A 57,671-nucleotide genomic window follows, 5' to 3' on the forward strand; every position below is an offset into this window, starting at 1 on the left:
GGGTGCCAAAAGGCAACCTCCTGCCACTCTTTAATCGTTATTCGGTTGTTTGTGATGGCTGTTTTAATCGTAACTTACCATCCATAATTTCATAAGTTTTATCGGCAAACGCCATTAACCGGGTATCATGGGTAACGATCACAACGGCTTTTTTCCGGGTATCGGCCAACTCCTTAAATAATTTGCCAACTTCTTCCACCCGAGCCGAATCCAATGCCGCGGTTGGTTCATCAGCCAAGACAATTTCCGGGTTGGCATATAATGCTCGGGCAATCGCTACCCGCTGTGTTTGCCCTCCCGACAATTCGCCGGGATATTTATTAACCAGGTCTTCAATGCCCAGCTGAGATAATAAGCTCTGTAATTCAGTCTTACTTAAATTTCCCTTTGGCTTAACTTTACCAACAAATTCAAGCTGCTCTTTTACCTTCAAATATGGAACCAGTGAATAGGATTGGAGAACGAAGCCGACGTGATTCAATCTCAGCTTATCACGGCGCTTTTTACTCAACTGTTCAACGGATTGATTTTCCACTATGACTTCTCCGGAAGAAGGGGTTTGAAGCCCGCCGGCAATTGTTAAGAAGGTACTTTTCCCAGAACCCGATGGTCCAACCACTAAAATCAACTCACCTTTATCAGCCGAAAAATTAATATCACTTAAAACGTGAACTCGGCTGGTGCCGGTACCAAAGTATTTATTTATATTTTTTAGTTCAATTACTGCCATTACATTACCCCCTATTATCCAATTACCCGGACAGGATCAACCGTCGCAATTTTTCTGGCCGGAATAGCTGCACCAATAACGCCCATTAATAGTAAGCCTACCGCCATCATTGCCAACATTGAGACATTAAACGAGATCGGCACACCGAATGGAATCATATTGGCAGTAATGAATGTCAGCCCGGCGCCGATAATAATTCCCCCGGTCATCAAAATCAACGACTGGCTGATAATGGTTTTAACCAAGACAGCCGCCGGAATTCCCTGCGCCCGCAGTACCGCATACGTTGGCAGAGCCTGGATCGTTAAGATATACAGGAATACGGCGATAATAACCAGCGAAATAATCATTAGAAAGCCGATCATAAAGCCAAACGTCGTATTCTGAGCGGCATATCCCGGCAATTTCGAAACAAAATAGTCATTTGAATAAGTTTTTAGTTCTTTATTATGGGTTTTAAAGTTAGCGGTTTTGGAAATAATCGCACTGCCGGCTAATTGGCTGCCGGGAACATTTCGCAGGTTTTGCCAAATACTGAGTGAACCATAAACAACCGGTGCGACATTCAGCTTGGCGTCTTCAACAAACCCGACAATCGTATATTTGGTCGACGAAGAATTAAATTTAATCTTATCACCGAGTTTGTAACCGTCTTGCTTGAATTGCTGATCGGCAACCACTTCATGGCTGTTTCGGGCTTGGCGGCCGCTTGTCGGTGTTAGGCTTTTAGCAATGTATTCGCCCTTCCTCAGCCCGACAAACTGCGCTGATTCTTTCTTGCGATCGCTGTGTTTGACGACGATTGGTGATTGCCCAATCAGTGCCTGATTCTTCGTCAGATTGGCATCATCAACCTGTTTGTTGGTAATTGTTGATTGGGACAAATTAACGTTGGCATCCCGATTCAAAACCACGCTTTTAGCGTTCCAAGATTCGATTGCCTGTGTATTTTCACCAGCCAATCCGGTTGCCAATCCTGATAAAATAAAAATTAAATAGGTAATCAGGACAATCATTGCCACAATTAATGTATACCGTAATTTTTCATGTCGAATTTCTTTTAAAGCTAAATACATCGTTAATCCCCTTTACGTGCCAATTGCATCAAAACATCCCGCAGACGCTTGATCAGCACATCCCTTTCCTTTGGATTCAATAAAATTTGTTTAATCACTTGATGGCTTAAAACCATCGCTGCCCATTGGCGACCACTCAAATTGACATCATCAAAATCTTCGTCAATCAGTGACTCGTTTCTTTTAAGGTGCATCTTAACCAAATCCCGATAACTGCTTTGAGACACCCCGTCCACAAACGCCGTTACCTGCTTAACGTAAAAGTCTGGTTCAAATTCTCCCTTGGCAACTGCTTGATTGATTCGAATATGAATGTCTTTCATAGCGACACCATAGATGTATCGATAAGCATCTTTTAAATCATCAAAATATTTATAAAAAGCGCCCCGGGCAATACCGGCCTGCTTAACAATTGGTGCGACTTCCGCCTCTGCCAATGGCCTACTTGAAAATTCATCTATCAAAGCTTTTCTAATTCTAGCCTGTTTCTCATCGTTTAAATTTAAAAAGGTTGTTGATACCATTGCTTTTTCCTCCAAAAGTGACACGGTGTCATTTACTGATTACAGCAAGTATAGCAGATCAGTGACACCGTGTCAAAAATAATCTTCCCGTTAATGCTTGTGTAATTTGACTAATATCAAGCGGCCAACTCCAACCACTATTTTTTGAATCGAATCAGCTTATTTATTATAGTAAATAGTTATACATGGGGTGGTTTACTTTAACAAATTTAACGCTATCCCACACAACAAAAAAGCGATTATTAATTTCCTTCTTAAAACAACTAAGGAAAATTAATAATCACTACTACGGGTCTTGTAAAAATAATTCTATCTTTATAATCATCAAGTAAATCTAAAATATTGGCTCATCGTTCTTCTTGATTTCGTTTTTTTATTACTTCATTAATTCGTCTTACCCGAGTTATCAATATTAACTCAATGATCCCCCAAGCTAAGCCGTAAATGACCGCATATCCCAACAAATAATTGATCCAAAATTGTGGCCGATCCCATGCAGAAAACAGCCAACCATTATACGCCATCATGATTGTCACTAATCCAAAGGTGCTCAGGCAATGAACCACTAGGGCAATAAAATATGGTAACGAATCAGTCTCAAAAATCCAGCTGAGCAACCCAATCAATCCACTCATCAACATAATACTCAAAATATTTTTAGGTGTTGGCGGCGTCGGTTGATAACCGGCAGCTATCACTAAAAGATAAATAGTTGAGCCAATTGTCACCCCGAAAATAAAAGGATTTAAAATTTTTTTCATTAATTTTATCATTTTTTCTACCCTCATAAACCCAATTTTTGTTCTAAATCGCTTAAGTACTTACGACTTACACTGGTTTTTAATTTACCAGTTAAGATAGCCGTCATGCCACCGGCAAAGCTATCTTCCAAAGATATTAAGTGATCGACATTCAAAATAGCGTGTTTTGAAACCTGAATAAAGTTCATATTTTTAAGCCGCGCGTAAAAGGCATAGAGTCTTCCTGTCGTAGAAATAACGCGTTGGGGCGTATAAACAAATAACTGGGTTCCTGAAATATCAACCAAAATAATATCCTGCGTTTTGACCAAAAGTACTTTGTCAGCCGTTTTAATCGGTATGACATTGGGAATCTCAGCCTGATAGTTTTGCAAATAATCAATAATTTTAGCCACTTCGGCAGATTTTTGATTTGCGGTAACCGTTATATCAACTTCACCAGCCTTCAATTCTTTGTCCAGATGAAAATGAATGTCCATATCCTTACCTTCCAAAAATCTTCAACTACCTACAGAGTTACGTTTCGATACTACAGCGATTAACCACTAAGTACTATCAAATCAGTTGACCAACAAATCCGAATACTGGCCATGAACCTTTTCGATTAGTAACGGATAAGCTGTTTCAATATAAATCTATTTTATCATTTTAGATAACTTGTTTTGGCGCTTTTTTCTTCACTCGAATTAATTAAAAATAGCATCAAAATACCGATAATCAAGATTATTATAACCAATTGAATTGTTTGAAAACCGGATAGTAAACCTACCCATTTTAATTTAACACCCAAAAAGCTTTCAAAGTACGATCGTTGATTTCCAAAGATATTACGAAGTTTATCTGTCATAAACATTTGACGGTAAATTGCGGCAATATATGCGCCTGGTGTTAATTTAACGAGCAACTGCGCGAAATGAGGCAAACTGCCAATTGGGACATAGGTGCCAACCAAGAATCCCGAAGCTGTCCCGATAACCGTTCCTAAAGAGCCAAGTGAATCAACTCGATTAATAAATTGAACAAATAACATATTAATCACAACGGCCAGTACGGCACTTAACAGAGAAACAACACAAAAGAGGGGGATTATCCGCCATTGAATAACCAATTTATCAACAATCGCAAAATATCCCATCATCAAAATCAACATCATCAACTGCATTAAAAAACCGATTAATGCCGCACTCAGCATATAACTAATCTTTATCTTAAAATGGGAAAGCGCCGTTAGGTAAAAGTCCTGAATAACGCCGCGCTCTTTATCCTTTACTAACTGTCCCAAAGACGTAAAAGTAGTTGTGATCGCCGTCACCGATAGTGTCCCGCCAATTAGCCAAAGATCCAACAGTTGCTGAGAATCAGCAACTTGTTGCCAGTTACTTAACATTGATTTTTTCAAAAAGATAATATACAAAACAAACGAAATCATGGCTCCTAAAAGTGAGAAAAAGACGCCTGAACGATTGCGAAAATATAGTAATAAATTTCTTTTCACCAATGCAGCCATTTTTAACGCATCTCCCTTCCGGTTAACTTAAGAAACGCATCATCCATTGTGCCACTTTGGTAATTAAATGATTCAATGTAACAACGTGAACTTGTCAGTATTCTTAATGCTTCATCGGTACTCGATGGCAAGCAAACAATTTTATGAACCGAAACTGTTTGAATCACTTTTTTAGGAATTAAACGCAATAGTTCTGCCACCCGAGTTGTCAAAATCGTTAAGCGACTATGAGCATATTCAGCTTTGATACTATCTGCCGATCCGTCCGCAATAATGTTGCCATGGTCAATAATATAGACCTCATCAGCGTGATCAGCTTCATTAAGATAATGCGTCGTTAAAATAATTGTCAGGTGTTCATGTTCTCGCAATTCATGAAGCAACGTCCAAATTGCCGATCTGGTTTGAATATCCAATCCAGTTGTCGGCTCGTCCAAGAAAAGGACATCTGGTTGATTAATCAGGGCTCTTGCAATATCTACGCGCCTTCGCTGACCACCGGAAAGTTGTCGATATTTTTGATTCATAAATCCAGTCAAGCCAACTTTCCCAATCAAATCATTAATTCGACCAGGAGCAACATTTTTATAAAAATGACTGCGGATTTCCAAATTTTCTTTAACTGTTAAATCATTATCCAAAATACTTTGTTGAAAAACCATGCTAACTTTGGCCCCTGGTTTAAATTGAATAGTTCCCGCTGTTGGTGCCAAAAGTCCAGCCAGCATCGCCATTATCGTTGTTTTACCGGCTCCATTTGGCCCCAATAAAGCCGTTAAGCTACCTGTCTTAACCTTCAAGTTAATGTGATCAACCGCTACTTTAGATTGGTAGACTTTTGTGAGTCCATTTGTTTGAATAATCATGATAAACGCCTCCTCGTTTGATTATGTGCATCGTACCATGGTCAACTCGCTTTGAATGTGATTCTTTAATGACCGGTTCAATATGAGTCATAAGAAGTTAAATTATCCCCTTAAAAAATTGCCGCTTATTAAGAAAATTAAGTAAAAAAATAAAATACGGGATCACGAAGACAAGTAATACCTATCAAGTCATTCGTGATCCTGCATTTATTTTTCAAATCTCTTCTTCAGTTTCCTCTCACTGGCAGTCATTAACTGATCAGGATCAACATTAAATTTGCTACATAGAATCAGCACCTGGTCCATTGTATCAGCCAGTTCTTCCACCAAATTAGCTTGTAATTCCTGTTGGTCTTTCACCTTTTCACCAGGATGATCGCGACCAATTTCAATAGCTCGAACTGCCCGTGACAACTCACCCACTTCTTCGGTCAAGAAATTAACCCGAATAAACGGCGAATATTGATACGAATGCCTTTCCCGATAAAAAGTTGTCAACCAAGTTATATGTTGCGAAAGTTTCACTGCAACTTCACCCCTACTTTGTTAAGTTGCATTAATTATAGTCCACTGACGTTATTTAAAAAATCTGATGTTTAATAGCGACTAGTTGATCTCATCAATTCCGGATTACGATTTGTTAAGAGCATGGCATGACCGGTTGCGTCAAAGGTCATACTTTCAAACTCCCGACCGGAATGAAATCGAGTGTATTTAATGTCACTTGGTTTTAAGCTTCCATGCCCATACGTCTTACGAGCTGGTAACGTTTGAATTGAGTCATCGGATACCAGATATAACCGGCCATTATGCGGGTTATATCCCATTGCCTGCTCATGAGTCCCCGTTCGCTTTGCCAATAGCTGTTTGGTAAGGGAGACCTTAACCGATCTTTTGCCGAATATGCCACGGTAAATTTTTACTTTATTCCCGGAAATGCCCCACCAGTACGCATGTCCCGATCTGTCAAAAGTTAAATTATGACCTGCCGGAACCATTGCACCGCGATTATTCATTGAAAATCTAATTGCTTTGTCGGGCTTTAATTTTGCTGAACTGATTCTTTGAATTGTTGATGTTGCCGTTGGTTTCATATCCGCCCTGTCGCGCCACATCCACAGGGAATGATGCTTGCGGTCATAAGCCAATGACTGTCCATGCCCAATGGTAAATTGCGGCCCGACTTTAATACCGGGGATAGTTTTGTCAGTTAACGCATTTTGAATTGTTTTAAAACTCATTTTATTCAGTTGACTGGTATTATAACGAACAACAAACCCCTTTCCAACAGTCCTGTGTGGTGCGTAAAGGACGAATAGATATTTGCCGGCAAAAGTCGCTGCTTGCGGATTTGTCATATCATGGTTCGACTTACCCAAGGCTGCGTGAGTCGTCGGTAATAAGTATTTAGTTTGAAATACCCATCTCGTGCCGTGAATACTCTTAATCGTGTCAGTACCGTTAGGATTATTTGACCAATTATAATTGGAACCTGCTTTTACAAATTGCACGTTCCGATTATTAATAGTCCGCAAACTACTGCTTGAATACTGAACCAAAGCGTTACTCTTTTGAATATAGGTTGCCGCAAAGGCGCTTCCCATACTAAGGACAGCCAGACCCAATCCAGCTGCAACTCCCCCTAAGAAATGTCTCGTTTTCACAATTAGTCCCCTCCATTAATTAATGATTACGACCGATATTTTTTCTAACAAATACCAAATTAATTTTAGTCCTTAATAGGTAATCTGGCATAATAAAATAAAATATTATCTAATCAACGATCTTAACTTCACCGATTAATAATTGCGAATTATCTTAAAGTCTTCCATACTGAATATTAGGACAATTACATTTAGAGGGGGACATTAAAATGGCTTACATCGATGTGCAAAATGAATCCAAAAAGTATCGAATGGGTGATACTGAAATCATCGCAAACGATAACATCAGCTTTCAAATTGAAAGTGGCAGCCTAACTGTCATTTTAGGACCAAGTGGTGCCGGCAAATCAACTGTTTTAAATATTCTAGGTGGTATGGACAGCCCAACCAGCGGTAAAATTCTGATTGACGGCACAGACATTGCCCAATTTAACGAACGGCAATTAACCCAGTACCGCCGAAATGATGTCGGTTTTATTTTTCAATTCTACAATCTGATTCCGAATCTTTCGACAAGAGAAAACGTTGAATTGGCAACTTCAATTATTCAAGATGGCTTGGATCCGGTCAGGTACTTAAAGAAGTTGGCCTTGGTAATCGGTTAGATAATTTTCCTTCTCAATTATCAGGAGGCGAGCAGCAACGCGTAGCTATCGCCAGAGCATTGGCCAAAAATCCAAAGTTGCTTTTGTGTGATGAACCGACTGGCGCCTTGGACTATACAACCGGAAAACAGGTGCTGCAACTTTTAAGTCAGGCCAGCAGAACTTTTCATAAAACCGTTATTATCATTACCCATAATTCGGAAATTGCCAAAATGGCGGATCGCATCATTCACATTAACGATGCTAAAGTCCGGTCAGTTGTTGACCAAGTTAAGCCAACACCGGTCGCTGAGATTTCTTGGTAGCGGGGTGAAAACATGGGAAAATTATTATGGCGGGATATTCGCCAATCACTTGGACGCTTTATCGCCATTTCATTGATTATTTTGCTGGGAGTTTTAATTTTTGTCGGCGTCAAGGCGACGGGTCCGGCCCTGATTGATTCAGCTCAATCGGTTTTAAATAAACAGCACTTGACCGACGTTCAGATAACTTCGACTAAGGGCTTTACAAATCAGGATATTCAAGCTGCTAAAAAAGTTGCCGGCGCAAAGGCGGAAGGAATCAAATTTAAATATGTACTCGGTGTCCAGAGCAAAGATGCCGTCGCCCTTTACGGTTTTACCCACAACACCGGGTTAAATCAGCTCAAACTGGTAAGCGGCCACCTGCCGCGTAATCATAACCAAATCGTCTTGGATCAACGCGCCCGTCGATTGAGCACTATCGACTCGGAGATACTTATACGTTTAGTAAGAACGCCAATCTAAAACACCGTACTTACCAGGTTGTCGGTTTCGCGAATTCACCCCAATATATTGATAACACCACCCGCGGTGCCACCAATATCGGTACGGGGCAAGTTGCTTACTTCGCTTATATTGAGGCTAATCAGTTAAATTTACCGGTTTTCACAATGATTAATATCAACTTCCCAGCCTTACAAAAATTGGGAACCTTTTCTTCAGCTTACAAACAAGCTGTCAGTCGTAAAATCACTAAATTAAAAACCAGCTTAGCGTCCAGAACAGCCGAACGAAAGGCCGAAATTATAACAGCCGGGATGGCAAAGCTGCGACCAGCCGAGCAACGTTTAACGACTGCGCAAAAGAAGCTTGAGACAGCCAAAAAATCATTGCAAACCCGCTCGCAAGGAAAGATGACAACAACGCCATCTTTAGTAGCCCAGCAAAAGAAGCTTCGTTTGACAAAGCAAAAATTGACAACTGCCAAAGCAAAGCTAACTGCAACCGCGGCGCCAACGTACACTTGGTCAACCAGAGAAGATCTGGCCGGCTTTTCCGCTTATGGTGAAAGTGCTGATCGCATTGCCGCAATTGCTAACGTCTTTCCGGTATTCTTCTTCCTTCTGGCAGCTTTGATCACTTTTACAACCGTTACCCGAATGGTTGAAGAATCCCGAATGCAAATCGGGACCTTTAAAGCACTTGGTTTTTCGAATACGGCAATTGCTAAAAATTACGTTGCCTACGCATTCCTAGCGGGATTATTGGGCGTCATCCTTGGCAGTTTTATCGGAAACCAATTTTTGCCCAGGTTTGTGATTTCGATTTATTCAGAATATATTTTTCACGTCCCAGTAATTCATTATCAATGGGCCCAAATTATTTTAGCAGCCGGCTTCTCGTTTATCGCTACAGTGGGCGCGGCGCTATATGTCATCTTAAAACAGGTTAAAGAAGTCCCCGCCGCCTTAATGCGGCCCAAATCGCCAAAATCCGCCAAAAGTATTTGGCTGGAGCACCTAACCTGGCTATGGTCAAAATTAAAATTCTATCAGAAAGTCAGCTATCGCAATTTGTTCCGCTTTAAATCCAGAGCCTTGATGACCATTCTGGGTATCGCCGGTGGAACAGCCCTTCTCTTGACCGGTTTTGGGATTGCTGATTCAATTGGTGCATCTGGTCAGCTTCAATTCAATCAGGTTCTCCATTACCAGGCTGTCGTTCAGGCAACTAAGAAAAGCCACCTGGCGAATGTCAGAAAAACCATCCAGCGGGATTCCAGTTACCAAAACAGTACGCCGGTGGGAACGTCGGTCGTCAAAGTTAAGAGCGGCCAACACCAGTTAAACGACGTGAACTTATCCGTTCCATCAGTGCCAAAATCTTTTAACCATTATGTTCAGCTGATCGATACGACCACTGGTAACAAAATCCGCTTCCAAAGCAGGGGCATCATTATTTCTCAAAAGATTGCCCAGACATTACACGTTAAAAAGGGTGATACTATTAAGATCCCCACTTCGAATGGGAAAACGACATCTCTCACCGTAACAGCCGTCACGAAAAACTATATTGGTCATTTTATGTATCTTTCACCACAAGCTTACCAACACGCTTTTCATAAAGCTCCTCAGATTAAAACGCTTTTTGTAAAACTGAAACGGACAAATAGCCGACAACGAACCCACCTGAGCAAAAAGTGGTTGGCAGATAATTCCCACGTTTTAGGTGTCAGCTTCACTGCAGATCAACGAAAAACCGTCAATAATATGTCCAAACAAATGAACCCGGTTGTCTTGATTTTTATTTTGCTATCCGGAATCCTGTCATTCGTAGTTCTGTATAATCTGACCAATATTAACATTTCAGAACGGATTCGCGAACTTTCCACAATTAAGGTTCTCGGTTTCTTTGATCGTGAAGTTACCATGTACATTGCCAGAGAAAATATCGTTTTGGCAATTGTCGGGATTATTGTTGGCTTTGGTTTCGGCAACCTACTAACTGCTTACGTCCTTCATCAAGCCGAAACGCCAACGGTTGTTTTCCCACTCACCATCCATATTCAATGGTACGTTGTTTCAACGCTTTTAATGATTTTATTCAACTTCATCGTCATTTGGGTTGCACACCGACACCTCAAGCGGGTTGATATGGTTGAAGCATTAAAGTCAAACGAGTAGCGGGTGAAGATCACGTTTACTTGTTTGCCAATAACTAATAGCGTACAATTTATTTAACCAAAAGCAAAAAAAGGAGCGTGAAAAATATGGCATCAATTTATGACTTTTCTGAAACCGAAATGGGCGGTAAGCCGCTTCATTTAAAAGACTATCAGGGCAAAGTTCTCTTGATTGTAAACACAGCCAGCAAATGTGGCTTGGCACCGCAATTAGAAGGTTTGGAGGCGCTTTACAAGAAGTACAAAGACCAGGGGCTGGTTGTTTTAGGACTACCTTCCAATCAATTTCACCAGGAACTCGAAACCGATGAAAAGACCGCAGACTACTGTCAACTTCACTATGGCGTTACCTTCCCAATGACGAAACGGGTTGCGGTGAATGGCGAAGATGAAGACCCGTTGTTTACTTATTTAAAAAAGGCAGCGGGTCACGGCAAGATCAAGTGGAACTATACGAAATTTTTAATCGGTCGCGATGGTCAACTAATCCACCGTTACGCCCCAATTACCAAACCGGCAGCAATTGAAGAAGCACTTGCCGAAGCAATTAATGCTTAATAGTTTTTGAAAAGACTGAACAATTTTGTTTGGTCTTTTTTCTATTCTTTAAAATAAAACGGTGCTTAATCAGCGACAACTACATCACGAAAGTTTTCAAGGTATCCACATGCATTTGCATTTTTCCATAAATAAACTATTATAGAGGAGTCTGATATTTTTATCTAAAACCAATGCCTGAGGGGGCATATCATGTGAAGTCACCACGAATCTTTTTCTTCATTTTGGGGTTAACAACTATCTTTTTAACTTGCCCAATAACTGCCAACGCTAAGTTTGTAATTTATCATCAGCGTTCATCAGCCCTAATTTATCATCGCAGCCACATGCGTTTTTTAAACAACAAAGCTGTCCACTATGTCCACGTTCCTGCTCATTACAAACGCGTGATGTCTGCTGTTCATCGCCACACCATCACCGCCATAAGGGGCAAAGCCGTTAATTTTACTACTCGATATATACTGCCTTTTCCGGGTAAAAATGGCCAACACTGGGGTAATCCGCAATCAATCGCGATGACGGGTAAAAAATATCTGTATATCGTTTATTGCCCAACTTCACGCCACAACAAGGGGCGAATCGTCCGTTTTAACACAAAAGCACTTGATGCTTTAGGCGTTCGTCTGCACCCAACTGAATTACGAGATGCCTACGTTAAAAAGAAAAATCACTATACCCATATTCAAAAACAGATTCATAAAGCGATCAAAGCCGGTCCCCTTTTTATAACAGGGCACGGACAGTCGCTGGCTTATAACTGGAAAAATCACGGTATGTATATGTGGCGTGATAAAGAAAAAGCCCCGCGGGTTCCTGTCAATAACTGGGGATACATCCAACATATTAATTTAAAAACACTCCGGCCAGACCATGCCATCCGTTTTCGTCTCAAAAGTCACGGTATGAGTGTCCCAGGTGGTCACGATCTAACATTTGATAAAAGCGGCAATGCTTATTTTTGGTCGTATCCCGGCTGGTGTGCCTATATCTACAAAGGTCGGATTCATCACAAATCCGTCAAATTTCGTCTAACAAAACAAAAGCTTCGCCATTTACCCGGAACCCGAATTCAAAGTATGGCTTACAACCCAAAACGCAAACGCTTACTAATGATTTCGGATGACTCAATTGCCAGCTTCCCGAAAAGTGGTTTAAACGGCAATGGTCATCTAACAAATCATAGTTTTCAATGGAACGCATTTACTCCCAAACGTGAATTTGAAGGGATCGCCTATAACAGCCATAGTGGTATCGCAAACTTGTTGGTTAATCACGTTCCTGAAATTTTAACTTCAAACCACACTTTTTAATTCAAAAAACAGCGCTTAAAGTCATCATGGCTTCAAGCGCTGCTTCTTTCTATTCAAACTGAGCTTCATACAGTTGCTTATAATAACCGTTTTGGGCCATTAGGTGTTGATGATCTCCCCGTTCAACGATTTTACCATCATCCACAACCAAAATCTGATTAGCGTTGTGAATCGTTGATAACCGGTGGGCAATCACCAAAGAGGTCCGTTGGGCCATCAAATTTTCCAGCGCGTGCTGAATCGTTTTTTCGGATTCATTATCCAGTGATGCAGTTGCTTCGTCAAGCACCACAATTTGAGCATCCTTTAACAGTGCCCTGGCAATCGCTAATCGCTGCTTTTGGCCTCCGGATAATTTAATTCCCCGCTCGCCAACCTGAGTTTTCATTTGATCCGGCAATCCCTTGATGAACGCGTCAATATCAGCTAATTTAGCCACTTCCCATAACTGGTCCTGCGTTGCACTTGGTGTGCCATACTTAATATTGTCGGCAATTGTCCCGTCAATAATGAAGATGTCCTGCGATACAATTGCAATGTTCTGCCGTAACGACCGTAACTTGATATCTTTAATTGAAACCCCGTCAAACGCAATTCGACCACTATCAATGTCGTACAGGCGATCGAGTAATTCGGTAATGGTCGATTTGCCGGCGCCCGAGTGCCCCACTAATGCGGTCTGTTTACCAAATGGTATTTCAAAACTGACATCGCGAATAGCCGGCTTATGCGTATTTTCAGCATCATCCAGTTGATAGGTAAACGTCACGTGGTCAAAAGTAACCCCCGTTTTTATTTTGGGGAAATCAACGGCATCCGGGGCGTCCAAAATCTTTGGCTTTAATGCCATAATATCCATAATTCGGCCATAGGAAACCAACGATTGCTGAAATTGGTTCAGTAACCTGGAAAATGAACTGATCGGACTTTGTAAGATACCAACATAGCTCAGATAGGCAACCAATTCACCAAGGGTTAACTGCTTTTTAAAAACAAAAATAGTTCCCAATAACAAAACAATCGCCGTTCCCAAATATTCAATAAAGTTAATTAATGGCGAGAATATTGCCTGGTTTCGGGTTGCTTCAATAATGTTATCTTTGTTCATATTGGCTAGTTTATCGAAGCGGCCGGTTTCCAAATCTTCGGTTGTATAACTCTTAATCAACTGAATTTCAGTCAGTGTATTCTGCAATTGATTAGTCATTAGTGCCTGTGATTGCCGGGCTTTTCGATATGAGTTTCTGATTCGCGTTCGAAAAATCCGGACAACCAAAAAAATAAACGGAAAAGTCAAACTGACTGCTAAAGCCATCTGCCAATTAACAAAATAAATGAATCCCAAGACGCCCACAAAGGTAAATAAACTGCCAATTAATGACAACATGTTTGGCGAAATCAAATTCTGCAGGTTATTGATATCCGACGTTAATCGAACCATTAAATCACCGGTTTTACTTGACTCGAAAAAGTGGGTATCCAAGCGAATCAGGTAGCGATACAGTTGATTTCTCAAATTTGTGATAGCTCCCTGACTCATGATTCCCATCCAATAAGTCGATAAATACGTAAAAATTCCGGAGACTGTAACGGTTAACAATAACAACCCCACAACAATGATCAGTTGACTGACACTCTTGTTGGGAATTACGTGATCAATAATGTATTGGTTGAACTGTGGCAGTAAAAAATCCATCAGTGATAAAACTGTCAATACGACAACATTTAATACCAATACCCACGGCCGTTTCAAGACGGTGCCAAACACAAATTTAAACATGCCGGTCATTGTAACATGGTTTTCGGTTTCGATTTTAGCTGCTTTTCTTTGAGCTGTTTTAGTTTGGGCTTGTTGCTGCTGCATCATTTCACGCCCCCTGTTTAATTGACTTAAATCGATTTTTAAATATTTAGGTACCTAACTGTTTAAAGTATACCGACTTCCAAGGTGCGTTTCAACTATTTAGCTCGTACACAATTTAACTTGAATTCCCGGGAAATAGCGCAAAAAAAACGGTCATCCTTAATGAATTCTCATCACATAAGTTTGACCGTTTGTATTTTTATGGTATTAAATCTGTATCCTCGTTAATTTGTCCTTGTGGGTGTTTTTTCCAACAATAAATCGGCCAGTGTTTCGGGGGTGATTGCACCTAAATTAGCAGTTAAATCAGCTAAATCAAGTGCCTTTACCAGCGCCTCCCTGGTTAATTGCGTACCTCTAAGTGCCTGTTCAATCACACCAATATCCCCACCGGTAATAAAGTCGCCATAGATTTTAATATCCGAAATCCGTTGATCGGCCGAGAGTGAATAATTAAAACTGACCGTTCCGATGTCGTAGTGCTTGGAAACATAATAATCAAAGCCCGGATTCTGACCATAGTTCCATTCATCCGTATCATATTTTCCCTTCAGCCGATCGTCAATAACCGACCAATCATGATCATTCAGATGATAAGTCTTAATCTGGTCAAGAGCATCAACTTTAAACAACCGCAGTAAAAGCGCCCGCTTAAAAGCCTCGATATCCATTTGCTGATACTGGACATCCAAGTAAGGCTTCACATTGGTGACTCGGCTGTGAACCGATTTAACGCCCTTTGAAGCCAGTTTGTCTGCTTCCGGTGTTAACACTTTGGAAGCAACATCCATATCCAAATCAAACATCAACGTCCCGCCAGCCGCGTATGATTGGCCAACTTTAAACATTGTCATTCCGGAAAACTTACTATTTCCAATAACCATATCGTTTCGGCCACGCATCTGCGCATCCACTGCCCCCATATCGTGCAGTGCCGCAATAATCGGTTGCGCAAAATATTTAAAATCACCGAAATGAGCGTCATCATCAATCACGATATTTTCAAAAATAATGTTGCCATAATCGTGATAGACGGCGCCGCCACCGGATGTTCGCCGAACCAGCTTAATCCCTTTTTGTTTCAGGTATGGCATATTAACTTCCGCATAAGCGTTCTGATTAACACCGATAATAACTGCCGGCTGGTTAACATACATTATTAAGCCGTGGCCGGGTAAGCGCAAATCATTGACCAAATAATTATCAAGCGACTGATTAACAATCGGATCATAAACCGGCTTACCGTTTCGTGACGTATCAATGAAGAACATGTTGTGAACCCCCAGACATTAAAATTAATTGTTAACGCTACCATTATCATAAATCCGGTTACCCTAATGGACAACCGATAATTGATAATTACTTTTCAAGATACTTTTCCTGATCGCCGGGATTCGCTTTAGCTGTGTAATTATTCACGTTAATTCGAATGATACCAACGTGGGCAACTGCTTCGACTGGTAAATCGGCCCATTCATGACCAGCCTCGTGACGGACAATCTGCTGGAGAGCGTGCCGCTTTTGTTTTAAATCATCAACCAATTCGGCTAATCCACTTCCCATGACACTTCGATATTTAAAACTTGGTGTCTGGTGAGCCGGATCTTTCGGGTACAGCAGTTGGCCGGGTGTTTCAATCGCAAACCCGATTCGACCGTCTTTAGCGATTAGTTCGCGTTTTCGGCCAACCGGCGCACCGTGAAGAAACAGCGTTAGTTTATTATCATCATCAAACTCATAGCCATAATTAGTCGGCACAACGTAAGGATAATCCGCTGTTCGAATGCCAAGCTGAATCACATCGGCATCTTCCAAAATTGATTTAATCTGTTCGATATCCGTAACTTCCCGATCTGTTCGCCGCATCCAACCACTCCCATTTATCATTTTCGTTTTCGTATCCAACCCCGTCATCCAAAATGGCCCGTCTTTAACGACAGACCATTTTCCCATTCATTTCAAGGTCAATTAACCACTGCAATTTGGATTAATTCACCTGATGCAATGATTGACCGCCCTTTAAAATCGTATCAACATCATTTAACGTAATTTCCACCATGTTTTGAACGGCAACTTCCGTATAAAAACCAATATGCGGACTCACGTTGACATTAGGCATCGCTAACAGCTTTTCCAGATTATCATTATTTAAGGACTTACCGGTTAAATCGTGATTAACAATCGGTGTTTCGCCCTCAAATGTGTCAATTGCGGCTGCCGCAATTTCCTTTTTGTTCAACGCGTCAACTAAATCCTCGGTTTTAACGACTGGTCCTCTGGAAGCGTTAATGAAAATTGCCGTTGGCTTCATTTCTTTAAAGACCCTGGCATCAATCATATGATGGGTTTCATCAGTCAGCGGCGTGTGCATTGTTACGATATCAGCCGTTTTATAAACCGTTTCATGGTCCACATATGTCACCGTATCATTTAAATCCGGCCGATGAATAGGGTCGGCAGCGATCACCGTGGCACCGAGCGCTCGAAAAATTCTGGCAACCGCACTACCGATTTTACCGGCACCAATAATGCCAACCGTTAGCGTATGAATTTCTTTAGCTTCCGTATTAGTCCACCGGAAATCACCATGTTCTTCACGTTCGCGAACTTCACCCAGGTGGCGCAACAGATACATGACATCCGCAAGCACTAATTCGCTAACCGACCGCGGTGAATAGCCCGGCACATTGGTGACAGCCAAACCGTTCTCAGTAGCCGCTTTTAAATTAATAATTTCATATCCCGTGCTTCGAAGCGATAATTGCTTGATGCCGAATTCCTTTAGCTTTTGGTAAACAACCGGATCCGGAATAGAAGCATGCTGTAGGATAATCACGCCGTCATAGCCCTTTGCCAAATCAACGGTTTCAGCATTTAACGGAACGGTATTGGTATCAATTTGATAATCGGGATGTTGTTTTTGCCACTCGTCGATTGGACCCTTTTCATCTGGTCTAACAGTATACATTAAAATTTTCATCTGATTTATAGCCTCATTTCTTCAAATTAACATGCACTTGCATAAAGCCAAAAACTAACGTTAAGCATGAACTCTTTCAGCCGCAAACTTCTGAATCCGGGAAACCGCTTCTTTCAAATCCACTTCGCTAGCCGCATAACTAATTCGAACATAGCCTTCACCGCCTGGTCCAAATGAAGCCCCTGGAATAACAGCAACCTTTGCTTCATCCGCCAATTGATTGCAAAACGCCACACTGTCCTGGTTCAAGCCAGCCGGAATTTTGGCAAAAATATAGAAAGCACCATTTGGATTAGGCATGAGAAGCCAGCCTTTGACAAGCCATCGATGAGTAAATCACGTCGTTTCATATATTCTTTTCGCATTGGTGCCGCATCGTCCATCCCGTTCTTAAAAGCTTCTTCAGCCGCTGCCTGAGCGTTGGTAGTCGCCGACGTAATCGTAAATTCACTGACTTTCCCAATTTCACTAATCACATCAGCCGGACCGCAAATCATGCCGATCCGCCAACCGGTCATAGCGTGGGACTTGGAAACCCCGTTCATGACCAAGGCCTGTTCCGGTAAAATCGACCCCATCGAAACATGGGTGCCATCATAAGTTAATTCACTGTAAATTTCATCACTCAAAACAAAAATGTCATACTTGGAAATAACATCCGCCAATTTCTGGAGGTCCTCCCGATGATAGGTAACACCGGTTGGGTTGGTTGGGTAATTTAAGATAACCGCTTTAACAGTATCCTTGTTTTCTTCGATCACCTGCTCAAGCTTTTCCGGTGACAGGATGAAACCATTGTCAGAGGTATCAACGAAAATCGGTTTGGCACCACCCAGCATGGCAATTGGAATATAGAGTGGGAAAATCGGTGTTGGAATAATAACGGTGTCACCGGGATTCAGCATCGCCGTCAAAGCAGAATAGATTGCCCCGGTAGCTCCTGCCGTAATTAAGATTTGAGACTCCGGATCATATTGGACACCATATTTTTTATTTAAGTAATTGGTAGCTGCTTTTCGCAAGCCAAGTGTGCCACGTGAATTGGTATAATGACTCTCATTACCATTAATTGCCTTAATGGCAGCCTCTTTGACGTGTTCCGGCGTATTAAAATCAGGTTCTCCCAACGTTAACTTTACAATATCCGGAATCTTGGAAACCCGTTGATTAAACGTCAAAATTGATGAAGGTGTTAACGCTGCCACCCGTTTATTCATTTTGTCCGATAACTTACTCATTGCAATTTCCTCCTAAAAAAGTAGGTCCTCCCAGCCATCATTGACTGAAAGGACCCACCTTAATTGGTTTTATCCCGCACAGCCAATTGCTTGATCTGTGCGGCCTTTAATTTCCATCACGAAAACCTCTTGGCTTATCACAGATCAGATCTGGAAAAACCAAAAGTAATAACGACAAGTATTCAATTGAGTTTCACTTGATTTTGTCATGATTAAAAACTCCTTAGAATAGCTTACGCATTTATCATAACCGTTTTACTGAGCGAAAGCAAGCCACTTTTAAATTGGGGCCGGATTGTTTCATATTCCAGGTTAACGCCGCTCACTGGTTTAAGCCTGCCTAGCTCCGCACGCTGCTGTTAGGCTTGCACCTTTTGGATTTTTTATTATACTAGTGAGTGAGAGCTTACTCACTAAAAAGGAAAGTGATAATCATGTCAATAACCATTCAAGTTTCGGATCTCCAGCAGGGATATGGCCGAACCATCGTTCTAAAGGATATTAATTTAACTGTCCATAATGGTGAAATTCTTGGCTTAATCGGTCCCAGCGGTGCCGGAAAAACTACCTTGGTCAGCACCATCATGGGCATGTTGCGACCACAAAAGGGAAATGTTACGGTTCTTGGTCAACCAATGCCAAATCGTCAATTATTGGGAAAAATCGGCTACATGGCGCAAACTGATGCGCTATACAGTGCCTTAACAGCCCGTGAAAATTTAAATTTTTTGGTGTTATGCAGGGAATTCGGGCGAAACCATTAAAGAAACGGATTTCTTATGCGGCAGGAATCGTTAACTTAACCGCCGATCTTGATAAATTTGTTAAAGACTATTCCGGTGGGATGAAGCGGCGATTATCCTTGGCAATCGCATTAGTTTCAAATCCGGAATTACTGATTCTTGATGAACCGACGGTGGGAATTGACCCTGAACTTCGCCAACAAATTTGGCAGGAGCTTCACCGAATTGCCCAAACTGGAAAAACGATCTTATTAACGACACATGTCATGGAAGACGCCGAACAATCGGACCAATTAATGATGATTCGAAAAGGCGCTGCTATTGCACAGGGAACCCCTGCGCAACTCATTAAAGATTATCACGTCAAAACGGTTGAAGATGTCTTTTTAAAGGCAGGGAGGAACCAAGATGCGCACATTACAAATGATTAAACGAGTATTAACAGAAATGCTTCGCGATAAACGAACGCTGGCACTCATGTTTCTGGCCCCACTCCTAATTTTGACACTCATGTATTTTCTGTTTCAGTCTAATACGGATCAAACCGCCACCTTAGGCGTTCGAAGTGTCGATCCAGTGCTAATTAAAGCAATCAAAAACAATCATGTTAAGCTGCATACTGTTTCATCGTCGGCCAGTGCCAAAAAGATTATCAGGGAGCATGACTATGCCGGGATGATCTCTCAAAAAAGTGATAAAATAACGCTGACACTGCAAAATAGTGATCAAAGTAAGAGTGCGATTTTAAAACAGAGTCTCCAAAAAGCTCAGATTAAATTAAAAATGGCCGCTGCTCGAACAGCTGTCAAAGCACAAAAAACGGCAATTAAAGCGCAACAACGGGTCATCAGCCAACTACAGGCAGCTTTAGCAAATGTCAAAACAACACCAGCAGGTCGGCCATCTAATCAAAAACCGCTTTTAAAGGCATCGCCAAAATCGGATACCACCAACTATTCGGTTACAACTCACTATCTTTACGGCAGCAGTCATTCAACTTTCTTTGACACTTTACTGCCAATTATGATCGGGTTTGTGGTTTTCTTTTTTGTTTTTTTGATTTCAGGTATCGCTCTGTTACGCGAACGGACAACCGGAACCCTTAACCGGCTGCTGGCGACACCAATTAAACGCTGTGAAATTATCAGTGGCTACTTGGCAGGTTATGGCATTTTTGCACTTATCCAAACCATGTTAATTGTCGGTTTTACGATCTTTGCGTTTAAAATGCAAATTTTGGGGAGTATTTGGAATATCTTACTGATTAATATTCTGTTAGCCTTTGTTGCCTTGGCAATGGGGCTTTTCATCTCAAGCTTTGCCACCTCGGAATTTCAAATGGTCCAATTTATTCCGGTCGTTGTCATTCCCCAGATTTTCTTTTCGGGTATTATCCCGATTGACCAAATGGCCAATTGGCTTCAACCGATTGCTCGAATCATGCCACTTTATTACGGTGCCAGTGCCATGAGCAACGTGATTCAAAAGGGCGTTGGTTTTTTAACTATCCTACCCAAGCTAAGCATTTTAGTGGGCTTTGCAATTTTATTCCTCATTTTGAACCTGGTTTCAATGCGCCGCTACCGACAAGTTTAAAGGAGATCCCCTATGGCAAACAGCTACATTCAATCATTAATTACTGAAAGTTTAAGTGAACTCAACCTGACAGCAAAACAAAAAGCGGTCTTAACCGCCAGCCTGAAGCTTTTTTCCGAGAAGGGCTTTGAACGGACCAGTACGCACGACATTGCTCAATCAGCCGGTGTTTCCGAAGGTACCGTTTATAAACAATTTAAAACCAAAGAGGGCATCTTAGCCGCGATCATAGAACCATTTATTCAAAAAGTGCTTCCGAAAGCTGTAGCAAAATTCACGGCCGAGATGACCAAAACATCATTCCCGGATTTCAACGATTTTCTTCTTGCACTTATCAGGAACCGAATGACGTTTGCTTTTGACAATATGCCCCAGCTCAGAATTATTCTCCACGAAGTGACTACCAACGAAGCAATTGTTTCCAGATTGGAAAACCATTTCCAAAAACTACTTGTTGGGCCAATGGCATCAATTTTTAAAAAATATCAAGAGACCGGCCAATTGGTTAAATGGCCAACCAATCGGATTCTCCGTTACATTGTTACAACAATTATGGGCTACGTTTTACCAGCAGCGTTGGCCCGCCAGACAATCAATATTGAACAGGTCAGCCGGGAAGCCGCCGAGTTTCTTTTGAAGGGCTTAAAACCATAGTTCAGCTATTTAAAGCATGCTTTTTATCAGTCAAAAAAGCAGTAACCGTAAAGTTTCCGGTTACTGCTTTTGATTTCTTGAATTAATCCTTAACCGCAATTGCTTCAATTTCAACTTGGGCACCCAATGGTAGGCCAGCAATCCCAACAGCTGATCGAGCCGGCAACACCTCAGCACCACCAAAGAACTGGTCATAAACCTGGTTAACTTTGCCAAAATCGGCAATGTTGGCCATAAAGACTGTTACCTTAACAATATCATCGAAATTAAAACCGGCTGCTTTAACAACTTCGCGGAGGTTATGTAAGGCTTGCGTCGCTTGATCCACCACGTCGGCACTAACTAACTTTCCGGTTGTCGGCTCCAGACCAATTTGGCCGGAACAGTAAAGTGTATTACCGGTTTGGACAGCTTGTGAATATGGCCCAACAGCGTTTGGCGCTTTCTTGGTTGCAACTTCTTTTGTCAAATAATCATCTTCTCTTCCGATAAAATTTCTGTTCACAAAATCAACTGAGCAGAATTGCCGAAATTATACCACAGTAAAATTATCTTTAACATTAGGGACTTCAACTATTTTTAAGCCGTTAATCAGGCTCTTCCCAAATGGAGTGCCGCCGCACCAAACGTAAACGTCCGATAGGTTACATTATGCATCCCGGCGTCCTCAAACATTTGCGCCAGCTTTTCCGCTGAAACAAATTGCTTGGTCGTCCGTTGCAGGTAGTGGTACTCACGATACTTATCGACCGCCAGCTTCGCCATCACCGGAACAGTTTTAAAATAGGCACTCCAGCCCAGTTTAATCGCCGGATTAGTGGGTTGAGACGTTTCCAAACAGGCGATCTTGCCATTTGTTCGAACCACGCGAACCATTTCACGTAAGACCTGATCGGCATCGGGAACGTTACGCAAACCAAAGCCAATGGTAGCAACATCAAACTTATTATCATCAAAGGGCAGGTGCATGGCGTCTCCTTCAACTAAGGTTACTCGGTCTGCCACACCGGCAGCTTTAATCTTTTCATCAGCAATTTTAAGCATCTCTTTGCTGAAATCCAGTCCCACTACCTGACCAGCCGGCCCAACAGCTTTAGCTAGTGAAATAGTCCAATCACCGGTGCCGCAGCAAAGATCGATCGCAAAGTTGCCGGGTTGGACTTCCAAACGCTGCATGGCGATTTTTCGCCAGCGTTGATGATTGCCAAGACTAATGAGCGAATTCATCTTATCGTAATTTGGTGCAATTTTATTAAAAAGTGATTCAACTTTTGATTCAGGTGTTTTGTTGGTTTGAGTCATTTTTGGTTCCTCACTTATTTGACGGTTTGTTATATAATTGTATATGACGTTTTAATCTTTAGCATCAAGGTTGTTTCAAATTTATTTTTATTATGGAGGATTTAAATGAGTTTAGCAAATTTCTTGGAATTGGTCGAATTTAAAGCTAAATCTGCCAGCGTTTTCCCGTTTATTGTGGGTTTATTCTTCAGTTGGTACTTTTTAAATTCAGTTAATGCCGTCAATGCCATTTTATTTTTTATTGCCATGTTTCTGTTTAACATGTTTGTCGATATTTGGGACAATTACAGTGATTATCGACATTCCGATCAAGAAATTTACAAAACCGGTACCAATATTATTGGCCGTGAACACCTGTCAATCCGTCTAATTCAAGTTATGATGCAACGATGTTTGGGGTTGCCGCACTAATTGGGATTTATCTCACCGTTCAAGTTGGCCTGCCGCTTTTGTGGATGGGGATTTTTTGCTTTCTAATCGGATTACTTTACGCCGGCGGGCCGATCCCGATTTCCAGCACCCCCTTTGGTGAATTGGCATCCGGCTTTACAATGGGCGTCATGATCACGCTAATCTCAGTTTACATAAATTCCTATCAAATTTTCCAGTGGCATTGGCCGTTATTATTGGAAATTTTACTTGCAGCTTCTCCGGAATTTGTCTGGATTGCTAATATTATGTTTGCTAATAACATCTGTGATGCCCACGAAGATGAAATGAACAAGCGACACACCATTGTGCACTACTTAGGCGTAAAACCCGCCGTTTTTATCTGGAATATTTTAAACGGATTGGCAATTGCCTTGGTTTTAATCGCTATTTATATCGGCGTTTACCCAATTACATTAATCGCTATCATCGTGCCGTTACCCTTTATGATTAAGCAGATGCGCCTATTCACCCACAAACAGGTTAAGCGGGAAACGTTTGTCTGTTCCGTTAAAATTTTAATCAATGGGTCTATGGGTCTCTGCTTGGGGTTTCTAATTTATTGGCTGTATGCTTTGCTTCACTAAAGTTGCCTTTCGGCGGCGTTTTCTACGGTAATAATCGCGATTACCCAAAGGGGCTGAGACAAAATTACTTCTGTCTCAGCCCCTTTAAGTTATTGTCAATTATTACTTCTTATAAGCATATTTATAACTCCACTGCGTTCCAGCCGTATTGTGAATAACCCCCTTCAGGCTCGACCGCTGAAGATATGAGGTAACCTGCTGGTACAATGGTGTCATGCCCTGATCACCATTGAAAAGTCGGATTGCTTGAACCAGATCCTGCCAACGCTTATCCACATTATTGGCATCCTGATTCTGCGCTTTGTTGATTAAAGCATCATATTTAGCGTTTTTATACTTGCCGTAATTATACGATGTGTTGGATTCCGGAATTTGCAGGAAGGTAATCGGATCATTAAAATCACCGCCCCAACCAGTCAAATAAATGTCGAAATCACCCTTTAAGGCATCCTGCTGCGCATTTTGACTTGGCACATTCCGAATTTGCAGGTCAAATCCAGGTAAGACTTTTGCGTATTGGGCTTTTAAATACTGGGTAATAGCACTGGTAGCCGGATCATCCGAGCTGTCATTAGCACCCATAATCGTAACATTAAGCTTCTTTTGACCAATTTGCTTCAGGCCTTTTTCCCAATACTGCTTAGCCAGCTTAGGATTGTAGTCAACGGTTCCTTTGACATACTGTTGCTTGGCAAAGTCTTCACCTGTCTTGGGATCATTAGCCAAACCGGAAGCAACGAATCCTTTAGGCGTGTTTGACCCATTGCCCATCACCTTTTTAGTCAGTACAGAACGATCGATTGCCAAAGACATCGCTAAACGGATATTTTTGTTGTTAAAGGCGGCCCGCTTAATTCGATTACTGTCCTTAAAGTTGTATTGCAAATAGCCAATGAAGGAATACGGGTATTGTTTAAATTGAGAATTGTTTTGATAGTTCTTAATTTGCTGGTTAGACAATGGTGTTAAATCCAACTTACCCTGCTGGTATAATTCCAATCCGGTAGTCGGACTGCCGACAACTGTATAGCTGATTTTTTGAAGTTTAACAACTTTTTTATCCCAATACTGATTATTTTTTACAAATTGCCATTTATTACCGGTACCGTTCCAATTTTGAATTTTAAAGGGACCGGAATAAACCATGTATTGTGACTTGGTACCATACTTCTTACCATATTTCTCAACTACTTTTTGATTTTGAGGGCCAAACAGTGGATAAGCCATCAAAACCTTAAAGTAGGCAATCGGCTTATCTAATTTAATCACTACCGTCTTGCTATCAGGAGCTGAAATGCCGACAGTACTGGGCGCTTTTTTACCGGCATTAACGGCATCCGCGTTTTTAATGCCGCTAAACAGATAAGCGTACGTCGATTTAGTTTTGGGATTTAAAGTTCGCCGCCAGGAGTAAACAAAATCCTGCGCGGTAATTTTATCACCGTTACTCCATTTTGCGTCGCGCAACTTAAACGTCCATGTTTTGCCGTCTTTTGACACTTTGCCGCTTTTGGCAAGACCGGCAGTCGGTTTGCCATTCTTACCCAAACGATAAAAACTTTCAAAAACGTTTCCAGTTTGACCATAACCGGAAGACTTTGAAATATCAATTGTATCCAGTGGTGCCGTGGTGCTTAAATTCAATGTCTGCTTCTTTGCTGATGACTGCTTGGTTGCTGATTTGCCGCAAGCCGCCAATGTTAACGTTAGTACGCCTGCAATCACCAATAATAATACTGACTTAAAATGACGCATGTTTTTCCCTCCAATAAATTAAACTGTTCTTTAAACCGTTTCATCTGACATTTGGAACGCAACCAACCGCCACCTTATTTTCAAAATTCAAAGTAAACAAAAAGTGCCCCAATTCCAGCATTAGCACTGAAATTGAGACACTTTCGGCAATCGTTACACAATCCACCCTTGGTCAAATAAATCTCCACCATGGGCTATATAGAACCGCTAAACGATTATTTACCAAAGAAGCCGTCATCAGCGCTAACGCGATCCGGACACATTGAACAACACATTCGTTTAGCAGCTGAAATTTGCATGACGGCTTCCTCCTTCGTTACTTAGTGCCATTAATATAGCGGAATTAGGAACATTTGTCAAACTATATTAGAATTTTGAATCAACTACCCGGTTATAATAACGCAAATAGTAATTATCACTACTTGCCTTTCGGGTAATTCTGGTAATGCTTAAGTTATCGGGTTCTTCAACGACCATCGGATTGTCAGGGCGTCCCAGTGCTGCCAAGACCGCCGCCTTAATCGTGAAACCGTGTGTTACCACAATGATTTTTTCATCCTGATACTTTTGCGCCGTAACAGACATAAAATGATCAGCCGGTCAATTACATGCGTGAACGTTTCACCATGAGCAAGTGGCGCGTAACTTGGCAGCACATCATTTAAAACATGGTCAAAAACCTGGGGATATTCAGCTTCCAGATCCGCATTTTTAGAGCCATCCCAATTCCCGTACGATATTTCGAGAAGCAGTTTGTCATAAGTTATCGGTAGGTGCGCGCTCTGATTTAGAATGTCAGCAGTGTCTCTTGTCCGCTGTAGTGGGCTTGCCACAATTCTGTCCGCAAACGATATATCAAAATGTTCGTGCACCGTTTGCGCTTGTTTCTTTCCGGTTTCCGTTAAAAAAGTAATTTTAGTATTAATTGTTCCCTGCTTTAAACCGGCAGCGTTGGCCGCTGTTTGACCATGACGAACAAAATAAAAATCAGTCATTTAAAATTCCTCCAAGGGGTTTTAAAGTATTATCGCATATTTACAATTAAAGAAAAAGCCGAACTTTCGGCAAATTCCGAATAATAAATCAAAATAAGTAGATTTTATTTACTTATTACCAAAATTAGGTTGCAATTCTGTCACCGTTCTGTTAGATTTTAATTAGAAAGAGATGGAGGTCTTGGCAATGAACGTTATTTTAAGCAGTTTTAAGCGAGTCGTATCATCCTCCTGGTCTACAGTGACATCTATGTAGGCTATCTTTTGATTTGAATGAATGACAAAGGCCTTACATAGATGAACGTCAGCATCACTGTGAGGCCGTTAAAAATGCACCACCAGCCTCACAGCGTTAGTTAACTACTGTGAGGGCTATCTTTTTGAAAGGGAGTTTTAGCACATGACGGTATATAATTTTGCAGCAGGTCCGGCCACGCTTCCCGACCCGGTTATTAAGCAGATTCAGGAGGAATTGCCTTCGTTACAAGGGTCTGGGATGAGTATCCTCGAAATTTCTCATCGTTCTCAAATGTTCGATAAGATTATCGATACAGCCAAGCAGGATATCAAAGACCTGATGCATGTTCCTGATAATTACCATATTCTGTTTTTTCAAGGCGGCGGCACCGGTCAATTTGCGGCTGTTCCAATGAATCTTGCAACCAAGCACAAGCGGATCGCTTTATTGGACAGCGGCCACTGGGCAACCCGGGCTGGCGATGAAGCTGCCAACCTAGGTGTTACCGTAGACGTTCTCGACTCTACCAAAGATAAGCATTATCAGGAACTGCCACATATGCCACACGCTATTTCTGCCAGTGACTACGACTATCTCCACATCACTACCAACAATACGATTGAGGGAACGGCTTATCATACGCTTCCCGAACACGGTGATGTAACGCTGGTCGGCGACTTATCCTCCAATTTCATGGCTGAAGAATATCAAGTAAGCGATTTTGGTTTGATTTTCGGTGGTGTTCAAAAGAATTTAGGTCCTGCCGGCGTTACTGTCGTCATTGTCCGAGATGACCTGGTCAACCATGTCGATCACATTCCCAGCATCCTAAACTACGAACTATTCGTTAAGAAGAACTCCATGTTCAATACGCCACCGGTTTTTGCCATTTATGCTACCGGTTTGGTTCTTAAATGGTTAAAACAGCAGGGCGGCATTGCCGGCATCGAAGCACTTAATAAAAAGAAATCGGCACTCCTCTATGACTTTCTGGATCAATCCACTCTATTTCATAATGACATCAAAAAAGCCGATCGTTCTTTAACAAACATTCCATTTAAAACAACTGATCCAGTGCTCGATAAACAGGTTATTGCCGAAGCGGATCAAGCCGGCTTAAAGAACCTGAAAGGTCACCGAAGCGTTGGCGGTCTGCGGGCCAGTCTGTATAACGCGATGCCATTAGCTGGTGTTCAAGCACTGGTCGACTTCTTATATAATTTTGAAAAACAACACTAGGGGGAAAAGATATGTATCAAGTAAAAACATATAATGCAATTGCCCAAGCAGGCTTAGATCAGTTCACGGATAATTATCAGATTAATCAAACCGACAACGCGGACGCCTATCTGATACGTTCAGTTAATTTACATGACGTAACGTTTCCAAAGAGTCTTAAGATTATTGCCCGGGCCGGTGCTGGCTTTAACAATATCCCGCTGGATCGGGCTACTCAAAACGGCATTGCGGTTTTTAACACACCCGGCAGTAACGCCAACGCCGTTAAGGAATTAATTATTTCGCTGCTGGTTGCCAGTTCTCGGAATCTGTTTGACGCCGCCGACTACTCCGCTCATAACAGTGGCGCGGATATTTCACTGAGAACCGAACACGATAAAACCAAGTTTAAGGGCACCGAGCTGACCGGCAAGACATTAGCCGTTATTGGTGTTGGCCATGTCGGCTCATTAGTAGCCAACGCCGCCAGCGCCCTGGGAATGAACGTTATTGGTTATGACCCATACTTATCATCGGATGCTGCTTGGCATATTTCAACCAGTATCACCCGAGCCCGGACTTTGGACGAAGCTTTAAAAAGTGCCGACTACGTAACCGTCCACGTCCCTAAAAACGAAGAAACAACCGGATTAATCGGTAAGGAACAGTTGGCAGTCATGAAGGACGGCGTTCACCTCTTTAATTATTCACGAGGTGGTATTGTTGATAATCAGGCCGCCGTCGAAGCACTGGACGCACACCATCTCCAAACATACATGACCGATTTTGGCGAAGATATTCTGTTAAATCGTGATGATGTCGTCGTAACACCCCACATTGGCGGCTCAACAGATGAAGCTGAAGTAAATGGTGCGACTCAAGGTGCCCATACGATTATGACCTATTTGGAAACCGGCAACATCCAAAACTCCGTGAACCTGCCAAATCTTCAGGTACCATTCCAAGCCCCTTACCGAATTACGCTGATCCACAAAAACATCCCAAACATGGTTGGACAAATTGCGACTGCTTTGGCCAACGCCGGTATCAACATCGAAAGTATGAGTAATGCCGCTCGAAAAGACATTGCTTACACGATGATCGATCTCGATAATCTGAAGAACGAGGAAGATAATAAATTGATCGAAAAGCTTGGCAAGATCGATGCTGTATTTCGGGTTCGTGTGCTGAAACATTAATTAAGTTACGCAAAAAATTGGCCAGCCATCTTCAAATGTGATACGCTATATAATAATTAATACGACTGCCACCGGGTAGCAATTTTTTAAGTACGCTTTCCAATTCCGTTAGGTCTAAGAAGGAATTGAGGAGGGGTACTTTTTTCGTCTACGAGGAGGAAATTTTTATGAATTGGATAACATTAATCATTGCAGGTCTATTTGAAGTTGTTTGGGCAATTTCAATGAAGTTCAGTCATGGATTCACCAAACTGGATTGGACCATCGTCACGATTGTTGGTATGATCATTAGCTTTCTACTATTAGCACACGCAACCAAATCGCTGCCAATTGGCATTGCCTACCCGGTTTGGACCGGTATTGGCGCTGTTGGAACGGTCATTGCCGGCATTATTCTGTTCGGTGATAAACTTTCAATGCTAACCTGGCTATTTGTTATTTTACTTTTAGTCAGCATTGTCGGCATCAAGCTGACCAGTTAACAATAACTCCCGAAATTTCTTTGAAGCCGGCTGCTTAAAAGTTTATGATTAAGGTAGTATTTATTTCTTTGAAGGAGTGAAAAGATGTTTCAAACATGGCATCAACCGGGAAAAATCATCAATCGAAAATCAGTTTATACGGGCCGGGTGTTTTCCGTGGATCAATTACACATCGAAACACCAGACGGCTTAAGGGTTGAACGGGATCTGATCAAAACTGCCCCGACCATTACGATTTTGGCCATAACAGCCAATGAAGAGGTGGTTATGACTAGCGAGTACCGGGCCGGTGTCAACAGTGATTCCGTATCGCTGCCTGCCGGAATTGTCAATCCCGGCGAAACCAGTGAGCAGGCCGCCAAACGTGAATTGCAGGAAGAAACTGGCTATATTGCCGATACAGTTACTAAAATGACCCGAATCACTTCTTCGGAGGGTTTCATGGACCAATTTGCGGATCTAATGCTGATTAAATTTGATCCACAAAAACGGGTTCAAACCCACTTTGATAAGGATGAATTCGTCAATAGTCAGTTAGTCCCGCTTCAACAAGTGCTTAAATGGATTAAAAGCGGCGCGGTTAACACAGCACAAGCAGTGTCTGCTGTAAGTTACTATATGTTATTTCTAAAGTAAAAGAGCATCTTGCCGGCAATTCCGGGTTAAACTCGGTTGCCGGCAAGGTGCTCTTTTATTTTTTAGACGTTTTAATGCTTAATTTAGGTAAGAAACTGTTTAAAACCCGTTTTTAAACAGCTTATTTCTTATAAACCGGTTGACCATCAACCAGTGTCATAACGGTATCACCAAACACCGTCCTACCGGTAAAGGGCGTATTCTTTCCCTTGGAGAGATACGCACTTTCTTTAATAACGTGTGCTTCATCAAGATTAAAGATGGCAATATCTGCCGGTTGACCAATTTTCAGGCTGCCAGCCCCTGCCATACTAAAGACATCAGCCGGCTTTTTAGCCATCCAGTTAATCAATTGAGCCAATGTGAAACGACCAGTCTTAACAAACGTTGTATAGAGTGTGCTGAAAGCCGTCTCACTACCGGTAATTCCAAAGGCGGCAGTCGCAATTGGCTGATCCTTATCTGCTTTGGTGTGAGGGGCGTGATCAGTTGCAATCATATCGATTGTCCCGTCCAGCAAGCCCTCAATCAGTGCCTGACGATCATCTTCGCCTCTTAATGGCGGATTCATCTTATAATATGAATTATCTTCCTTAATATCTTCATCTGACAATAACAGATGGTGCGGAGTTACCTCCGCTGTAACGTGAATTCCCGCCTTTTTGGCAGCTCTAATCAACGCTACGGTGTGCTTGGATGAAGCGTGACAAATGTGGTAATGAACCCCAGTGGCTTGTGCTAATTCAATGTCCCTGGCAGCTTGCGCTGTTTCACTCACCCAAGGCATTGCTTTAACGTGCAGCCGTTTTGCAGCACCATCGTTTAAGACGCCACCGTACGTTAAGTCATCGTCTTGAACGTGTTCCACAATTGCCATGTTCAAATCCGCTGCCCGCTGCATAGCCTCATACATCGTACTGCTTTTCTGAATCCCGTTGCCATCATTACTGAATGCAAACGCACCGGCTCTTTTCAGGGCTTCAAAGTCAACCAATTCATCGTCTTCACGATTCGTTGTAATGGTTGCGTATTGCTTAATATGAACAACGCCGTCTTTTTGATTCAATTTCATAATCTCTTTTAAATGTTCCGGATTATCGGGCGCCGGTTTTAAGTTGGGCATCGCACACACCGTCGTAAAACCGCCATGAGCGGCGGCCAGACTGCCTGTTTTGATGGTTTCCTTATTCTCCTGCCCCGGTTGTCGATAATGGACATGGACATCAACCAAGCCGGGACTCACAAAATGTCCATGAGCATCGATGACGTCATCAACACCGTTATCAGCCTGGATAACCGGTGCGATTGATTTGATCAGACCATCTTCTATGAGAATATCTCGTTTAACCAGCTTGTCACCGTCAAGAACACGACCATTTGCTATCACGCGTTTCATTTTATGTCAAAATCCCTTCACTTATAAGGTTATGTTATTAAATGTCATAATATATAGGAAGTCGTTTTTAATATTCGCTTTTTACGAGTCCCCGGTAACGAAGCATACTGGTCATAATCGCCATTCTGACAAACACACCGTTTTCCATTTGCCGGAAGATACGGGATTTATCACATTCAACTAGTTCATCAGCGATTTCAACCCCTCGGTTAACAGGTGCCGGGTGCATGATAATTGCGTGTTCCGGCATCCGCTGTTCACGTTCACGGGTTAGGCCGTAAGTTTCATGATAACGTTCCGCGGAGAAACTACCATTTTCGTCAGCGGCAATGCGTTCGTGCTGAACCCGAAGAAACATCATAACATCCATTTGGGATACCAACTCATCAATTGGCAGCCACTCGCCGTACTTCTGGAAGTCTTCCGTATACCATTCCTTGGGGCCGCCGAAGAAGACGTGGGCGCCAAGCTTGGTTAAAACTTCCATATTTGAACGGGCAACCCGTGAGTGAGTCAGATCACCAACGATGGCAACATTTAACCCTTCAAAGTGACCAAATTCTTCATAAATGGTCATCATGTCTAGCAATGATTGTGATGGATGCTGGCCTGAGCCGTCACCGCCATTGGCAATACCCAAATGAATGTTAGGATCTTGGATCAAATCTTTGTAATATTCATTTTTCTTATCCCGAATTGCAACAACATCCGCACCAATTGCTTGAAATGTCTTAACAGTGTCCCCCATTGATTCACCTTTTTTAAGTGAACTGTTTGATGGATCAAAGTTTAATACTTGAAGGCCAAGTTTTCGTTCAGCCATTTCAAAGCTGGTATGTGTCCGGGTGCTACTTTCAAAAAATAAATTTGCGGCATAAACCGGTCGGGCCAATTCAACCTGTTTGCCCTGCTTAAATTCAATTGCTTCATGGATAAAGGACATAACGTCTTCTGCTGAAAGGTCTTCCATACTAACAACATTTTCAAAACTTACGGGTTTGGTGATTTGCATCATAGTGAATTCCTCCTAAAAATTAAACGCCTTGCCGTTTTCGCAAAGCGCCCTTTATAGTGGAGTGAAATCACTTTTAGACGTTTTGCTCTCACGGAAACAATTAAATCGTCGTTACAGTCAACATATTGGCATTAAAAAACCTCTTTACCGCCGTTGGGTAAAGAGGTTGTAGCTTCTCCCAAGTTAGACTTGGGTTCACCGATTCCTTCTTAACCTCACGGGGTTAATCTTAAAGGTCTTTCAATTCGTTGTTAAAATCATATGACATTTTCGCTAAAAACACAAGCTTATTTTAAAAAAAGTTTTGGAAATGTTTATTTATCCAAGTATGACAGCTTTTTGAATAACCATGATTTTCTTATGTATATGTGGCGCGATTTTCAAGGACTCTTTCATTTTAATAAAAATACATATTCAAAAATATATCTTCATAAAAATCCATATATTACGATTTTTTGTATAAAACTACTTGACATTTCCTGAAAAAGCTTCTATCTTTATGTATCAAAAGCGTTAGCTGCTCATGTCATTTGCATGTTAGGAAAAAATTAGGAGGTTCGGAAATGAAAAAATATCTAACTCTCGAAAATGGGGATGTCTTTGTTGGAGAAGCCTGCGGAGACTTGGGAGCCGAAATTGAGGGCGAACTGGTCTTCACAACCAACATGACAGGTTATCAGGAAAACCTGACGGACCCATCTTACAAAAATCAAATCATCACATTTACGTATCCACTAATTGGCAACTACGGGATCTCACTTGGAACCAGTCAATCAGACGAAATTCAAGCTTCGGCAGTAGTTGTCAGAGAAATGACCGATGAAGTTTATCACTACCAAAGCGTTATCTCACTCGATGCGTTTTTAAAACAACAAAAAGTCCCCGCAATCAGTGGTATTGACACCCGGCAGCTAACCAAAATCATTCGTCAATACGGAACTATGAAGGCCAGTTTAACAAATCAACCAATCAACGCCAAAAAAGCAGAAATGGCGCACCAATCATCAATTGTTAAATCAGCAACCCGTTCCGTTACGGACGGCCAAGAGAATGAACACGTTGTTGTCGTTGACTTTGGCGTTAAAGCCAACATTGTCAGATCGTTACAACGTCCCGGAATCGATGTTACGGTTGTTACACCCGAATCAACATTTGAAGACATTTCTGAACTACATCCTACCGGTATCCTATTATCCAACGGTCCTGGCGATCCAACCGATTATTCGGACTTTTTGCCGGTTATCCAAAAACTTCAAAATCAGTATCCGATCTTTGGCATTTGCTTGGGGCATCAACTGTTAGCACTTGCCAACGGCGCTTCAACTTATAAGATGACATTTGGTCACCGGGGCAGTAATCACCCAGTTAGAGACTTGGTAACCGGTGAGATTTACATGACATCTCAAAACCATGGATACGCAGTTGACATTGATTCGGTCAAGTCAACGCCCCTTGAAGTAACCGCTACTGAAGTCAATGATCAAACGTGTGAGGGATTACGCTATCCGGGAAAGCCAATTTTTTCAGTTCAGTACCACCCCGAAGCAGCACCGGGGCCTCATGATGCAAAGCCGCTGTTTGATAAATTTATCGAATTAATGCATGTCAATGGAGGGGTTCATTAATGCCAAAGAGAGAAGATATTAAAAAAGTATTGATTATCGGGTCCGGCCCAATTGTAATCGGTCAGGCCGCTGAATTTGACTATGCCGGCAGCCAAGCTTGCCTGAGCCTGCGCGAAGAAGGCTATTCTGTTATCCTGGTTAATTCAAATCCAGCTACCATTATGACTGATGATGAAATTGCGGATAAGGTTTATCTTGATCCGTTAACCGTTCCAAGCTTGAAAAAAATTCTGGAAAAAGAACATCCTGACGCAATTTTACCAACTTTGGGTGGTCAAACCGGATTAAACCTGGCCGTTGAATTGGCTAAGGACGGTATCTTGGATAAGCTTGGCGTTGAATTACTGGGTACCAGTCTGCATACGATCAATCAAGCTGAAGACCGTGAACAATTCAAAGATTTGATGAAAGAACTTCACCAACCAATTCCGGACTCAAAAACTGTCTATAACTTGGAAGACGGCTTGGCATTTGCCCATGAAATTGATTATCCGGTAATTATCCGTCCCGCTTACACATTAGGCGGCACCGGTGGTGGCATTGCCCATAATGATGATGAAATGAAAGTTATTTTGAACCGCGGCTTAACAATGTCACCTTCAACCGAATGCCTAGTTGAAAAAAGCATCGCCGGCTACAAAGAAATCGAATTCGAAGTAATGCGTGACCATCATGGTAGTTCAATTATCGTGACAGGAATGGAAAACTTTGATCCGGTTGGCGTTCATACTGGTGACTCAATCGTATTTGCCCCGACACAGACACTAACCGACAAAGAATATCAGCGGTTGCGTGATGCCTCACTAACCATCGTCAATGCCCTAAAAATTGAAGGTGGCTGTAATGTTCAATTGGCTCAGGATCCAAACAGCGAAAACTATTACGTTATCGAAGTTAATCCGCGAGTCAGTCGTTCATCAGCACTTGCATCAAAAGCAACCGGTTATCCAATTGCCAAGATCGCAGCCAAGATTGCAGTTGGCTTGAATCTTGATGAAATCCTGAATCCCATTACGCAAACCACATACGCGATGTTTGAACCAGCGCTGGATTACGTCGTTGCTAAGATTCCACGCTTTGCCTTTGATAAATTCACAAATGCAGATCGCAAACTGGGAACCCAAATGAAAGCAACCGGTGAAGTAATGGCAATCGGCGGTACAATTGAGGAATCACTTCTTAAAGCCGTTCAGTCACTCGAATTGGATAAACAAGCGCAACGAGATCTCATTCCTGACTATACCCGCCAAATGTCTCTCGGCGATTTAATCGAAAAAATCAAAACACCAACCGATTACCGCCTATTCGAACTGTTTGCAGCAATCGGCAAAGGTGCCACAATTGAACAGATTCATCGTTCCACCAAAATTGATCTTTACTTCCTATCAAAACTGGAAAACATCATTAAAATGCAACAGCAGTTAACCGACGGTCTCTTAAGCGCAGACATGGTCTTGAAAGCACGAAAGATGGGCTTTAACAACACAATGATCAAAGCTGTTCATCATGCCACTGATCACGAACTTGAAAAACTGGATAAAATGGCTGACCAACACTTGGTTTACAAAATGGTTGATACCTGTGCAGCCGAATTTGAAAGTGAAACACCTTATTTCTACAGTACAGTCGGCACTGAAAACGAAAGCCAGCCCATCGGTAACAGCATTTTGGTTATTGGTGCCGGGCCAATTCGAATCGGTCAAGGGGTTGAATTTGATTATGCGACTGTCCACTGTGTAAAAGCCATTCAGGCAGCCGGTAAAAATGCTATTATTATTAACAACAATCCAGAAACCGTTTCAACCGACTTCTCAATTTCAGACAAATTGTATTTTGAACCTTTAGACATTGATAGTGTTATGAACGTGATTAATCTGGAAAAGCCAATGGGTGTTATCGTTGAATTTGGTGGTCAGACAGCTATTAATTTAACTGAAGAACTGACAAAGCACGGTGTTCAAATTCTCGGTACCTCCATGCATGGGATTAAAGAAACCGAAAACCGTCACGACTTTGAAGATTTGCTAATTGACCAGGATATTGCCCATCCAAAAGGTGATACTGCTATGAACGGTCAAGAAGCCCATCATATCGCTCACAAACTTGGCTACCCAGTCCTGGTTCGCCCGAGTTTTGTTCTGGGTGGTAAAGGAATGGCCGTTGTCCATGACGATGCCGAACTTGATGAATACCTGGTTCCCGCGCTTAAAGCAAGTGCCGGCCAACCAATTTTAATTGACCAATATATTCCGGGCACCGAGTGTGAAGTGGATATTCTTAGCGATGGCAAGGACGTCTTTGTGCCAGGTATTATGGAACACTTGGAAGGTTCCGGAATTCACTCAGGTGATTCCATTGCCATGTATCCGCCGCAACATCTGACTGAGGATCAAAAGAAAAAGATCGTCGCCATCGCAACCAAAATTGGTAAAAAAGTCCATGCGGTCGGTATGATGAACATTCAATTCATCTGTGCGGATGATGTTTATGTCATCGAAGTAAACCCACGGGCTTCAAGAACCGTGCCATTCATGAGCAAGATCACCAAAATGCACTTGGCACAACTTGCAACCCAGCTGATTCTTGGTAAATCATTGGCAGAGATCGGCTTGGCACCGGGACTATATCCGGAACCTGCCAAAGTTTATGTTAAGGCACCGGTCTTCTCATTTGCCAAATTACCAGGTGCGCCAACTGCACTAAGCCCAGAAATGAAATCAACCGGTGAAGATATCGGCAGTGGTGATACGCTTCAACAAGCTTTACACAATGCCTTGTTTGACAGCTACCATATTAATACCGACACAGTTGAAGGAACGGTTCTCATTTCAAAAGCTGATGCCAAAGACGAAAAACTGGTTCACAAACTCGCGGACAGTGACTTCGATGTCCAAGTTTACGAAAAAGATATGCCATGGCCTGATAAACTTGCCTTCGCGCTGAGTTCGCAAGACGAAACAGACGATGAAAAACAGCTGGTTGCCAAAGCACTCAGCCATGAAGTCCCGGTATTTACTGCTCAAGATACAGTAATGGGCATCTTTCAACCGCAATTAATTAAATAACAAGGTTCTGATTTAGACCCATCAAAAAACGTTTGAGGCAAGTGAAAACCTCAAACGTTTTTTAGTATTGCAAATATGCTATCAAATTAATTCAGACGGGTAAATGCTGACGCTGCTATCGTTTTTTAAGGAATCCACCGGTCATCTTTCATGCTTAATCGGGAAGGGCCGGTTGTTGCATCGTTTTTCTTTTCTGAATCCGGCTTTTGATCCTTGTGGGAAGCACCTGAAACTGTGTCTTCTTTCTTGACGGCTTTCGCTTCAGTTGGTATACCTTGGTTCTTAGAAGCACCCGTAGTTGCGTCTTGCTCCCAAGCACCTTGGTCCAGCAAAGTCTTAATATGGTTGACAGTTCCCGTATATTCAATCGTTCCCAAATAATTGCCCTGCTTATCCCGAACGGCATAATAATTAATGTCGACTAATTTGCCATTTAAGTTCAATGGGATTTCAACGTGTTGTTTATCACCCTTTTTAAAGGCATCAATAACCGCCTGAGCGCGATCCGCTGTCGGCCCGGGATGAAGTTGGCGAACCGTCTCCTGCAGCTGAGAAGTCGAGCGGGGATGTTCACGCTTGGACTGGTTTGAAAACCAGGTGAAGCGATCATCAGCATCAATAAAGTCAATATCATAGGGTAAAACATTAAAAATTGCCTCAACCTGCTTTAAAGAAAGCTCCCCGGTCGGAAACCGAACCATCGCTTCTTCAATAGATGGATTAACTTCTGTCATTAATCAACCATCCCTTTCACGTATCAAATTTTTAATTCTACTGATTCAATTGTACAGCAATTTTAACAGTGGCAACAAAAAAGACACGCCATTAAACGTGTCTTCTTGCAATTATTATGATTAAACGTATTTAATACCACCATCAACCATGATCGCCTGGCCGGTGATATAATTTGCTTTTTCACTTGCCAAGAATGATACCAGGTTGGCAACATCCTGAGGTTCTTCACCACGGCCCAAAGCAATCCCTGATAGATATTGTTTTAAAGATTCGCCTTTGGCTACATGATTTACCTGACCCATTTCTTCATCAATCTGATCCCACATAGGTGTTAAAACAATGCCTGGGCAATAGGCATTCACCGTGATCTGATAACGGGCTAATTCCTTGGCAGCCGCCTGAGTTAGTCCACGAATCGCAAACTTGGTTGCTGAATAAGCGCCTAAAAGTTCAAAGCCTTCATGTCCGGCAATCGATGAGGCGTTGATAATCTTACCCGGAGTCTTTTGTTTACGGAATTGAGCAGCCGCAGCCTGAATCCCAAAGAATGTGCCCTTAACATTGATATCCAGTAATTTATCCAGGTCATCTTCCTTTGTATTGCAAATTTGGGCAACGTGAGCAATCCCCGCATTGTTGACAAACACGTCCAGATGACCGAAATGGTCAACCGTTTTTTGAACCGAATCAAAAACCTGGTCGCGATATTGAACGTCGGCTTCGATCGCATAAGCTTCGCCACCGTCTTTTTCAATATCATCGGTAACCCGTTGTACTTTGTCCAAATGACGACCTGACAAAGCAACTGCAAAACCATCAGTTGCTAATTGACGGGCAACCCCTTCTCCAATTCCCTGACCGGCACCGGTAACCAAAGCGACTTTTCTTGACATGTTGTAACCTCCATTTTGATTGTGAATTCGTTAACTTTTCGTCTTTTAAAAGTATATGTCAAAAGGTTGTGAAATACAACACAAAAATTTACCGGTAAATTTTCACTGCTTATTTTACTAAGAAAACCGTTTTTTAGCTGTTTAACTTTCTAAATCAGTATTATGATAGTCACATAAAGCGCTTGCTAAATGGTACTTCGTGAAAAAGAGCGTATTTTAATGACTGCTAATTTCCAAAACGCATTTAATACCAATGAATCAGTTCTTTTAATATCACGTTTTCTTCCACTCATACTGACGGGTCTGAGCAAGTGCCGACCTTCCTGCAACTAACACAAAAGTTCGGTTAGCAATCCTGCTAATGAGAGGATTACCAACCGAACTTCGTATTTATCTACTTAGCTTTCCAGCTAATTATCTATTCTAACCTGCTACCGTAAACTTCTTTTGCTTCTTTATTAAACAATTTCCAAATGGAGCTGTTCGTCTTTAACCCATTTGAGTCCCAACAGAACCCGGTAGATGACGATCGAAATAATCGCGGGAACGACAATCCCCATGATCAGGTATGCCACCAGCATCGGCATGCTAGTTGAAGCCAGCGTAATTGGAGCAATTAGCGAATTAAGTCCCAATCCGCCAAGCGTAAACGGCACTTTAAAGCCAAAGAACAAGGTTGCAATCGGCGCCGCGACCACTGCCGCAATCATTGACGGTAAAGCCAATCGCGGATTAGCCAAAAGATTTGGAAATTGCACTTTAGGCGTAATTACGCCCTGGGCAATATTGGCTCCCAAATCATTTTGCCGCCAAGAAATAACAGTAAAGCCAACAAATTGCGCCGTCGTACCAATCAAGGCTGCTCCTGCCGATAATGGATCCAGCATGACTGCAACTGCCAAAGCCGCTGACGAAGCCGGTGTCATCAAGAAAATGGACCATGCCAATGAGACACACATCGATCCTAACAACGGGTTAACCTTCATTGACTGCGCGATAAACGCACTCAGCCAATTTAAAGCTGGTGTCGTTACACTGGCCAATCCCAAGCCAACAATGGAGCCGACAAGCGTGGCGGCAAGGGGCACCAACATCATATCCAACGGTGTTTTGCCAGTTAAGTATTTTCCAACCAAAGCAGCCACCAAGCCAGCGGCAACCGCACTGATCGGCTGCCCAGTTGTAAAAATTCCCGTTTGGGCAGCTTGAAACATTTGGTTACCGGTTGCCGTTGCAGCGTGAACGCCATGCGAAATGAAATAAACCGCGTTTGCGCCGACAGTCGCAGAAATCATCGAACTGAATAATACCAATGTATTTGTCTTTAACTGTGAAGCAACGGCTGCTCCGAAAGCTGGTGCCAAAAGCCATTGGGCAATCGCGCCAACCTGATGTAATTGTGGCCAATGAACAAAGTTGGCAATTGATTGCGTTAATAATCCAATCCCCAACATGACCAAAACAGCGTTAGAAACGCCGGCAGAAACTAAGTATACATAATCTTTAACCGTCAGCTTGTTCGCTGACTTATCAACAGATGCCTCCATAGGCAAAACCTCGATTCCTAGATTTTAACAAACAAATGAGAATAAAATGATAAAATGAAATTGTGTCTATAATAAACACGATGACACCATAATGTCAATAACTATTTTCACAAAGTTATTCATAGCCAACGTTTCAAACAGCTGACTACACTGATAAGTAAGCGCTTGAACGTTTTTATCTATAAATTCATAACAAGTTCATTTTTTTAGTTTAGTGCCAAATTTACTGCAAAAATACTTTACGCACATTAAAAAAGTATGACATATTCTTAATCAAATTTCATATAGTTTGAAACCGATTTGAAGACGATCTGCAATAAGCTGCGTTGTTTTTATTTGAGGCCGTCGCAGCCTTGAATCCAGATTATTGAATAATTGGTCCTTCCCAGCAACTATTTCTTAGAATTAAAGACGGTTCCAACACTTCCATGTATAATGGAAGAAGAAATCGTTTACTTTTGAAGGGAGTTAAACGCAATGCTGAGTTATTTTGCACTCATCACCCTGGTTGAAATTTCAGGGCTTATTATTCCATATATTTGGTTGATGATTATTGCCAATCGACGGGGGCGGATCTGGTCAACCGTTGCTGTTATCATTTTATTTCTGATCAGCTATGTCAACACCTACTTTAACCTACCAGACTTGGCTTACCCATCACTGATTGATGGTTGGCTGATGTGGTTAATTGGTGGCCTGATTGTGGTTGCCGTCTTAAGGCGGTTTGTTTTTGGCGGCGGCAACCCACCAGCCCGTTCTGAACACGCCGGTGATGGTATTATTACGCAAACCATCTCCAGATTCACGGATACCTTTGGTTGGCTCGGAAAACTGGCCGTTGGCATTGTTTTGGCCGTGGTCGTCTTTATTATTTTAGGTAGTGTTACCCAATTAGTTACCAAAATGAATCCGCGGCCAGCCGTTCAATCAATTAAGACCGACATCAATGATGATACCAAAGACGCACCAATGCCGGTAATCAAGAACAGCTCTGAAACGCCTGTGGTTAACGCACCGCAAACTGTTTCAACCGACATGAACAACTCACTGAACAGTTTTAAAAACTCCAACGTCTATGACTTGAATCATATGCGGGTTCAAATGTATCGTAAAAAGATGGTCTATGTCGCACCGGTTGAATTTTCCGGCGGCTTTTGGCGCTATATTCACTACTTGAAAGTGCCCGGTTATTTTAGAACCGATGCAACCGACAAAAATGCGGATCCTAAATTTGTCAGCCGACCAATGAAATATACACCAAGTGCCTACTTCAATAGTGACGCTGATCGTCGAATCAGTGCTCACAGTTTGGGCTACTCCATGGTTGGTTCAACCTCTCAATTGGAAATTGATGATAAAGGAACTCCTTACTACGTTCGAACACTTGCCAAACCAATTTCTTATTTAAATCGAAATTACGATTACAAACATTATAAAGTCGCAGTTTTAAACACGATAACGGGTAAGGTCAATGTTTACTCGCCAAACAACGTGCCTAAGTTCGTTGATATCGCGGTTTCACCGGAACTGGTTTCACAAGAAGTGAACCTGTTCGGCCGTTATCGTCACGGCTTTTGGAATGCTACCAGCTTTGGCGGCCACAGCGGTGTGATGCAGCCAACAAAGGCCGGAACCGAGGGTGGCGATCACCTTACGCCGTATGCTTACAAGGGTCGGGTTTACTACTTTACTGGGATGACCAGTGTCAATGCCCATCAAAGCTCCATTTTGGGCTACGCCTTTGTGGATGCCCGCACCAACACACTTCATTACTATCGGGAACATGGCAACGTCATGACGCCGGAACGGGCGATCTCCTATGCCCAACAAGATATCAACCCGCAAAACTATCGTGGGACGTTACCATTACTTTACCGAATCAATGGCGATCCCACTTGGGTTGTTTCGATGCTTGACCGGGACAATAATTCCTTTATGAAATTTGTTTACCTGCTAGCTGACGGTAATAACCAAAGTGGTACCTATGCTGTTGGTGATGATGCCCAAAGTACGCTTGCCTTATTTAACCAACGACTGGAAGCCAAAACCGGCGTTACTGTCGCGGCACCAAGCGGTAAGACAATTTCGGGAACCATCAATCGAATTGTCAGAACTACGGATAACAAATTATTATTCATCTTAAAGGACAATAATCAGGTTTATCAACTGGATACTTCTGCTAAAGGCTTTAAGCCGATTTACGAGTTTATTGCTGAGGGCGACAAAGTCAGCTTTAAGGCTGAATCCGGCAGTAATGATAATTTATCAACTGCTAATGTTTCGCTATCAACATTTAAAGATCAGTCACTCAACACTGGTAATAAGCAGTCTAAATAATACTATGCAAAAAGTGTGTTCGCAAACTTTCGATGGTTTGCGAACACACTTTTTATTTTCTAGCCATTACTGGTAGATGTCTGAGCAACTTGCGTTCGTTTTAATTGATACTTCTCTCGTTCCAATTTTTGGGCCCAAATATTAATTACAAGTGAAACCAGCATCAGTCCCAAAGATAAAATCATGATGTTATGTAGGCCGTTAAATAAGATAACCCGCATTTGTGGAATTAAGTGCTGTGGCAATGACCCAATATTTGTTGCATCACTTAACTTATTCATCATCTGCATGGTAATTCGACCACCAGATTGAAGAACACCCGCCTTAAGTGCATGATTCAAGATGATGCCGAAAATCGAAGCCGTAAACGTTTGGCTCAGCATTCGAATCAGGAAACTAAACGACGTTGCGATCGGAACATCCTGCGTCTCCGCATCCTGCTGCACTTTAATCTGCAGCTCGTTGAAGCAGGCACCATTGCCAAATCCTTCAAACGCACCAGCAATCAGCAAAATCCAGTAAGGTGTTTTTACGCCGGCAAAAACCAACAATGCAAACGAAATAACCAATGTGATAATACCAACCGCCACGACTCTTTGAGGCGTTAAAAACCGTCTCATCGGCGCAACCGTTCCGGAACCCAAAAATCGGTAATCGATCCCGGAATTTGGGTCGCACCACCAATCAGAGCCGTTGTTCCCAATAGCCCCTGAGCCCACATCGGACTATAAATCAAGAAGCCGATAAACGCACCCCAGATCAGCGTAAAGAGAACAAAATCAATCATTAATGGTCGGTTCTTAAACAATCGGCTTGGGATAATTGGATCTGCCACCCGATCTTCAATTCGAAACATAATTGTTAAAACGATAACCGCAAACCCAACCAATAACACTACAATCGGCCAACTAACACTGCCAATAAATTCAATTCCGGTCAGCAGTGCTACTAAACCAATTGTCATGAGCGAAGCACCAACATAATCAACCGGATTGGTCTTGTGCTGGCGTTCCGGCATCCGATAATAAACTTGGACAAAGAAAATTGAAATCAATCCAATTGGAACATTTAAGTAGAAGACCCAGTGCCAGCTAAAGGTATCAACGATGTAGCCGCCAACCAACGGCCCGATAATCGTAGCCATACTGTAACTGGCCGAGACAAACCCAAGCACCTGCATCCGCTTGCGGGGATTGGCATACATTCTGGCATAAATGATATACGGTAACGAAATCATACCGCCGTTTCCAATTCCCATTAGAGTTCGCGCGCAGATCAGAAAAATAATATTGGGTGACATCCCTTGCAAAAACGATCCAATTACAAAGAAGGATGCCGCGAGTTGATAACTTTTTTTGTTGCCAATATGTTCACCGAGTTTGCTCCACAGCGGCGTGCTGACCGCTGTTCCCAAAAGAAACACGGCAACGATCCAACCAATTAATTCAATTCCGTGAAGGTCGGAAATAATTGCAGGCAATGCGGTATTGATGATTGTATTGTCAAGTCCACCCATTGCATTCGATAACAGTAACGCGCACGTTACGATCAAAACATCACGTTTTGACACAGCATTCCCCTCTTTCTATTTTTTAGCCACCTTTCTATATTACATCTTTTATCGAGATTACAAAATGGTCAACTAGATTTCCTAAAAAGTAAAAAGCGTTGTCAAAAAGATGGCAACGTCTAAAGTAACTATTCAAATAATGACTAAATGATTTTCATTCTCAATTACTTATAGCTTTTTTCTTCTAATATAACCATTAACAATCTCCACTAATGCGGAAACAATCAAAAAAATTGCGATGATATTGAGTAGTGTGACGGTAAGATACATTATTATTTGACTGGGAAATTTATACCAAGTCGTACTGAAAATCAGTAACGCAGCAACCACTAACTTAACAGCTATTTTAATTGCCATTATGATCATCATCTTTCTACGACTATTACGATAAAATCATCTGAAAACTTATTTCGAACTGAATTTTAAGCCCAAGTTAATTGAACTTCAATTAACAAGCGTTAAAAAACAACGGACAATTGTCATCACCAGTCACAATCACGAGATATTGACAAACTTTGCGATCGGGTTTTTAAAATTCATCAACATAAAATAATAGCCGCAAACCGGTAACAATTAAAAATCCCCGAATAACCAGCAGGCATGAAAGTTCGCTTGATTATTTGGGGATTTTTATAGTTAACGCTGTTTAGTTAATGAAGAATCAATTGTTAAATTCGTCCGGTTTACTGATTATCCGTTGTTTCCGGATTTGACAAATTCAAAACTTCATCACCGTGGGTCACATCGCCGGCTTCTTTGATATAATTGAAATCTTTGATGTCTTTGTAGTTCGTAACAACCACCATAACCGTATCATCGTGACCGGCTTTCTTAATCGCAGGCTGCCAGAATTCGATTAATTCCTGTCCCTGCTTGACGTGTTGACCCTTGTCAACGTACTGCACAAAGCCGGTTCCCTGCATTTTAACCGTTCCAATTCCAATATGGATCAACGTTAAAATACCGCTGTCAGAACGCAGCCCAATTGCATGCCGGGTTGGGAAAGTTGCTTCTACGACCCCATCAAACGGTGCAAACACTTTACCGTCGGTTGGTTTAATCGCAAACCCTTTCCCCATGTTTCCAGAGGCAAAGTTGTCATCGGAAACGTCAGCGAGTGGGACCAGTGTACCAGTGATTGGTGACTTGTAAGAAGTCGTTGTTGCAGCAACTTTCTTTTCGATATCCTGCATTGACTCCTCACCGTTTGTTTCCAAGTGCTCATGCCAAGTCTTTTCAAGTTCATCGACAATCTTGGCGTGCTCTTTTTCATCCAAAGTTACCTTCTTGAAGAAGATAAACGTTCCAGTCAACATTAACAGGGCTGGGACACCAAACATAAAAAGTTTGAAAACAATATGGCCTTGGTTGGTAATCGTATTTGCCGTAGCACCGGCAGTCATACCTGCAAGAACAGCAGCTGCACCAACAACCCAGTTCGAAACAGCACCGCCCAATTTATCAAGCAGTGGTCGAACAGCCAAAGTCAATGATTCATCACGGTGCCCAAATTTTAACTGGCCATATTCAACAGAATCACTGATAATCATCAAAACAACCAGGAATACAAGTGGTTGTGGAATGTAGAACAATACGGCGGAAATCAAAACCAAAATTAATGATGAACCGGCAAACGCGAAAATTAACATTGCCAGTAGCATTAGACCGATACACATGAAGAACACATTTCGCCGACTATATTTTTGAGCTAATGGTGGGAAAAGTAATACGGCTACAATTCCAACAGCCATATTTAGGCCCATTAAAAATGAATACTGGCCGGGTTTTCCCATGATATACGTAAAGTAGTAAAGCTGGCAGGCGTTGGTAATCTGAATACCGGCAGTGTACAAACCATATGTCAAAGAAAGCCACATCAATTGATCGTTTCGTCCTAATACTTTAAAGACGTCTCGAAGACGAGTCTTTTCAGCGTTCTTTCGAAGCAGAGAATCATTTTCTTTGGTTCCTAAAGCAACAACTACAGCGGAAAGCCATGAAACAAGCCCGATGGTTGCGGCAAACATGAACCAGCCTCTCAAATCACCTTGACCGTGATTCGTGTTAATCGAGAAAAAGACAACCAGTGGCATAACAATAACACCAACAATATTTTGTCCAATGTTGGAACCAACCCGGGCAAAAGTAGCCGTTTTCTCACGTTCTGCTGAATCAAACGAGATAGCCGGAATCATTGACCAAAAACCGACATCCTTAAATGAATAGAAAATATCCATCATAATATATAAAATAGCAAAAATAATCAGGTAAAGAATTGGATTTGAAACATTTAAACCAAACATGTTACTAAACAAAATCGTTAAAGCAATTGAACCAACAGTACCACCAGCAAGGATCCAAGGTTTAAAGTGACCCCATTTGGTATTGGTATTATCAATCGCATTTCCGATAAATGGATCAATTAAAAGCTCAACAACCCGCAAAGAACCAATAATTATTGTAATGAAAAAGATCATCCGATCATTACTTGCGCTACTGCTCTTATCGAACAGGTGAGAAGTAATGAAAATCATAAAATAAGTCGACAACGTCGCATAAAACATATCGTGGCCAAACGCACCAAATGAATACGACAACCGCGATGTAATTTTACGACCCGTAGTCTCAGTGGTATTACTTGCCATAAAGGATGCCTCCAAAAAATAGTTTTAAATAAAATAATTGCTAATTTGAATGTAAACGTTTACAGTGTAAATGTCAAATAATTTTATTAAATTTTTTACTCACCTCGCTTACTTTTTTAATCAGGTTGCAAAATGTTTAAATTTATTTCATTATTTATTATACAGGCTTTTTAAGTAATCGCGTTATTTCACGCCTTCAGCGTTCTCTTTTTGTATAATTCAGAATTTTCTTCACGAAATCTTTTACATTCAAGTTTAATAAGTTAATCAAAATTAATTCTATTAATAATTTACTGAAATTCAGTTCATACTTAAATGAAATTAATATACTAGTTTTTCACGGGGGCTACAATCATGACAACAATAAAAGATATTTCTAAAGCAGCAGGTGTTTCCGCGGGGACCGTTTCACGCGCTCTGAGTTTGGATAAAAATAAATTTGTCGCTAAAGAAACCCGAAAAAAAATTCGAGATATCGCCGATAAGCTAGGGTATGAATACGACAGCAATGACGATCAGGCACCCACGCCCCTTAAATTTGCCCTATTAACTACAATGACCCTTGAAGAGGAAACCCATGATGAATATTGGCGCTTCGTCCGCAGGGGCATGTATGAAGCCGCTAAGGAACGCCATATCGATCTCAGCAACATTATCCGGCTTCAAGACGGCGTTAACCTTCAAAAGCTTAGATCCGTCGATGCGGTTATTCTGGTTGGGAGCGTCACTGAAGCTGCCGTTAAAGAGATTAAACGCTATAACGCCAATCTTGTGATTGTCGATGGTGGCGGCTACTATCACGGTCTGGTAGATATCGTTGACACCAACCTATCAGAATTAACCATAGCGGCCTTAAATCAGCTTAGCGCTCATACAGCCGGTAAAATCGCCTTTATTGGCTGTACGCGAAATCAAATTGATCTGGATGGCCGGCTGGTCGCAAAGATTCCTGATGCCCGTTCTAAAGCTTATCATGAGTGGGCCTCCCAAAATCAGAAACCGGAAATTTACCGAGAAATTGAACCGGATACTGAAGTGGCGATGAAAACAACCGAAGAATTGATTACAAAATACGGGCAGCAGCTGTCCGCTATTTTGATTTGGTCTGATCCGTTCGCAATCGGTGTTATGCGGGCACTTTCAAAATATCAGTTGGTCCCTGGCAAAGACTTGGCTGTTATGAGCTTCGATGATTTGGAATTCGCCTCCTTTTTAACACCTTCTCTCTCCAGCATTTGGATTCCAAAAACCGAACTTGGTTTTCAAGCCATTTTACATGCTGAGTCTTTAATCAACCTTAAGCCTCACTGGACAGTTAGAAATATCATTCCAGGGAAAATCAAATATCGGGAAACATTTAATCCCCAAAAATAAAATCTTTCAGCCCTAACACCTTAAGATCAAGAATTTAGGCTGGTATTAGGGACTTTTTTTGTCAAATTGAAAAAAATTTTCTTGAAAGCCTTTGCAAAAAATGGTATCATGCAAGTATGAATTTTAAAGTAAAACCTTTTATTAAATCGATTAACTTCAAGGAGAATTCTATTATTATGAAAAAAACTGGTGTTATTAATTCGGAATTATCAAGTGTCATTGCCAATATGGGACACATGGATTGGCTTGGGATCGGCGATGCCGGTATGCCCGTTCCGATGGCAACTCCCAAAATTGATTTGGCATTGGCTAAAAACCTGCCAAGCTTCCAACAGGTTCTTCAAAACATTCTAACTGAATTGGAAGTGCAAAAAATTTACCTGGCAGAAGAAATCAAAATCCAAAATCCCAAACAGCTGGCTGCCATCAAAGAAATTTTACCGGCGGTTTCAATTGAATATGTACCCCACAGTCAATTGAAAAAAGATTTGGCCAAAACACATGCCTTTGTTCGAACCGGTGAGATGACTCCTTTCTCAAATGTTATCTTGGAATCGGGCGTCACTTTTTAATTTTTAAAGTAAAACGTTTTATCTATAAAAACGAATCAAGGAGGATTTTTTGCACATGGAACTCACAACAACTAAAAAAAGCCATCGCTGGACACAATTGTCCGATGGTTATCTCAGCAAAACGCCGATTTTTCAATTCCTATTAGTCTCAATGATATTCCCGCTTTGGGGTGCCGCCGCCAGTCTAAACGATATTCTTATCACACAATTCAAGACAGTTTTCATGCTAAACGATGCCGCAACCGCATTTGTTCAAAGTGCTTTTTACGGTGGTTACTTTTTAATTGCGATCCCCGCTTCACTCATCATCAAAAAACAAAGCTATAAATTTGCGATCATGACCGGTCTGATTTTTTACATCCTCGGATGTGCGCTTTTCTTCCCTGCTTCACGGGTCGCAACCTACTCCATGTTTCTGGTTGCTATCTTTGCGATTGCAATTGGACTCAGCTTCTTGGAAACATCTTGTGATACTTACAGTTCAATGCTTGGTCCCAAAAAATATGCCACCATGCGTTTGAACTTCTCACAAACACTGGTACCGCTTGGCGATATCGCCGGTATTCTGCTCGGCAAATACTTAATTTTCGGCAGTGTCGGTAATCTGGCCGAAAAAATGAGCAGCATGCACGGTGCAGCTCGAATTGCCTATGGTGAACAAATGCTTCAATTGACCCTTCGACCTTATAAATATATCTTGGCAGTCTTAATTTTAATGTTGATTATCTTTGCCCTTTCACCGATGCCCCGGGCAAAGGCAACTGCCGAGCCAACCGAAGCCGGCTTGGAAGCCCAGGAGGAAAAGCCCAGCCTGGCTGAAACCATTAAGTATCTCTGGGGTAACGCCAGATTTAAAAAGGGCGTGTTAACGCAATTCATCTACGCCGGCCTTCAAACCACGGTTTGGTCGTTTACTATTCGGCTTGCGCTAAATTTAAATGATAAAATCACCGACAGCGCTGCTTCAACCTTTATGATTTATAGTTACATCGCTTGGTTTATCGGGAAACTAATCGCAAACATTTTCATGAGTAAGTTTTCGATTACGGGCGTATTAACCACATACTCCCTCCTGGGAACACTGTCACTAATTATTACGTTTACCGTTCCAAATATGACAGCCGTTTACGCAGCCATCATGACGAGCTTCTTCTTTGGCCCGGAATGGCCAACGATCTACACACATACACTGGATGCCGTAACAGAAAAGAAATATACTGAAACGGCTGGTGCTATTATCGTCATGTCCTTAATTGGCGGAGCCATTGTGCCTGCTATTCAAGGATTGGTTTCCGATTTTAGCGGTTCAATGCAATTATCATTTATTGTCCCAGCAGTTTGCTATCTATTTATCACCGGCTATTTCTACTTTGAATATCGATTTGAAAAGAAGCACCCCGAAGAAGTTGCCGAACATTAATTATAAGTGATCAAAACAAAAAGCCATCAGTTTCGTGAGAACTGTTGGCTTTTTGTTTTGATCACTAATGGACAATTTTTACTTAGAGATCTTTTTCAACTGTGGCAAAATAAGCCGCTGCCACATGCTTAGCAGAATCAGGTAGCCGACAACTACCCCGACAAGCGCACTCAAAAAGAAGCTGGGTACAAACAGCCATAAAGCACCATTTGCCCCCATTAGCCATTTTGCGACAGGATAAGCAACAATGGCACCGATAATGCCGGTTCCGATTAGTTCACCACAGGCAGCCATTAAAAGGCTTTTAGTCTTTTGAAACAGCCAGCCAACACAAAAAGCACCAATCATACTGCCGGGAAACGCCAACACCGTTCCGGTTCCCAAGATATTCCTGATTAATGACGTGATAAATGCTTGGGTAACTGCCCACCATGGTCCGACCAAAACGCCGGAAATTAAATTAATCAAGTGCTGCATCGGTGCAACCTTTGCCACACCAATTGTAAACTCAAACATACTGCCGCCAACCACTCCCAAAGCTGAGAGTAATGCCGTTAAAATCATCTTATATGTAGCCGATCGCCTCATAAAAAAAGTCCTCCCATCTCAATTAAGATAACAGAAGGAGGGGACCACCCTGACAATTTCCCTACACTGGCTTTGACCAGATCAGGTTCAAAGGGTTCGCGCTTAAATCGCGTCTCAGCCGGTGGGCTCCCCTAATGTCATCAAACTTTATTTAAAATCAAGTATACTATTAAATCCTTAGAGACGGTATCCATTAGTTACTCAGCGTCATTAAAAATGCCCTCTTTTAGCCACTTCCTGATTGACCGTCGCAATCACCTTTTCAACCGGCATCTTTTTTCCTGTCCATTCCAGAAAAGAACCGGCTGCCTGATGAACCAACATCCCAATCCCATTGAATGTTCGACAGCCCTTTTTCTCAGCTGCTTTTACCAGCGGCGTTTTTAATGGAAAATAAATGACATCAACCACTACCTGATGGGAAGTCAGCTGGTTTAAAATCGCTTCACTAATGGGTAATTGATTATCATCACTCATCCCAATATTGGTTGCATTAACAATAATTTGACTCTGCGAAACCGCTGCCGTCATTGCCGCTTCATTTTCGTATGGCAGAACTGAAACCTTATCAGACCAACTTTCAAGAAGTGCTTTTCGTGGCGCAAAGGATTTGTTCTGTCGTTTAAACACACACATCTTAGAGGCGCCCACTTCTATTGCAGCCGCAATAATCGATCGACCAGCACCACCAGCGCCTAAAACCGTTATCGTCTTGCCCTTGATATCAATTCCGGCATGCTTTAATGAATCAACGAATCCTTGGCCGTCAGTTGTATCACCCACTAATTTGCCATTGCGATTAACGATCGTGTTAACCGCATTTAATCGTTTTGCTCTTGGCGTAATGTCATCCAGCAATGGCAGGACGGCTGTTTTTAATGGCATTGATAGGTTAACCCCGCCAATGGCCATTGCCCGCATCGCTGCCATAGCCGGTTTTAAATTTTCCGGAACAACGTCAAACGCCAAATAAACACCGTTTACACCACTAACATGAAAACTTGTATTATGTATCAGCGGCGACAGGCTGTGAGCAGCCGGATGCGCTAATAATCCATAAAGTTTCGTGTGACCATCAATCATGCCAACCCCACCTTTAAAAATTAAATTATTTTAAGACCGATAATTCCTGCATAATTTTTTCAACCACCTGTTCAGGCGTTAAATGATCCGTTGCAATTCGAATGTCACTAACCCGATTGTATCTATCATCCGTTGGTGTTTCAAATCAATCAAGCCGGCTAATCCCAATTTTTTAGCGAGCGGCCGGCCACTATCATTTCTTAAACGTGCCAGAATCGTTTCTGGTAAAACATCTAATAGAATAACGGGAACCGTCGTCTGGACCAACAGTTCAAAATTAGCCGGTTGAATCGGTGTCCCGCCCCCGTTCCCAGAATCCCTTCATCGCCCAACGAGTTCATAAGTGCATCATGCTCCAGCATCCGAAAGGTTGCCTCACCCTCATCATCAAAAATCTGCTGAATCGATTTTCCCGTCCGATGAACGATAACATCATCCAAATCATGATAGGGAACCTGGATTTGATTAGCAAGCAATCGCCCAACCGTTGTTTTTCCACTCCCCATAAAACCAACCAAAATAGCCCTCATCATTATCATTTCCTTTCGTCTATCGACTTCCTGCTTGCCCGTGCCCGAGCAAAGAACGCTTTAATTGTCGCTTCATCATGTGTATCCAGTGCCGCTTGAAACTTGGCGAGGTGTTGTTGAAATTGGGATAACGCCCGACTGATTTGCTCGGTATTATTCATCATAATGGTCGTCCACATTGTCGGATCAGAGGCGGCAATCCTGGTAGTATCTTTAAAGCCACCGGCCGCTGCTTTTAAGCCGATTGATTTTTCGTCAAGGCTGTCTGTGATCGTATTTACCAAGGTAACTGCCACCACATGAGGAAGGTGACTCAATTCACTTACCAATTGATCATGTGCCGCCGCCGTGATCGGTTGCCATCGAATCATTGACTTACTCAACAACTGTTGGTAATCAGCCAGTTTTCGATTGGTTTGCGTTTTACCGACCAGAAAATAAATAGCGTTCTTAAACAAATTCGGTGTTCCGAACCGACCGCCGGATTTATCAGAGCCCGCCATTGGATGACCGCCAACAAAATTGATCCCTTTTGCCAGCAGTGGCTGAGCCGCTTTCATAATCGTTTTCTTTGTACTGCCAACATCCGTGATGAAGACATCGGGCTTTAACGATAAGCGTTGTAACGCATGAATTTGGCCAACTATAACAGAAACCGGACCGGCCAGCACGATAAAGTCGGCCATTATTGCCGCTTCTTCAAACGATTTTCTAATATTAATAATTTGCTGGTCAAGCAAAAACTGGGCCGAATCATCATCGGGATCACTGCCGATAATTTCAATTTTCCGATCGCCATCTCTGATTGTTCTGGCAATCGAGCTGCCAATTAATCCCAAGCCACTGATCAACACCGTAGACATATGACTTTCACCTCAATATTTCAATTAAGAATAACTTTCAACATTCATAACACTTTCCAGATCATCAAAGAATTCCGGATAGGAAATATTAACACTTTCAGCACCGGCTAACTGAAATGATGTATCAACCAGCAATGATGCAATCGCCAGTGTCATACCAATTCGATGATCGCCATGACTGTCCAATTGATGCTTTTTAACTTGCCAAGGCTGGCTGCCATCAATAACGAAGCCGTCAGGCAGTTCGCGAATGGTAATGCCCAATTTGGTAAACTCTTGGACGACCGCGGCAATCCGGTCGGTTTCCTTTACCCGCAATTCACCAGCACCGGTAATGCGACTAACGCCGTTTGCTTTTGCGGCCAATAATGCCACCAGCGGCAATTCATCAATAACTGCCGGGATCTCCGCCGCGCCAATCTCAATCGCTTTAACGCCGCGCTGGAAACAATTAAATCAGCAGTTGGTTCTCCCGACTCATCCCGATGGCGCTCAACAACCCGGCCGCCCATTTGCTTTAAAATCTTCAACAGGCCGGTGCGGGTTTCATTAACCCCCACATTTTTTAAAATCAACTTTGAGTTTGGTACCAACGTAGCCGCCACGAGAAAGAATGCTGCCGAGGACATATCGCCCGGAACCGTTAGTTCAATCCCGTTTAACTTCGGCTGCGGATTAACCTGGATGGTCACCCCGTCAGGCAACGTTTCAACCGCCGCTCCAAATGCGTTTAACATCTTTTCCGTATGATTACGGGTTGGTAGTTGTTCAACCAGGATAGACGGCTTGTCAGCTTGAATGGCCGCCAAAATTAAAGCACTTTTAACTTGGGCGCTGGCAACCCTTAAATGGTAGTCGATTGCATGCAGCTTTTTCCCATGAATTCTAGCCGGTAGATGGCCCTCCGTCACACAAATGTCAGCCCCCATTTCAGCCAGTGGTTCACTTACCCGCTTCATTGGCCGCTTGGACAAAGATGCATCGCCAAACAGCGTTGTCTCGAAATTCTGACCTGCCAACAGTCCCATTATTAATCGGGTAGTTGTCCCGGAATTGCCCATATCCAAAGGCTTGTCGGGCTTTTTTAAGCCGTGAAGACCAACACCGTCAATCACGACCGTTTCACCGGTGCGTTTAATCGGCACGCCCAGCTGTTGAAAGGCCTTTAATGTTGATAAACAATCCTCAGCAGTTAAGAAGTGATGCAGGATGGTCTGACCATGACTAATGGCCCCAAACATGATGCCACGGTGGGAAATGCTTTTATCTCCCGGAACCGATAATTCTCCGTGTAATCCGGAGAGTGGTTTATGCGTTAATTCTTTCACTCGGATCACCTCTAAAATTCCTTTAATTCATCTCGATAATCGGCAACCTGCTCCTGCAGTCGTTGAACGTTATCGCTATCAAATTTATCAACTAGTGCTTTAGCCAGTTCAATTGCCACAACACTTTCAACGACAATTGAAGCCGGTACAATCGCCGTTGTATCGGAGCGCTCTACATTGGCCTTTTTGACTTCTTTTGTTGTGACATCAACACTTTGCAGCGGTTTATATAACGTTGGAATTGGCTTCATGGCTGCCTTAACAATGATTGGCATGCCATTGGTCATCCCGCCTTCAAAGCCGCCCAAATGATCCGTATTTCTAAAGAAACCGGTATCTTTTCGCCAATCAATCTCATCCATTACCTGGCTGCCATAACTGGCTGCTGCCTTGAAGCCGTCACCGATTTCAACGCCCTTCATCGCGTTAACACCCATGACTGCCGCGGCCAATTTCCCATCTAATTTTGTATCCCAACTAATGTAGCTGCCAAGTCCAGCCGGCACGTTTGTCGCGATCACCCGGATAATCCCGCCGAGCGTATCACCGTCTTTTCTGGTTTTATCAATCAAATCATGGATTGGCACCACTTTTTCCTGATCGATAATCCGTAAATCATTATGACTGATTGCCGATTCAATTTTGGCAACGTCTAATTCCGGCTTGTTATCAGTAGAAATCGAGCCGATTTGTTCGACATAACCAACCAGCTGAATACCGACTTGCGCCAAAAGCTGCTTACAGATTGCCCCAACAGCGACACGAATCGCAGTTTCACGAGCCGATGAGCGCTCAAGGACGTTTCTTAAATCATGGTGCCGATACTTCATCCCACCAACCAAATCCGCATGGCCCGGACGAGGACGTTGAACTTTTCGCAATGTGTTCTCAGGTGTCTGCGGACTGGTGGGATTCATAATTTCGTTCCAGTGGGCATGGTCACGATTCTGAACCACCAGTGCAATTGGCGATCCCAATGTAATCCCATGACGAACCCCGCCGACAATGGTTACCTGATCATGTTCTATTTTTTGGCGGTTCCCACGACCATAGCCACCCTGCCGCTTCTTCAATTGCGCATTAATCGCTTCAATATCCAGTTGAAGCCCTGATGGGATTCCTTCAATAATCCCGGTTAATTGTGGTCCATGTGATTCTCCTGCAGTCAAGTAGTTAAGCAATGTCTCATCCTCCGAACTATTTATTTTGGTCTGATTTGGTATCGTGTTCAAATTGCCTGGTATTTTCCATAATTGAACGGTAAATATTCCAAATATACTGCCGTGTTTTTCGATTTGGGTCAAGTGCCGTAACACCTTCAAGCACTGCTTCCTCACGATCCGGATCAAAAACCGGCAGTCCCTGTTTTTCTTTGATCTTTCCTATTTTAGCAGCTGTTTCAAACCGCTTGGTTAATAAAGCCACAATTGATTCATCAAGTTGATTGATCTGCTTTCTGGCTTCGGTCAATTCCTCTGAACTATTCCACGCTGGATCTGCTTTCATCAACATTTATCCCACCTCGTATTTTTTCAAGAAAAAAACCGACTAGAATGATATCCAGCCGGTTTACGAAACTCGTAAAGAATTGGTAGTTGACCCAGCCAGACTTTTGCGTCTAGCGGCCAATAACAAAGCATTGACTCTGCACCACTCAGACGCGAACGCGTGAATTGCGCCCGCATCGCTGCGGACACTACATAAAGTAGGCATAGCCAAAATAAAACGCATTTACAAGAGATACTTGCTTTGTCATTCGTATCAATTCCTCTCATTAGATTGTCATTATTAAACCACATTAGGGGAATTCCGTCAACCCTAATAATTTCCTCATTTCTTTCTAATCGCCTGAGGCATCTAAAAAATCGCTCGAATTTTTTCTGAAACCCGACTGCCAATTACTTGTTCAGCCGTCGTTTGCGCATGCACCCGCTGGCCATTTTGGTAAACGTCCTTATCTCCCTGAAGCACCTTAATATCTTTAATTGGATTTTTGGTTGTCACAATAAAGTCGGCATAGTTACCAGCGGCAATTCGGCCATATTCCTGATCAACATGCATCGCTTTGGCACTGTTAATCGTTGCGGTATCAATTGCCTGTGCTGTTGTCATCCCCGCTTTTTCCACATAAAGCTGCAGCTCATAAGCACTTTCATTTTGAAAACCATTAAACGGTGTCCCGGCATCTGTGCCCATAGCAATTGGAATACCTGCCTGAACAGCTTTTGAAATACTTGCGAAGTGTTTTCTGATATTCAAAACCACTTTATCTCTTGCCCAGTCAGGGACTACGCCACGACCGGAATTGTAAATCGCATACATCGCGTTCATCGTTGGAACAATAATCGTGCCATGGTCCTTCATCATAGCAATCGCTTCATCATCAATGTCAAAGGCGTGCTCTATCGTATCAAAGCCGGCAGCTATCGCTTCTTTGATGCCTGCATTTCCCTGGGCATGTGCCGCTGCCGTTTTTCCTTTATTGTGCGCCTCACAAACAGCTACCCGTGCCTCCGGGGCTGTAAACTGAATTTCGTCCGGCGTTTCACCTTTTTTAAGGACGCCGCCTGTAACCATCATTTTAATATTATCAACGCCATTTTTCAGTGCCTGGCGAACCCCCTTGCGCACTTCTTCGAC

General features: G+C 42.3%; 42 protein-coding genes, 9 pseudogenes and 1 riboswitch (1 of these 52 running past the window's edge). Of the genes and pseudogenes, 18 read left to right on the forward strand and 33 right to left on the reverse strand.

Translation table 11 applies throughout. The features are described 5' to 3' along the window. Positions 1 to 37: 37 nt before the first annotated feature. From JCM14108_RS03080 to JCM14108_RS03120, 9 genes are all read right to left on the reverse strand, one after another. On the reverse strand, positions 38 to 730 hold the full coding sequence (locus JCM14108_RS03080; RefSeq protein WP_035178356.1) for an ABC transporter ATP-binding protein: 693 nt from the start codon (positions 728 to 730) through the stop codon (positions 38 to 40). Between the two features lie 14 nt (positions 731 to 744). Beyond that, positions 745 to 1,806, reverse strand: coding sequence for an ABC transporter permease (locus JCM14108_RS03085; RefSeq protein WP_035178357.1), 1,062 nt, complete (start codon positions 1,804 to 1,806; stop codon positions 745 to 747). A gap of 2 nt (positions 1,807 to 1,808) precedes the next feature. Continuing rightward, positions 1,809 to 2,330, reverse strand: a complete 522-nt coding sequence (locus JCM14108_RS03090) for a TetR/AcrR family transcriptional regulator (protein WP_035178358.1) — start codon at positions 2,328 to 2,330, stop codon at positions 1,809 to 1,811. A gap of 347 nt (positions 2,331 to 2,677) precedes the next feature. Further along, complete coding sequence (locus JCM14108_RS03095) at positions 2,678 to 3,118, reverse strand: DUF3021 domain-containing protein (RefSeq protein WP_081759838.1); 441 nt, start codon at positions 3,116 to 3,118, stop codon at positions 2,678 to 2,680. Further along, complete coding sequence (locus tag JCM14108_RS03100) at positions 3,115 to 3,570, reverse strand: LytTR family DNA-binding domain-containing protein (RefSeq protein ID WP_035178359.1); 456 nt, start codon at positions 3,568 to 3,570, stop codon at positions 3,115 to 3,117. Before JCM14108_RS03100 ends, JCM14108_RS03095 begins: the two co-directional genes overlap by 4 nt. A gap of 164 nt (positions 3,571 to 3,734) precedes the next feature. Further along, positions 3,735 to 4,598 (reverse strand): ABC transporter permease, encoded by an 864-nt coding sequence (locus JCM14108_RS03105; RefSeq protein ID WP_035178361.1) that lies wholly within the window; start codon positions 4,596 to 4,598, stop codon positions 3,735 to 3,737. A gap of 2 nt (positions 4,599 to 4,600) precedes the next feature. After that, on the reverse strand, positions 4,601 to 5,464 hold the full coding sequence (locus JCM14108_RS03110) for an ABC transporter ATP-binding protein (RefSeq protein ID WP_035178363.1): 864 nt from the start codon (positions 5,462 to 5,464) through the stop codon (positions 4,601 to 4,603). 207 nt (positions 5,465 to 5,671) lie between these two features. Next, positions 5,672 to 5,989, reverse strand: coding sequence for a MazG nucleotide pyrophosphohydrolase domain-containing protein (locus JCM14108_RS03115; RefSeq protein WP_035178365.1), 318 nt, complete (start codon positions 5,987 to 5,989; stop codon positions 5,672 to 5,674). Between the two features lie 71 nt (positions 5,990 to 6,060). Then, positions 6,061 to 7,068, reverse strand: coding sequence for a hypothetical protein (locus JCM14108_RS03120; RefSeq protein WP_152536899.1), 1,008 nt, complete (start codon positions 7,066 to 7,068; stop codon positions 6,061 to 6,063). Between the two features lie 269 nt (positions 7,069 to 7,337). Between JCM14108_RS03120 and JCM14108_RS03125 the strand changes: the two are divergent. The 4 genes and pseudogenes from JCM14108_RS03125 (at position 7,338) to JCM14108_RS03140 (ending at position 12,529) form a co-directional block, all read left to right on the forward strand. Further along, positions 7,338 to 8,038 (forward strand): annotated as a pseudogene (locus tag JCM14108_RS03125) (ABC transporter ATP-binding protein). 12 nt (positions 8,039 to 8,050) lie between these two features. Then, positions 8,051 to 10,662 (forward strand): annotated as a pseudogene (locus tag JCM14108_RS03130) (ABC transporter permease). Positions 10,663 to 10,748: 86 nt separating this feature from the next. Next, the gene (locus JCM14108_RS03135; RefSeq protein ID WP_035178367.1) at positions 10,749 to 11,219 is read left to right on the forward strand and encodes a glutathione peroxidase; all 471 of its coding nucleotides are present in this window, start codon (positions 10,749 to 10,751) and stop codon (positions 11,217 to 11,219) included. Between the two features lie 173 nt (positions 11,220 to 11,392). Then, positions 11,393 to 12,529: a hypothetical protein gene (locus tag JCM14108_RS03140; protein WP_420805522.1), complete on the forward strand. Its 1,137-nt coding sequence runs from the start codon at positions 11,393 to 11,395 to the stop codon at positions 12,527 to 12,529. A gap of 49 nt (positions 12,530 to 12,578) precedes the next feature. Here JCM14108_RS03140 and JCM14108_RS03145 read toward each other — a convergent pair whose 3' ends face one another. The 5 genes and pseudogenes from JCM14108_RS03145 to JCM14108_RS03165 form a co-directional block, all read right to left on the reverse strand. Beyond that, the gene (locus tag JCM14108_RS03145) at positions 12,579 to 14,393 is read right to left on the reverse strand and encodes an ABC transporter ATP-binding protein (protein WP_235807135.1); all 1,815 of its coding nucleotides are present in this window, start codon (positions 14,391 to 14,393) and stop codon (positions 12,579 to 12,581) included. A gap of 224 nt (positions 14,394 to 14,617) precedes the next feature. Further along, a complete protein-coding gene (lplA, locus tag JCM14108_RS03150) occupies positions 14,618 to 15,664 on the reverse strand; it encodes a lipoate--protein ligase (protein WP_035178370.1) in 1,047 nt (348 codons plus the stop codon). An 88-nt stretch (positions 15,665 to 15,752) separates the two neighbouring features. Further along, positions 15,753 to 16,259 (reverse strand): pyridoxamine 5'-phosphate oxidase family protein, encoded by a 507-nt coding sequence (locus tag JCM14108_RS03155; RefSeq protein WP_035178371.1) that lies wholly within the window; start codon positions 16,257 to 16,259, stop codon positions 15,753 to 15,755. Positions 16,260 to 16,380: 121 nt separating this feature from the next. After that, positions 16,381 to 17,373, reverse strand: a complete 993-nt coding sequence (locus JCM14108_RS03160) for a D-2-hydroxyacid dehydrogenase (RefSeq protein ID WP_035178372.1) — start codon at positions 17,371 to 17,373, stop codon at positions 16,381 to 16,383. A gap of 60 nt (positions 17,374 to 17,433) precedes the next feature. Further along, positions 17,434 to 18,611: pseudogene (locus JCM14108_RS03165) on the reverse strand (aminotransferase class I/II-fold pyridoxal phosphate-dependent enzyme). Positions 18,612 to 19,045: 434 nt separating this feature from the next. Here JCM14108_RS03165 and JCM14108_RS03170 point away from each other — a divergent pair. The 3 genes and pseudogenes from JCM14108_RS03170 to JCM14108_RS03180 all read left to right on the forward strand — a co-directional run bounded on the left by JCM14108_RS03170 (position 19,046) and on the right by JCM14108_RS03180 (position 21,604). Further along, positions 19,046 to 19,785: pseudogene (locus tag JCM14108_RS03170) on the forward strand (ABC transporter ATP-binding protein). After that, positions 19,763 to 20,950, forward strand: a complete 1,188-nt coding sequence (locus JCM14108_RS03175) for an ABC transporter permease (RefSeq protein WP_035178374.1) — start codon at positions 19,763 to 19,765, stop codon at positions 20,948 to 20,950. Before JCM14108_RS03170 ends, JCM14108_RS03175 begins: the two are co-directional and overlap by 23 nt. A gap of 12 nt (positions 20,951 to 20,962) precedes the next feature. Then, positions 20,963 to 21,604, forward strand: coding sequence for a TetR/AcrR family transcriptional regulator (locus JCM14108_RS03180; protein ID WP_035178376.1), 642 nt, complete (start codon positions 20,963 to 20,965; stop codon positions 21,602 to 21,604). 82 nt (positions 21,605 to 21,686) lie between these two features. Here JCM14108_RS03180 and JCM14108_RS03185 read toward each other — a convergent pair whose 3' ends face one another. Further along, positions 21,687 to 22,073 (reverse strand): RidA family protein, encoded by a 387-nt coding sequence (locus JCM14108_RS03185; protein ID WP_035178377.1) that lies wholly within the window; start codon positions 22,071 to 22,073, stop codon positions 21,687 to 21,689. Positions 22,074 to 22,195: 122 nt separating this feature from the next. Next, on the reverse strand, positions 22,196 to 22,906 hold the full coding sequence (locus tag JCM14108_RS03190) for a demethylmenaquinone methyltransferase (RefSeq protein WP_035178379.1): 711 nt from the start codon (positions 22,904 to 22,906) through the stop codon (positions 22,196 to 22,198). A 105-nt stretch (positions 22,907 to 23,011) separates the two neighbouring features. On the opposite strand from JCM14108_RS03190, the pseudogene JCM14108_RS03195 reads away from it, so the two are divergent. Next, positions 23,012 to 23,922 (forward strand): annotated as a pseudogene (locus JCM14108_RS03195) (prenyltransferase). 102 nt (positions 23,923 to 24,024) lie between these two features. Here JCM14108_RS03195 and JCM14108_RS03200 read toward each other — a convergent pair. Both JCM14108_RS03200 and JCM14108_RS03205 read right to left on the reverse strand, forming a co-directional pair. Beyond that, positions 24,025 to 25,677 (reverse strand): peptide ABC transporter substrate-binding protein, encoded by a 1,653-nt coding sequence (locus tag JCM14108_RS03200; protein ID WP_035178381.1) that lies wholly within the window; start codon positions 25,675 to 25,677, stop codon positions 24,025 to 24,027. 366 nt (positions 25,678 to 26,043) lie between these two features. Beyond that, positions 26,044 to 26,672 (reverse strand): annotated as a pseudogene (locus tag JCM14108_RS03205) (histidine phosphatase family protein). A 400-nt stretch (positions 26,673 to 27,072) separates the two neighbouring features. Between JCM14108_RS03205 and serC the strand changes: the two are divergent. The 4 genes from serC to JCM14108_RS03225 all read left to right on the forward strand — a co-directional run bounded on the left by serC (position 27,073) and on the right by JCM14108_RS03225 (position 30,445). Further along, entirely contained in the window at positions 27,073 to 28,149 is a 1,077-nt protein-coding gene (serC, locus tag JCM14108_RS03210) for a 3-phosphoserine/phosphohydroxythreonine transaminase (RefSeq protein WP_035178382.1), read from the forward strand. Between the two features lie 11 nt (positions 28,150 to 28,160). Further along, positions 28,161 to 29,327 carry a phosphoglycerate dehydrogenase gene (locus JCM14108_RS03215; RefSeq protein ID WP_035178383.1) on the forward strand — a complete coding sequence of 389 codons (1,167 nt, stop codon included), beginning with the start codon at positions 28,161 to 28,163 and terminating at the stop codon, positions 29,325 to 29,327. A 167-nt stretch (positions 29,328 to 29,494) separates the two neighbouring features. Further along, positions 29,495 to 29,809: a DMT family transporter gene (locus JCM14108_RS03220; RefSeq protein ID WP_035178384.1), complete on the forward strand. Its 315-nt coding sequence runs from the start codon at positions 29,495 to 29,497 to the stop codon at positions 29,807 to 29,809. An 84-nt stretch (positions 29,810 to 29,893) separates the two neighbouring features. Beyond that, positions 29,894 to 30,445, forward strand: a complete 552-nt coding sequence (locus tag JCM14108_RS03225) for an NUDIX hydrolase (protein ID WP_035178385.1) — start codon at positions 29,894 to 29,896, stop codon at positions 30,443 to 30,445. Between the two features lie 121 nt (positions 30,446 to 30,566). Here the strand turns inward: JCM14108_RS03225 and pyrC are convergent, their stop codons facing one another. Further along, positions 30,567 to 31,841, reverse strand: a complete 1,275-nt coding sequence (gene pyrC / locus JCM14108_RS03230; protein WP_035178387.1) for a dihydroorotase — start codon at positions 31,839 to 31,841, stop codon at positions 30,567 to 30,569. A gap of 67 nt (positions 31,842 to 31,908) precedes the next feature. Further along, positions 31,909 to 32,856 (reverse strand): aspartate carbamoyltransferase catalytic subunit, encoded by a 948-nt coding sequence (locus tag JCM14108_RS03235; RefSeq protein ID WP_035178389.1) that lies wholly within the window; start codon positions 32,854 to 32,856, stop codon positions 31,909 to 31,911. A gap of 563 nt (positions 32,857 to 33,419) precedes the next feature. On the opposite strand from JCM14108_RS03235, the gene JCM14108_RS03240 reads away from it, so the two are divergent. Together JCM14108_RS03240 and carB are read left to right on the forward strand one after the other, a co-directional pair. After that, positions 33,420 to 34,481 (forward strand): carbamoyl phosphate synthase small subunit, encoded by a 1,062-nt coding sequence (locus JCM14108_RS03240; protein ID WP_035178390.1) that lies wholly within the window; start codon positions 33,420 to 33,422, stop codon positions 34,479 to 34,481. After that, the gene (carB, locus tag JCM14108_RS03245) at positions 34,481 to 37,546 is read left to right on the forward strand and encodes a carbamoyl-phosphate synthase large subunit (RefSeq protein WP_035178392.1); all 3,066 of its coding nucleotides are present in this window, start codon (positions 34,481 to 34,483) and stop codon (positions 37,544 to 37,546) included. Before JCM14108_RS03240 ends, carB begins: the two co-directional genes overlap by 1 nt. Positions 37,547 to 37,671: 125 nt before the next feature. Here carB and JCM14108_RS03250 read toward each other — a convergent pair whose 3' ends face one another. From JCM14108_RS03250 to JCM14108_RS03260, 3 genes are all read right to left on the reverse strand, one after another. Continuing rightward, positions 37,672 to 38,280, reverse strand: coding sequence for a PAS domain-containing protein (locus tag JCM14108_RS03250; RefSeq protein WP_035178394.1), 609 nt, complete (start codon positions 38,278 to 38,280; stop codon positions 37,672 to 37,674). Positions 38,281 to 38,400: 120 nt separating this feature from the next. Beyond that, positions 38,401 to 39,174, reverse strand: a complete 774-nt coding sequence (locus JCM14108_RS03255) for an acetoin reductase (protein ID WP_035178396.1) — start codon at positions 39,172 to 39,174, stop codon at positions 38,401 to 38,403. Positions 39,175 to 39,632: 458 nt separating this feature from the next. After that, positions 39,633 to 40,721: a PTS sugar transporter subunit IIC gene (locus tag JCM14108_RS03260; RefSeq protein ID WP_035178398.1), complete on the reverse strand. Its 1,089-nt coding sequence runs from the start codon at positions 40,719 to 40,721 to the stop codon at positions 39,633 to 39,635. Between the two features lie 477 nt (positions 40,722 to 41,198). On the opposite strand from JCM14108_RS03260, the gene JCM14108_RS03265 reads away from it, so the two are divergent. Beyond that, positions 41,199 to 43,058 (forward strand): hypothetical protein, encoded by a 1,860-nt coding sequence (locus JCM14108_RS03265; RefSeq protein ID WP_035178400.1) that lies wholly within the window; start codon positions 41,199 to 41,201, stop codon positions 43,056 to 43,058. Positions 43,059 to 43,117: 59 nt separating this feature from the next. Here the strand turns inward: JCM14108_RS03265 and JCM14108_RS03270 are convergent. Together JCM14108_RS03270 and JCM14108_RS03280 are read right to left on the reverse strand one after the other, a co-directional pair. Then, positions 43,118 to 44,574, reverse strand: a pseudogene (locus JCM14108_RS03270) (MFS transporter). 737 nt (positions 44,575 to 45,311) lie between these two features. After that, positions 45,312 to 47,273, reverse strand: a complete 1,962-nt coding sequence (locus JCM14108_RS03280) for a sugar MFS transporter (protein WP_035178404.1) — start codon at positions 47,271 to 47,273, stop codon at positions 45,312 to 45,314. Positions 47,274 to 47,627: 354 nt separating this feature from the next. On the opposite strand from JCM14108_RS03280, the gene JCM14108_RS03285 reads away from it, so the two are divergent. The 3 genes from JCM14108_RS03285 to fucP all read left to right on the forward strand — a co-directional run bounded on the left by JCM14108_RS03285 (position 47,628) and on the right by fucP (position 50,639). Then, entirely contained in the window at positions 47,628 to 48,647 is a 1,020-nt protein-coding gene (locus tag JCM14108_RS03285; RefSeq protein WP_035178405.1) for a LacI family DNA-binding transcriptional regulator, read from the forward strand. Between the two features lie 176 nt (positions 48,648 to 48,823). Continuing rightward, positions 48,824 to 49,219: a D-ribose pyranase gene (gene rbsD, locus JCM14108_RS03290; protein ID WP_035178407.1), complete on the forward strand. Its 396-nt coding sequence runs from the start codon at positions 48,824 to 48,826 to the stop codon at positions 49,217 to 49,219. 55 nt (positions 49,220 to 49,274) lie between these two features. Next, complete coding sequence (gene fucP, locus JCM14108_RS03295) at positions 49,275 to 50,639, forward strand: L-fucose:H+ symporter permease (protein WP_035178409.1); 1,365 nt, start codon at positions 49,275 to 49,277, stop codon at positions 50,637 to 50,639. A gap of 78 nt (positions 50,640 to 50,717) precedes the next feature. On the opposite strand, the gene thiW is transcribed toward fucP, so the two are convergent. From thiW to JCM14108_RS03335, 8 genes and pseudogenes are all read right to left on the reverse strand, one after another. Beyond that, entirely contained in the window at positions 50,718 to 51,227 is a 510-nt protein-coding gene (gene thiW, locus JCM14108_RS03300; RefSeq protein ID WP_035178410.1) for an energy coupling factor transporter S component ThiW, read from the reverse strand. 40 nt (positions 51,228 to 51,267) lie between these two features. Beyond that, a riboswitch (TPP riboswitch) is annotated at positions 51,268 to 51,370 on the reverse strand. 67 nt (positions 51,371 to 51,437) lie between these two features. Next, positions 51,438 to 52,310 carry a shikimate dehydrogenase gene (gene aroE / locus JCM14108_RS03305; protein WP_035178411.1) on the reverse strand — a complete coding sequence of 291 codons (873 nt, stop codon included), beginning with the start codon at positions 52,308 to 52,310 and terminating at the stop codon, positions 51,438 to 51,440. 78 nt (positions 52,311 to 52,388) lie between these two features. After that, a pseudogene (locus tag JCM14108_RS03310) lies at positions 52,389 to 52,849 on the reverse strand (shikimate kinase). Continuing rightward, the gene (locus JCM14108_RS03315) at positions 52,846 to 53,703 is read right to left on the reverse strand and encodes a prephenate dehydrogenase (protein ID WP_035178412.1); all 858 of its coding nucleotides are present in this window, start codon (positions 53,701 to 53,703) and stop codon (positions 52,846 to 52,848) included. Before JCM14108_RS03315 ends, JCM14108_RS03310 begins: the two are co-directional and overlap by 4 nt. Before the next feature lie 24 nt (positions 53,704 to 53,727). After that, positions 53,728 to 55,031 (reverse strand): annotated as a pseudogene (gene aroA, locus JCM14108_RS03320) (3-phosphoshikimate 1-carboxyvinyltransferase). An 11-nt stretch (positions 55,032 to 55,042) separates the two neighbouring features. Further along, complete coding sequence (aroC, locus tag JCM14108_RS03325; RefSeq protein WP_035178413.1) at positions 55,043 to 56,212, reverse strand: chorismate synthase; 1,170 nt, start codon at positions 56,210 to 56,212, stop codon at positions 55,043 to 55,045. A gap of 16 nt (positions 56,213 to 56,228) precedes the next feature. After that, a complete protein-coding gene (locus JCM14108_RS03330) occupies positions 56,229 to 56,543 on the reverse strand; it encodes a chorismate mutase (protein ID WP_035178414.1) in 315 nt (104 codons plus the stop codon). Between the two features lie 345 nt (positions 56,544 to 56,888). Then, positions 56,889 to 57,671 carry the 3' portion of a metal-dependent hydrolase family protein gene (locus tag JCM14108_RS03335; RefSeq protein ID WP_035178415.1) on the reverse strand. Its footprint extends 483 nt past the window's final position, so the window shows 783 of its 1,266 coding nt (coding positions 484–1,266); the start codon falls outside the window, past its right edge; the stop codon is at positions 56,889 to 56,891.

The sequence above is a fragment of the Lentilactobacillus farraginis DSM 18382 = JCM 14108 genome, from assembly GCF_000583655.1.
In the GTDB taxonomy this organism is placed as follows: Bacteria; Bacillota; Bacilli; order Lactobacillales; family Lactobacillaceae; genus Lentilactobacillus; species Lentilactobacillus farraginis.

Bases quoted from the DNA above. Each gene is read 5' to 3' on its own strand.
- JCM14108_RS03080 (WP_035178356.1), bottom strand. From the start codon at position 730: ATGGCAGTAATTGAACTAAAAAATATAAATAAATACTTTGGTACCGGC.
- JCM14108_RS03085 (WP_035178357.1), bottom strand. From the start codon at position 1,806: ATGTATTTAGCTTTAAAAGAAATTCGACATGAAAAATTACGGTATACA.
- JCM14108_RS03090 (WP_035178358.1), bottom strand. From the start codon at position 2,330: ATGGTATCAACAACCTTTTTAAATTTAAACGATGAGAAACAGGCTAGA.
- JCM14108_RS03095 (WP_081759838.1), bottom strand. From the start codon at position 3,118: ATGAGGGTAGAAAAAATGATAAAATTAATGAAAAAAATTTTAAATCCT.
- JCM14108_RS03100 (WP_035178359.1), bottom strand. From the start codon at position 3,570: ATGGACATTCATTTTCATCTGGACAAAGAATTGAAGGCTGGTGAAGTT.
- JCM14108_RS03105 (WP_035178361.1), bottom strand. From the start codon at position 4,598: ATGGCTGCATTGGTGAAAAGAAATTTATTACTATATTTTCGCAATCGT.
- JCM14108_RS03110 (WP_035178363.1), bottom strand. From the start codon at position 5,464: ATGATTATTCAAACAAATGGACTCACAAAAGTCTACCAATCTAAAGTA.
- JCM14108_RS03120 (WP_152536899.1), bottom strand. From the start codon at position 7,068: ATGGGAAGCGCCTTTGCGGCAACCTATATTCAAAAGAGTAACGCTTTG.
- JCM14108_RS03135 (WP_035178367.1), top strand. From the start codon at position 10,749: ATGGCATCAATTTATGACTTTTCTGAAACCGAAATGGGCGGTAAGCCG.
- JCM14108_RS03140 (WP_420805522.1), top strand. From the start codon at position 11,393: ATGCCTGAGGGGGCATATCATGTGAAGTCACCACGAATCTTTTTCTTC.
- JCM14108_RS03145 (WP_235807135.1), bottom strand. From the start codon at position 14,393: ATGCAGCAGCAACAAGCCCAAACTAAAACAGCTCAAAGAAAAGCAGCT.
- lplA (WP_035178370.1), bottom strand. From the start codon at position 15,664: ATGTTCTTCATTGATACGTCACGAAACGGTAAGCCGGTTTATGATCCG.
- JCM14108_RS03155 (WP_035178371.1), bottom strand. From the start codon at position 16,259: ATGCGGCGAACAGATCGGGAAGTTACGGATATCGAACAGATTAAATCA.
- JCM14108_RS03160 (WP_035178372.1), bottom strand. From the start codon at position 17,373: ATGAAAATTTTAATGTATACTGTTAGACCAGATGAAAAGGGTCCAATC.
- JCM14108_RS03175 (WP_035178374.1), top strand. From the start codon at position 19,763: ATGCGCACATTACAAATGATTAAACGAGTATTAACAGAAATGCTTCGC.
- JCM14108_RS03180 (WP_035178376.1), top strand. From the start codon at position 20,963: ATGGCAAACAGCTACATTCAATCATTAATTACTGAAAGTTTAAGTGAA.
- JCM14108_RS03190 (WP_035178379.1), bottom strand. From the start codon at position 22,906: ATGACTCAAACCAACAAAACACCTGAATCAAAAGTTGAATCACTTTTT.
- JCM14108_RS03200 (WP_035178381.1), bottom strand. From the start codon at position 25,677: ATGCGTCATTTTAAGTCAGTATTATTATTGGTGATTGCAGGCGTACTA.
- serC (WP_035178382.1), top strand. From the start codon at position 27,073: ATGACGGTATATAATTTTGCAGCAGGTCCGGCCACGCTTCCCGACCCG.
- JCM14108_RS03215 (WP_035178383.1), top strand. From the start codon at position 28,161: ATGTATCAAGTAAAAACATATAATGCAATTGCCCAAGCAGGCTTAGAT.
- JCM14108_RS03220 (WP_035178384.1), top strand. From the start codon at position 29,495: ATGAATTGGATAACATTAATCATTGCAGGTCTATTTGAAGTTGTTTGG.
- JCM14108_RS03225 (WP_035178385.1), top strand. From the start codon at position 29,894: ATGTTTCAAACATGGCATCAACCGGGAAAAATCATCAATCGAAAATCA.
- pyrC (WP_035178387.1), bottom strand. From the start codon at position 31,841: ATGAAACGCGTGATAGCAAATGGTCGTGTTCTTGACGGTGACAAGCTG.
- JCM14108_RS03235 (WP_035178389.1), bottom strand. From the start codon at position 32,856: ATGATGCAAATCACCAAACCCGTAAGTTTTGAAAATGTTGTTAGTATG.
- JCM14108_RS03240 (WP_035178390.1), top strand. From the start codon at position 33,420: ATGAAAAAATATCTAACTCTCGAAAATGGGGATGTCTTTGTTGGAGAA.
- carB (WP_035178392.1), top strand. From the start codon at position 34,481: ATGCCAAAGAGAGAAGATATTAAAAAAGTATTGATTATCGGGTCCGGC.
- JCM14108_RS03250 (WP_035178394.1), bottom strand. From the start codon at position 38,280: ATGACAGAAGTTAATCCATCTATTGAAGAAGCGATGGTTCGGTTTCCG.
- JCM14108_RS03255 (WP_035178396.1), bottom strand. From the start codon at position 39,174: ATGTCAAGAAAAGTCGCTTTGGTTACCGGTGCCGGTCAGGGAATTGGA.
- JCM14108_RS03260 (WP_035178398.1), bottom strand. From the start codon at position 40,721: ATGGAGGCATCTGTTGATAAGTCAGCGAACAAGCTGACGGTTAAAGAT.
- JCM14108_RS03265 (WP_035178400.1), top strand. From the start codon at position 41,199: ATGCTGAGTTATTTTGCACTCATCACCCTGGTTGAAATTTCAGGGCTT.
- JCM14108_RS03280 (WP_035178404.1), bottom strand. From the start codon at position 47,273: ATGGCAAGTAATACCACTGAGACTACGGGTCGTAAAATTACATCGCGG.
- JCM14108_RS03285 (WP_035178405.1), top strand. From the start codon at position 47,628: ATGACAACAATAAAAGATATTTCTAAAGCAGCAGGTGTTTCCGCGGGG.
- rbsD (WP_035178407.1), top strand. From the start codon at position 48,824: ATGAAAAAAACTGGTGTTATTAATTCGGAATTATCAAGTGTCATTGCC.
- fucP (WP_035178409.1), top strand. From the start codon at position 49,275: ATGGAACTCACAACAACTAAAAAAAGCCATCGCTGGACACAATTGTCC.
- thiW (WP_035178410.1), bottom strand. From the start codon at position 51,227: ATGAGGCGATCGGCTACATATAAGATGATTTTAACGGCATTACTCTCA.
- aroE (WP_035178411.1), bottom strand. From the start codon at position 52,310: ATGATTGATGGTCACACGAAACTTTATGGATTATTAGCGCATCCGGCT.
- JCM14108_RS03315 (WP_035178412.1), bottom strand. From the start codon at position 53,703: ATGTCTACGGTGTTGATCAGTGGCTTGGGATTAATTGGCAGCTCGATT.
- JCM14108_RS03330 (WP_035178414.1), bottom strand. From the start codon at position 56,543: ATGTTGATGAAAGCAGATCCAGCGTGGAATAGTTCAGAGGAATTGACC.